The organism is Ideonella sp. (assembly GCF_044358605.1).
In the GTDB taxonomy this organism is placed as follows: domain Bacteria; phylum Pseudomonadota; class Gammaproteobacteria; order Burkholderiales; family Burkholderiaceae_C; genus Ideonella.
On the sequence record NZ_JBIKNQ010000012.1, the window covers coordinates 1 to 57,375 of the forward strand.

Sequence of the window (57,375 nt, forward strand, 5' to 3'; positions counted from 1 at the left end):
CCGCCCGTGCTGTGGCCTACTTGAAACAGCGGGGCCTGACGGGAGAAATCGCGGCCCGTTTCGGATTGGGGTATTCCCCAGAAGGCTGGCGCGCGCTGGCCAGTGCCTTTCCCAAGTATGACGACCCCTTGCTGGTGGAGTCAGGACTGGTGATTACACAGGGCGATGACGGGCCTGAGCAAAAACGCTATGACCGGTTTCGAGATCGGATCATGTTTCCGATTCGCAACGTCAAGGGCGAAACGATTGGCTTTGGCGGGCGTGTCCTGGACAAGGGCGAGCCCAAATACCTGAACTCTCCTGAGACGCCGGTGTTCGTCAAAGGCCGCGAGCTATATGGCCTGTTCGAGGCTCGGACCGGGCTGCGCGAAAAGGAGTATGCGCTCGTCACCGAAGGCTATATGGACGTGGTGGCGCTTGCGCAATTGGGCTTTCCAAACGCGGTCGCCACTTTGGGCACAGCCTGTACGGCGGAGCATGTCCACAAGCTTTTGCGATTTACTGAGCAAGTTGTCTTCAGTTTTGACGGGGATGCCGCAGGCCGCCGTGCGGCAGGCCGGGCTTTAGAAGCTGCCTTGCCCCACGCCACCGATACGCGCAGTTTCAAATTTCTATTTCTGCCCCCAGAGCATGACCCAGACAGCTATATCCGCGCCCATGGCGCCATAGGATTTGAAGGCTGTGTGCGCGATGCCGTGCCGCTTTCGCGTCAACTCGTCGAACATGCCAGCGCCGACTGCGACCTTCAAACTGCAGAAGGCCGTTCACGCATGCTGGCCCAAGCCCGGCCCCTTTGGCAGCAGTTGCCCGAAGGCACTTTGCGCTTGCAGATGTTGAGTGAACTCGCGCGCCTGGGCGGCCTGCCATCGGACGAGTTGAGTCGCCTTTGGGCCGCCAGCGGACAAGCTCACACGACGCAGCCTCACCGAGCGGATGGGGCGCCCGATGACGGCACGCCGCCGCGCACCTTTGAACGATACAAGCGGCGCGGGCAGCAAACCAGCTTCGGCCCACAAACCACCACCAGCCGGGGTAGGCTCGCGCCCAAGAAGCCCGAAGACCGCATTGTCCAGATGCTCTATGGAAACTCGCAATGGTGGTTGCAGCTTTCGGCTTTGGAGCACGACCTGCTGCATGGCCTGCCCACCCCACACGGCCCAGCGATCGCTTGGCTAGAGCGCGAAATGACCGAGCACGGGGGGCGCCCCTGGGCGGTATTGCGTGAAGCCTTGGCCGCTGACGAGGGCTTGGCCTCTGAAGTGCGCATGCTGGCGGACGGTGACGCCGACCCTGATGCTACTTTTGAAGACCTGCGCAGCGCCTTGGACATGCTGCTGGTGAAAGCCCTCGAAGCGCGCAAACAAGCCTTGCTGGCCCAGGCCGCGACAGACCCTCAGGCTTTACAGGCGTTCAGAGAGGTCGATACAGAGTGGCGAGCAGTGCGTGCGAGACAAGGTGGAATGCTGGTGCGAGGTGAGTAGAAACGGGCCTGCGAGGTATAATCCACACACCGACACATGGCAAGAGTGACAGCAACACCTCCGGACCCCGGCCACCCGCGACACGGGCTACCCCAGGCCAACTTCCCCGCAAGGGTTGCATTCCCAAATGTTCACGCTAGCTTGCCGCGCCCTCTTTGCAGCCGTGCTTTCGCACTGAGCTGTCTGTGACTTCTTCGCCCCTACCCTGGGCGGCACCACAAGTGCTGCCAGAACAGTTGGTGTTGCCCTGTGCACGCCTGAGCTGCCAGTTTGATTGATCGAGGACCTGAATGACCGCCAAGAAGACCGCTTCGCCCAAGGCCGCCAAGACTGCTGCGGCAGCCCCGGAAGCCGAGGACACCAAGAAGGCCAAGACAAAGGCCGCCGCTGCACCCAAGGCTGCTGCAAAGTCGGCAAAGGTGAGTGATGCCGAAGACGGCAAGGCCAAGCGCGGTCGCAAGCCCAAGGCTGAGGCCGCCGCCAAGCCCAAAGCCGAAGAGCTGGAAGACGATCTCTCAGACATCGAAGCCGAGATTGAAGGCGAAGTCGAAGCCGAGGTAGAGGCTGTCGAAGCAGCTGACGACGGTGAAGACAAGCCTAAGGCCAAGCCCCTGCGCATGAAGGTCAGCCGCGCCAAAGAGCGCGCACTGATGCGTGAGTTTGGTCTGGACGAAACCGCCCTGACCGAAGAGGAAGTGGCCAAGCGCCGCCAAGAGCTGAAGACCCTGATCAAGATGGGTAAGACGCGCGGCTACTTGACCCACCAGGAAATCAACGACCACCTGCCCGAAAAGCTGGTCAACGAAGAAATCCTCGAAGCCATCATCTCCATGCTCAATGACATGGGGATCGCGGTCTATGAGCAGGCACCGGATGCCGCCACACTGCTGATCGCCGGCGGTGCCACCTCCACGGCCACTGAAGAGGAAGCCGAAGAAGCCGCTGAAGCGGCGCTGTCCACCGTGGACTCCGAGTTCGGCCGCACCACCGACCCTGTGCGCATGTACATGCGCGAAATGGGCACGGTTGAGCTGCTGACCCGTGAAGGCGAGATTGAGATCGCCAAGCGCATTGAAGGCGGCTTGCAGGCCATGATGCAGGCCATCTCGGCCTCGCCGACCACCATCAATGAGATCCTCACCATGGCGGCCAAGATCGAGTCGGGTGAATCCCAGATCTCGGAAGTGGTCGACGGCTTTGTGGCCGCCGATGAGGCCGATGACTATGTGGCCGAAGAAGACTTTGACGAGTTCGACGAAGAAGACGACGACGACGGCAATGGCGGCTCTAAGGCCCTGACCAAGAAGCTCGAAGAGCTGAAGTCGCAAGCGCTGCAGAAGTTCACCTCGCTGCGCACGCACTTCGAGAAGATGCACAAGGCCTTTGAGAAGGACGGCTACAAGTCGCCGACCTACAACAAGGCACAGCAGGCCATCACTGATGACCTGATGACCATCCGCTTCACCGTCAAGACGATTGAGCGCCTCTGCGACATCTTGCGCTCGCAGGTCGACGACATTCGCCGTTACGAGCGCGAGATCCGCAAGATCGTGGTCGACAAGTGCGGCATGCCCCAGGACTACTTCATCAAGTCCTTCCCCGCCAACGCCATGAATGTGAAGTGGGCTGAGAAAGAGATCGCCGCAGCCAAGCCCTTCAGCGCCATTCTGAGTCGCAATCTGCCGGCTGTGCAGGAACTGCAGCAAAAGCTGATCGACCTGCAAGCGCGCGCTGTGGTGCCGCTGATCGACCTGAAGGACATCAACAAGCGCATGAACGAGGGCGAAAAGGCCTCGCGTGATGCCAAGAAGGAAATGATCGAGGCCAACCTGCGCCTGGTCATCTCCATCGCCAAGAAGTACACCAACCGTGGCTTGCAATTCCTGGACTTGATCCAGGAAGGCAATATCGGCTTGATGAAGGCGGTCGACAAGTTTGAATACCGTCGCGGCTATAAGTTCTCGACCTATGCCACCTGGTGGATTCGTCAGGCCATCACCCGCTCGATCGCCGACCAGGCCCGCACCATCCGTATTCCGGTGCACATGATCGAGACCATCAACAAGATGAACCGTCTGTCGCGCCAGCACCTGCAGGAGTTCGGCTTCGAGCCCGACGCACCCACGCTGGCCGAGAAGATGGAGATGCCCGAAGACAAGGTGCGCAAGATCATGAAGATCGCCAAAGAGCCGATCTCCATGGAAACGCCCATCGGCGACGACGATGACAGCCACCTGGGTGACTTCATCGAAGACTCCAACAACACCGCGCCTATCGAGGCGGCGATGCAAGCGGGTCTGCGCGATGTCGTCAAAGACATCCTCGACAGCCTCACGCCACGCGAAGCCAAGGTGCTGCGCATGCGCTTCGGTATCGAGATGTCCACCGACCACACGTTGGAAGAAGTGGGCAAGCAGTTCGACGTGACCCGCGAGCGGATTCGCCAAATTGAAGCCAAGGCTATCCGTAAGCTCAAGCACCCGAGCCGCTCGGACAAGCTCCGCACCTATCTGGATAACGTCTGACCACGCGTTCGCGCCGCCCGAGCATGCCCAAACGCCGCTGCTCGGTGGTCGAATTGCATCCACGCTGACGCCCAGGCATGGCCATCATCAAGCGCCGCACCGTGCTCTTCGCAGACTTGCGAGGCAGCACTGCGCTCTACGAAAGCATGGGCAACGCGTCAGCCACTTCGGTGGTCACGCAAGCCATCAATGGCTTGTCACGCCGTGTGCCGGTGACGGGCGGGCAGCTCATCAAGACCTTGGGTGATGGCCTGATGGCGGTCTTCCCGGGCTCGGTGTCTGCGGTGGCTGCAGCCGTGCAGATGCAGGCCGAGTTGGACAGACAAGCCCAGCAAGCCGTGGGCTTGCCACCGGAGCAAACGGCAGATTTGCAGTTGCAGATCGCCATTGCGGCGGGTGAAGTGGTTGAGGTCGGTGGCGACTGCTTTGGCGACGCGGTCAATGTCGCAGCTCGGCTGCTTGACCACGCAGGAGACAACGAATGCTTGGTCACCCGCGAGGTGCATGAAGAGCTGACCTGGGAAGTGCGCTCGCGCTTCCGGCACCTGGACAAAGTCCACTTGCGTGGCCGCGCCGAGCCTGTCGATGTCTATCTCTTGGCGCGACGCGGCGTCGACACAGCCGTCACCCAAATGGAAGCACCGGCCGAGATGAGCGAGCCGCAGGGCCTGCAACTCGTCTGGCGCGATAACGCCTTTGTGTTCTCACGCGGGCGCTGGCCCGTGGTGTTGGGACGCGGCAGCCAAGCCACACTCAAGATCGACGATGCGCGCGTCTCACGCTCGCATGCTCGGATCGACCTGATGGGCGGTGCGCTGCAGCTGACCGATCTCAGCATCAACGGCTCCTACGTGCGCTTTGCCGGCGATGAGGAAGTCCTCAGCCTGCGGCGCGGCACCTGCACCTTGCATGGCAATGGCGAGCTGGGGTTAGGCGGGTCGCCCAACGACCCAGATGTGCCCTTGGTTCAGTTTGCGGTGCTGTCCAGCTTGGACACCCAGCCCATGAAGCTTGTTTGAGGGCCCTGCCCTCCTCTCCTGACCGTGTGCCCTTATGCGCTTTAAACCTGAGCCGCCCTTCACCCATGGTCAAACCCCGCGCATCGGCGTGGTATGGGCCAATCTGGGCACGCCAGATGCCCCCACGCCTTCTGCTTTGCGTCGCTATCTGGGCGAGTTTCTAAGTGACCCGCGCGTGGTGGAGATCCCCGCGCTGGTCTGGAAGGTGATCCTTCACGGCATCATCTTGCGGGTACGCCCCGCAAAGTCTGCCGCCAAGTACGCCAGTGTGTGGACGCCAGACGGCTCACCCTTGGCGGTTTGGACGCAGCGCCAAGCCAAGCTGCTTCAGGGCTACTTGGGTGAGCGCGGCCATGCCGTGACCGTGATGCCTGCCATGCGCTATGGCCAGCCGTCTATCGCCAGCGCCCTGGATGCGCTGCGTGCGCAGGGTGCCGACAAGATCCTGGTGCTGCCGGCCTATCCGCAGTATTCGGGCGCTACCACCGCCAGCACGTTTGATGCGGTTTCCCACTGGGTGCAAAAGACTCGCCGCGTGCCGGCGCTGCGCTTGGTGGCCGAGTACCACGACCACCCCGCCTACATTGAAGCCTTGGCCGCTTCCGTGCGCGCGCACTGGAAGGTAGAAGGCCCCAGCCGCATGCTGGTGATGAGTTTTCACGGCATGCCTGAGCGCACCTTGCACTTGGGCGACCCCTACCACTGCCAATGCCATAAGACGGCCCGTCTCTTGGCTGAGGCGCTGGAGTTGAGCAAAGACCAGTACCGCGTGACCTTCCAGAGCCGTTTCGGCAAGGCCAAATGGCTGGAGCCATCGACGGAACCCACACTCAAGGCCCTCCCCGCTCAAGGCCATGAACGGGTCGATGTGATCTGCCCTGGGTTTGTGGCCGACTGCCTGGAAACGCTGGAGGAGATCCAGATGGAAGGCAAGGAAGCGTTCATGCATGCGGGTGGCAAGCAGTTCCACTACATCCCTTGCTTGAATGCCGACCATGCGGGCATCAGTGCGCTGGTTCAGATCGCCACTGAGCAGTTGGCGGGCTGGCCCACCACCGCCGTGCCGCAGGATGCCGACGGCAAGGCCAGTGCGGCACGCGCCCGTGAGATGGGTGCCAACCGCTAAGGCTTCTCGACCCCACAAGAGAAAACGCCGGGCTGAACCCGGCGTTTGCATTTGAGCGAGCCGATCAGACCCGGCGGCGCATCAGCTTGGGCACAACCAATACGGCCAAGACAATCAACAAGATGGTCAAGGACATGGGGCGCTCAATGAACACGCTCCACTTCCCTTCACCGATGGACAGCGCATTGCGCATCTGTGCCTCGGCCATCGGGCCCAAGATCATGCCCACGATCACGGGTGCGGTGGGGAAGCTGAAGCGGCGCATCAGCACCCCCAACACGCCCACGCCAAACATCAGGAACAGGTCAAAGGCACTTTGGCGCATGCCATACACGCCAACCGTGGCGAACACCATGATGCCCGCGTACAAGTAGCTGCGGGGGATTTTCAGGAGCTTGACCCAGAGGCCCACCAAAGGCAGATTCAACACCAGCAACATGACGTTGCCGATGTAGAGCGAGGCAATCAGCGCCCACACCAGAGTCGATGACGTCGTCATCAGCTGCGGCCCGGTTTGCAAACCGTAGTTCTGCAAGGCCGACAGCAAGATGGCGGCGGTCACCGAGGTCGGAATGCCGAGGGTGAGCAAGGGCACCAAGGTGGCCGTCACCGCTGAGTTATTCGCAGCTTCGGGCCCGGCCACGCCTTCAATCGCACCCACCGTGCCAAACTCTTCTTTGTGCTTGCTGAGCTTGCGCTCAGTGGCATAGCTCAGGAAGGTCGGGATCTCGGAGCCGCCCACCGGCAAGGTGCCAAACGGGAAACCGATGGCCGTGCCACGCAGCCAAGCGGGCCAAGAGCGGCGCCACTCCGACTTGGTCATGTGCACCCGGCCCGTGCGGTTCAAGGAAGCCTCGCTCTTGCCCTCATACAACACGTTGTACAAGGCTTCGCCCACCGCAAACAGGCCCACGGCGATCAGCACCACCTCAATGCCGTCCATGAACTCAGGCACGCCACCGGTGTAGCGCACCGTCGCGGTGATCTGGTCGATCCCGACCAGGCCGATGGCGAGACCGACGAACAAAGCTGTCAAGCCGCGCAAGGCGCTGCCCCCCAGCACGGCGCTGACCGTGGTGAAAGCCAGGAGCATCAAGCCAAAGTACTCGGGCGGGCCCAGCTTGACCGCAAAGTCAGCCAGGATGGGCGCACACAAAGTCACCAACACAGTGGCGATGGTGCCCGCCACAAACGAACCAATGGCCGAGGTGGCCAAAGCCGCGCCGGCCCGGCCGCTCTTGGCCATCTTGAAGCCTTCGAGCGCGGTCACCATGGTGCCGGTTTCGCCCGGCGTGTTCAGCAAGATCGAGGTGGTCGAACCACCGTACATCGCGCCGTAATAGATGCCGGCGAAGAAAATCATCGAGGCGGTGGGTTCCACCTGCGAGGTGATGGGCAGCAGCATGGCCACCGTCACCGCCGGGCCTAGGCCCGGCAACACGCCGATGGCCGTGCCAATGGCACAGCCGATAAAGGCCCACATCAGGTTGATGGGGGTGCCCGCCGTGGCGAATCCTTGAAGGAGCTGATCCCAGACTTCCATGTCGTTCTCCTTGAAGGTTTAGATCCAGCCGGTGCTGGTCAGGCCGGGCAAACTGATGGCCAAGACCTTGCTGAACAGCCAGAACACCGGTGCTGAGATGGCCAAGCCAATGCCCGCATCGCGCAATGTTTCCTTCAAGTCTCCACCAGGACGCCCTTCGGAAAGCCGCAAACCCCTGACCGCGCACACAAAGCACAGCGCGCAACTCAGCACAAAGCCGATGGTGGTGATGAGCGCAGCATTGGCCAGCAAACCAGCTGACATCCAGGCCATGGCCCGCCAATCGCCTTTCTCAGCGCCGGAAGGCGCCTCCAGCACCGCCGGCTGACTGCCCCGCTGGGCCTCGACGATCAGCAACACCCCACACAAGGCCAAGGCGCACGCGACCACCCAAGGCAAAAAGTTGGGTCCAACACCGGCATACCCGGCCTCAGACGAAATGCTGGTTGCCCCAAAGGCCAGCAACGCAGCCAGCACCAATACGCCCACACCGACCAAGGTCTGATGCAGGGCTCTGGGGCTTTTTGTTGGCGATTCACTCATCGCGAGTCTCCTCACTGAGGGCCTTCTGTGAGGCCGTGAAACGAACAAGCCGGTGGGTTGCACCGGCCTGTACAGAACTCGGGAGGGCCAAGCAATGGCCCTTCGGACGGCTATTCAGCCTGTCAGATCATGCCGGACTTGACCATGATGGCGCGCAGCGACGCAAACTCACGATCGACAAACTCGTCAAAGGCTGAGCCGGTCAGGACAGCTGGCGTCCAGGCGTTCTTCTCGAGCGACTCGGCCCAAGATTTCGACTTCATCGCAGCCAAGACCATGTCGGTCAGCGCCTTGCGCTGCTCAGGCGTAATGCCAGGGGCCGCGTAGACACCGCGCCAGTTACCGATCTCGACATTGATGCCCTGCTCCTTGAGCGTGGGGATGTTGATGCCCTTGAGGCGAGCGGCCGAGGTCACGGCGATGCCCTTCATCTTGCCGCTCTCGATGTATTGCGCAAACTCGCTGTAGCCGCTGCCGCCGACCGTGACGTTACCGCCCAGAATGGCCGCAGTAGCTTCACCGCCCCCACGGAAGGGCACGTAGTTGATCTTGGATGCGTCCACGCCAGCTTCACGGGCGATCATGGCCGCCGCAATGTGCTCGGTGGAGCCGCGCGAACCGCCACCCCACTTCACGCTGCCGGGGTCCTTCTTCATGGCCTCGACCACGTCCTTCATGGTCTTGAAGGGTGAATTGGCGGGCAGCACAAACACGTTGTACTCGCTGGTGATGCGAGCAATCGGGGTGGCTTGGGTCAAAGAAACCGGTGGTTTGCCGGTGATGATGCCGCCCAACATCACAGCGCCCATCACCATCAAGGCATTGGGGTCGCCCTTGCTGGCATTCACGAACTGCGCGAGCCCTAAGGCACCGGCTGCGCCGCCCTTGTTCTCAAAAGACACTGCGGAGGCCACACCAGCGTCTTGCAAGGCCTTGCCCAGGGCGCGGCCCGTGCTGTCCCAGCCACCACCGGGGTTGGCAGGAATCATCATCTTCAGGTTGGCAGCGGCATTGGCGCTCAGTGGCAGAGCACCGGCAGCGGCCATGGCGGCCAGAGACTTGAGGAAGGTATCGCGACGCATGCGTGAGGCTCCTTGAACAATAGGGAGAGGAATAGTGATGGTGACGACGCAGCCTGTCAAACGGCTGTCGCGCAGGCTGGGGTTATCCCGGTTCAGTGACAGACGAGCCTGAGAGGATAAGCTCCACCCTATGAAGGTACTGCTCATCGAAGACGACACCGCGCTGCAAGCCACCCTGCAGCGCACGCTGGAGCGGCGCGGCATGCGCGTCACCGTGTGCTCAGACGGCCTGCGCGCGCTAGACCGCTGGCAAGCCAGTCTGCCGGATGTGGTCCTGCTCGACCTGAGCCTCCCCGGCCAAGATGGCTTGATGGTGCTGAGCCAAGCGCGCGCCCAAGGCTTAACCACGCCCGTGCTGATCGTCACAGCTCGCGGCACCATTGGAGACCGAATCGTCGGGCTCAACACAGGGGCCGACGATTACCTTCCCAAACCTTTTGACCTGGACGAGCTGGAAGCACGCATGCGCGCCTTGGCGCGGCGCGCCGCCGGGAGTCTGGGCACTGGGCCGGCGGGCTCGGGCAGTGCAGTCACCATGGAGTTCATGGGCTTAAGTTGCGATGCGGACAGCGGCGCCGCCTATCACCATGGCCAGCCCTTGGAGATGCCGCCGCGCGAGTTGGCACTGCTGCGCGCCCTGCTGCAGCGGCCCGGCCATGCAGTGGCCAAAGAGCGTCTGTTCAGCGCAGTGTTTCCTGGCGAGCGCGATGTGCAGCCGGAAGCCATTGAGGTCGTCGCCTATCGCCTGCGCAAGCGCCTAGCAGGCACCCAGGTGCAGTTGGTGACACTGCGCGGCCTGGGCTATCTGCTGCGGGCCAACGCATGAGCTTGGCCAAAGTTTGGCTGCGCTTGTCGCTGCGGGACCGCCTGATGGTCGGCATTTTGCTGCCGGTCTTGGCCGTCATTGCGGTCAACACGGCCGCGCTGTATGAGCAAGCACTCCGCGCGGCCGACACGGCCTACGACCGCACCTTGCTGGCCACCGCCAAGTCCATCGGTGACCAACTGGAGACCCAGGTGGTTGGTGGCGAGATGACCCTGCGCTCTGAACTGCTGTACTCGGCCTTGGAACCTTTTGAGGCGGACAACCGCAGCCGCCTGTACTACCGGGTCGATGGCTTCCAGGGCGAGATGGTTTCTGGCTTTGAAGACCTCAAGCCCTGGCGGGGCAGCTTGCCGCAAAAAGGCCCCTACGCGGCTCTGGTCGACTTTTATGACGACGAGTACCAAGGCAGCCGGGTGCGCGTGGCGGTGCTGCTTCAACCCGTGGTGTGGCAAGGCGGCCAAGGCATGGCCACCGTGCAAGTGGCCGAGACGCTAGAGCTACGCCAGACCCTGGCCCGCAGCCTGCTGATGGGCACGCTGTGGCGCCAAGCGGCCTTGGTGCTGCTGATTGCGGGCGTGGTGGTGTGGGTGGTGCACCGCGCCACCCTGCCCGTTCGGACCTTGAGCCAATCCCTGCGCTCCCGCGCCGAAGGCGACCTGACCCCTCTCGATGGCGCACTCGCGCCACGCGAGATCGAACCGCTGGTGGCCGCCACCAACCACCTGATGTCCAGGCTGAGGGACTTGCTGGAGACCCAAAAACGCTTTGTGCGCGACACCTCGCACCAACTGCGCACTCCGCTGGCGGTGCTCAAGGCGCAGGTGCAGTCCGCCCGGCGCGGGGACCTCGACCCGATGCTGGCACTGGCTGAAATCAACCAAACCGTCGATCGGGCGACCACCTTGGCCAATCAGATGCTGGCGCTGGCCAAGGTCGAGCAGCTCCGGCAGCAAGGCGATGCACCGCTGCTGGACTGGGCCGACATCACGCGCGATGTGGCCTTGGATCTCTCCGCCTTGATTGCCGAGGGCGAGCTCGACTTTGAGCTGAACAACCGCCAAGCCGCACCCATCCAAAGCCACGAGTGGGCCTTGCGCGAGCTGACCCGCAACCTGCTGCACAACGCCATCAAGCACTGCCCGTCCGGCGGGCGGCTGAGCGTCACCCTGGTGGCCGACCAACGCCATGCCGCCCTGACCATTGCCGACAGCGGCCCCGGCTTACCACCCGAGCAACGCGCACGCCTGTTTCAGCCCTTTGCCGCTGGCAGCAGCCGCAGTGGCTCCGGCCTGGGGCTGGCCATCTGTCATGACATCGTGCTGTCGCTAGGGGGGCAGATCGAGCTGAACAATCGCGAGGTGCAGGGGCGCATTCAAGGCCTGGACGCCGTGGTACGCCTGCCCTTGGCCAAGACCTGAGCGACAATCTGCGCCGTGGACGCTCCAAAACTTGTGACCCATCCGGTTCGGCTCGATAAATGGCTCTGGGCCGCCCGATTTTTCAAGACCCGCAGCCTGGCCGTGGAGGCCATTGGCAAGCATCGCGTGGACGTCAACGGCCAAGCGGCCAAGGCTTCTCGTGACCTGCGCGAGGGGGACCTGATCACCCTGCGAGAGCCGGGTCAGCCTGCGCGTGAGATCCAGGTGCTGGGCCTGAGTGAGTTGCGAGGCCCCGCACCCATCGCCCGCCAGCTCTACCAAGAAAGCGCGGACAGCCTGGCCCGCCAAGCTCAAGCGGTGGAACAACGCCGCCAAGGTGTGGAGCCCGCCCAAGCCATTGAGCACGGCCGCCCCACCAAGCGCGACCGACGCGACTTGGCCCAATGGCAGCGCTGGAGCGCCTCGGCGGACTCCTGAGGCGGCCACCCAGCGGCGCACCGCCGCACTGATTTACAAAAGCTGCAATCCCCTCTTGAAATTGTGGGCTGTGGCCCCAATTGCCTGAGATTCCTGTCAAACCTTTGTCCTGACACCATGACTTCCAACGACCCCGCAGCCCAGCCCAGCCCCGCCGACACCACCGAGCACGCCGCCGCACCTGAAGCCGCAACGCCGGAGCAAACCAGCCCCGAGCAACGGGTGGTCGAGTTGGAAGCCCGCTTGGCCGAAATGTCCGACGCCTACCTACGGGCCAAGGCCGAAGGCGAAAACATCCGCCGCCGCTCGGAAGAAGAAGTGAGCAAAGCCCGCAAGTACGCGGTGGAGTCTTTCGCTGAAGCCATGCTGCCCGTGCGTGACAGCTTGGAAGCCGCCATCGCCATGCCCGACGCGCCGGTGGACAAAGTGCTGGAAGGCGTGCATGCCACGTTGCGCCAACTGGCCCAAGCGCTGGAGCGCAACAAGGTGCAAGAGATCAACCCGCCGGTGGCCACTCGGTTTGACCCGCACCACCACCAAGCCATCAGCATGGTGCCGGCTGATCAAGATGCCAACACCGTGGTCGCCGTGCTGCAAAAGGGCTACTTGATTGCCGACCGGGTTCTGCGCCCGGCCTTGGTCACGGTGGCCGCCCCCAAATAAGCCCTGAATCCTGCGCTTTTTGGGGCGAAAGCCCCTTGAAACCCTGCGGATTCACCCCAAATTCGAATCAACACGAACTTCTCTCTCGGAGCACACATCATGGGAAAAATCATCGGTATTGACCTCGGCACCACCAACTCGTGCGTGGCCATCATGGAAGGCAACACCACCAAGGTGATCGAGAACGCTGAAGGCGCGCGCACCACGCCGTCCATCATTGCCTATCAAGAAGACGGCGAAATCCTGGTCGGTGCCTCGGCCAAGCGTCAGGCCGTGACCAACCCCAAGAACACCGTCTACGCTGCCAAGCGACTGATCGGCCGCAAGTTCACCGAGAAGGAAGTGCAAAAGGACATCGACCTGATGCCCTACACCATTGCTGCAGCCGATAACGGCGACGCTTGGATCGAAGTGCGCGGCAAGAAGCTGGCCCCGCCCCAGATCAGCGCTGAAGTGCTGCGCAAGATGAAGAAGACCGCCGAGGACTACCTGGGCGAAGAAGTGACCGAGGCCGTGATCACCGTGCCCGCTTACTTCAATGACGCACAGCGCCAAGCCACCAAGGATGCTGGCCGTATCGCCGGTCTGGATGTCAAACGCATCATCAACGAGCCCACCGCAGCGGCCTTGGCCTTCGGCCTGGACAAGCATGGCAAGGGCGACCGCAAGATTGCCGTCTATGACCTGGGTGGCGGCACCTTTGACGTCTCCATCATCGAGATCGCCGATGTGGACGGCGAAATGCAGTTCGAAGTGCTGTCCACCAACGGCGACACCTTCTTGGGTGGTGAAGACTTCGACCAGCGCATCATTGACTACATCATTGCCGAGTTCAAGAAAGAACAAGGCGTGGACCTGACCAAGGACGTGCTGGCCCTGCAGCGCCTGAAGGAAGCCGCTGAAAAGGCCAAGATCGAGCTGTCCTCGTCGGCCGCCACCGATGTCAACCTGCCCTACATCACCGCTGATGCGACAGGCCCCAAGCACCTGAACATCAAGCTCAGCCGCGCCAAGCTCGAAGCCCTGGTCGAAGAGCTGATCGGCCGCACCATTGCGCCTTGCGCTACCGCCATCAAGGATGCGGGCGTCAAGGTCAGCGACATCGACGACGTGATCTTGGTCGGTGGCATGTCGCGCATGCCCAAGGTGCAAGAGAAGGTCAAGGAGTTCTTCGGCAAAGAGCCGCGCAAGGACGTCAACCCTGATGAAGCCGTGGCCGTGGGCGCTGCGATTCAAGGCCAAGTGCTGGGCGGCGACCGCAAGGACGTGCTGCTGTTGGACGTGACGCCTCTGTCTCTGGGCATTGAGACCCTGGGCGGCGTGATGACCAAGATGATCAAGAAGAACACGACCATCCCCACCAAGTTCAGCCAAGTGTTCTCGACGGCGGACGACAACCAACCCGCCGTGACCATCAAGGTCTATCAGGGTGAGCGTGAAATGGCCTCGGGCAATAAGAGCCTGGGCGAGTTCAACCTGGAAGGCATTGCCCCTGCCCCACGTGGCATGCCGCAAGTTGAAGTGAGCTTTGACATTGACGCCAACGGCATCTTGCACGTGGGCGCCAAAGACAAGGCGACAGGCAAGGAGAACAAGATCACCATCAAGGCCAACTCGGGTCTGTCTGAGGCCGAGATCGAAAAGATGGTCAAGGACGCCGAAGTCAATGCGGCCGAAGACAAGAAGAAGCTGGAATTGGTGCAGGCGCGCAACCAAGCTGACGGCACGATCCACTCGGTCAAGAAGAGCATGACCGAGCATGGCGACAAGCTGGACGCCGACGAGAAGGCCAAGATCGAAGCCGCAATCAAGGAGGCCGAAGAAGCCCTGAACAGCGATGACAAGGCCGTGATCGAAGCCAAGACCGAAGCCCTGATGACGGCCAGCCAGAAGCTGGGCGAAAAGGTCTATGCCGAACAGCAAGCGGCCCAAGCTGCAGCCGGTGCAGCCGCAGGTGCAGGCGCACAGCCTGGTGCGGAGGCCGCCGCCGCCAAGCCGGATGACGACAACGTTGTCGATGCCGACTTCAAGGAAGTCAAGAAGTGATGCAGGCATTCAAGGGAGCCCAAGGGCTCTCTTGAATGAACGCCGCGTTCGATGCGAGGGGCTTTCGGTCCACGCCTCAACGCGGCGCTTTCGCTTCCAGGGTCACATCGGGTGGCCGAAGCACCAACCGATCTAGAGAATTTTCATGGCGAAGCGCGATTACTACGAAGTGCTGGGTGTTCCCAAGAACGCCACCGAAGAAGAGATCAAAAAGTCCTATCGCAAGCTAGCGATGAAGCATCACCCGGACCGCAACCAGGGTGATGGCGCCAAGGCGGCCGAAGAGAAGTTCAAGGAGGCTAAAGAGGCCTACGAGATGCTCTCTGACGCTCAGAAACGCGCAGCCTATGACCAGCACGGCCACGCCGGGGTCGACCCGAACGCCGGCGGCTTCCGTGGCGGCGAGAACATGGGCGGCTTCGCGGATGCCTTTGGGGACATCTTCGGCGACATCTTTGGCGGCGGTGGCCGTCGCGGTGGTGGTGGCGGCCAGCAGGTCTATCGCGGCAATGACCTGAGCTACGCCATGGAGATCACGCTCGAAGAAGCGGCCAACGGCAAAGACACGCAGATCCGCATCCCCAGCTGGGAAAACTGCGACACCTGCGGCGGCAGCGGCGCCAAACCCGGCACCAAGGCCAAGACCTGCACCACCTGCAATGGCTCGGGCACGGTGCACATGCGCCAAGGCTTTTTCAGCGTGCAGCAAACCTGCCCTCACTGCCAAGGCACGGGCAAGATCATTCCTGAGCCTTGCACCACCTGCAATGGCGCAGGCCGCATCAAGAAGCAAAAGACGCTGGAAGTCAAAATCCCGGCCGGTATCAACGAGGGCATGCGCATCCGCTCGGCGGGTAACGGCGAACCCGGTACCAACGGCGGCCTGGCGGGTGACCTCTATATCGAGATCCGCATCAAGCAGCACGACATCTTCGAGCGCGATGGTGATGATCTCCACTGCACCGTGCCCATCTCGGTCGTCACCGCGTCGCTGGGCGGCACCATCGAAGTGCCCACCCTGGCTGGCAAGGTGGAGATCGAGCTGCCGGAAGGCACCCAGCATGGCAAAACCTTCCGCCTGCGCGGCAAGGGCATCAAGGGCATACGCTCATCCTACCCAGGTGACCTGTATTGCCATGTGACCATCGAGATTCCGATCAAGCTGACCGAGCATCAGCGCAAGCTGCTGAAGGAGCTGGATGAGTCGCTCAAAAAGGGTGGCGACAAGCACTCCCCTACGGCCAAGAGCTGGACGGACCGGGTCAAGGACCTGTTCAAGTAAATTGGTGCGTCAACACCCCTCAAACCCACCCTTTGCGGTGGGTTTGTCGCTTCTGGGCGGGCTTTGCCACCAATAAGACCTTGTGTGGCTCAAGTCTTTTCTGCGCATGCCGAAAGCATCGATCATGCTCCTCTCGGGTGCCGTATGGCCCGTCTGGAGTGCCCTGAGCCCTTAATCCTTAAGGGCGAGGCGCATGCCGGAGAACACATCGCAATGGCCACGATTCAAACGCCCTATTCCCACCTGCAAGCCTTGATCATTGACGACATGGCGGTGCAGCAGACCACCTTGCGCGGTCAGTTGACCATGCTGGGCGTAAGCAAGGTGGAACAGGCCTCCAATGCCGAAGATGCTTTGCGCCTGATTCGCGCCAAGCCGCCTGGCTTGGTGCTCTGCGACTTCAACCTCAACAACAAGACCGATGGCCAGCAGATGTTTGAGCACCTGCGAGACAAGGGCCTTCTGCCGGCTGATTGCCTGTTCTTCATGGTCACCGCTGAGAGCGGCTACGCCTCGGTGGCGTCGGCCACCGAACACCGACCTGACGCTTATTTGCTCAAGCCCATCACGGCCAGCGACATCGAAGACCGACTCAAAGCAGCGCTCGAGAGGCGCCAGGCTCTGCTGGCGATAAACCAGCGGCTGGCCAAAGAGGACTTGATCGGCGCTGTTGCCGAATGCGACAAAGTGCTGGCCAAAAAAGACCGCTGGACCATGTCGGTGCTGCAGATCAAAGGACAGACTCTGCTGCAGTTGGGTCGCCACGAGGATGCCAAAGGCGTGTATCGCGCCGCGCTGGATGAACGCCCGAACTTGGTCTGGGCTCAATTGGGCCTGGCCCGCGCCCACAAAGCGGGTGGCCAGTTTGACGAAGCGCGCCAATTGGCCTCGGACATCATTGGTTCTCCGGAAGGCGAAAAGAATGTCGCGGCCTACGACGTGATTGCGGAATCTCTGGAAGCCCAAGGCGATGCAGACGGCGCGCTCTGGGCCTTGAAAGATGCCGCCACGGTTGTCCCCTCCAGCCGTCGCCAACGCTTGGTGGGCGAAGCCGCCTACCGCAACGGTGACCTCGCCACCGCCAAGGAGTGCTTGCAAAAAGTGGCCAAGGCCACGCGCGGCTCCATGACAGCCTCCTCTCAAGACACTCTATTGCTGGCCCAAACGCTGGTGGATACGGGCGACGCAGCCGGCGCCGTCCCGATCTTGGACGACGTGAACACCAAGCCCAAGCACGACCCACAGTACGAGAGCGTTGCCTTGGCCATCAAGGTCCAAGCGCATGTCAAGTCAGGGCAGCCTGAGGCAGCGGCCAAGCTCTTGCTCAAGGCCCGCGAAACCCTGCGCAAAGCCAAAGCCGACTTTGGCACGGTGGCCCTGGCCAAAGCTGAACTGATGAGCGGCAATGAGGCCGAAGGCTTGAAGCTGATGGAGCGAGCCATCAGTGCCGACCATGAAAACACGCGGGTCAAGCAGATGATCGGCAACGCACTGCGCGACACCGGCCACGACGACAAGATCCAGCAAGTGATTGAAGCGGCTGCCGCTGGCCTGCAAAAGCGTGTGACGGATGCGAAGAAGCTGTTCCGTGACAGCAAGATCGACGAAGCCCTAGAAGCCATTGAAGCCGCTTTGCGCGAGTACCCGGAGAACACCGGCGTGCTGCTGCAGGCCGCACAGATGAACTGCTTGTCGCTGCGTTTGAAGCGTGAACTCAATAGCACCGTTGTCGAGCGCGTACGCCTTTACCTGACCCGCTTGGAAAAGCTCATGCCGGCCAACGACCGGGTCACCCAGATGCAGCGCTACTACCGCGAGACGCTCAGCACCCTGGCCACGCCAGCCACCGCCTGACATGGGCCCCGCGCTGGCCGCGCTGATCGTCCATGACCTGAAAAACGGTCTGGGCGCCCTCGAAGCCCAGTTGCTGGCGTTGCAACACACCCATGGCGAGGCTGTGGGCGGCGCGACCTACAAGCACTGTGTGGAGTTGAGGCAGCGCTTTGTTCAGTTCCTGGCGCTTTACGGCGTGGACGGCAACATGCGCGCGCACAGCGCCGACGAATCGCCACAAGATTTGATTCGCCTCATCTGCAAAGACCAGGGTCCTCTGCTGGCCCCTTTGAGCCTGCAGGCCGGCCAGGCCGATCAAGCTCCACCCTACTGGTACTTCGACCGGCGCCTGGTTCGCCTGGCGCTAGAGGCTGCGTTGCACAACGCGCAGCGCTATGCCCGCAGTGCCATCAGCCTATCCGCCCAAGTCCGCGACGGCATGCTGGTGTTCGTGATCGACGATGACGGGCCCGGCCCACAGCCGCCCGACAGGGACGACCCGCAGTCCACGGGTTTGGGCACCGCGCTGTGCCAAGCCGTGGCCACCGCCCACGACCTGAAGGGTCGACGCGGCTTCGCCACCTTGGCGCGCAGGCCCGAAGGCGGCGCGCGGTTTGAGCTGGGTTTGGCGTGAGTTCATTCAGAACAGGCTCTGTTGAACACCACCGCACTGGCCCAGTTGCGCCCTGGCGGGCGGCTTGAACTGACTGTCATCTAGAGCAAAGCGCTGGGTGTTGAGCCCCAACTTCGCCGTGGCTTTAGTGAAACGCTGACGTAAGAGGTCCGCCCATACGCCCTGCCCCGTCATCCGGGAGCCGAAGGAAGCGTCGTTGTCTTTGCCGCCCCGCATGTCACGCACCCGCGCCATGATGCGGGCGGCTCGCTGGGGGACATGCTGCTCTAGCCACTGCTGGAACAGCGGGTTAACCTCCCAAGGCAGCCTCAGCACGATGGAGAAGGCGCGCGTAGCACCGGCCTCCGCAGCGGCCTCTAGGATGTGTTCCAGCTCGGGCTCGTTGAGGAAGGGGATGACAGGTGACACGCTCACGCCGACTGGAATGCCCGCCGCAGCCAGCCGCCGAATCGTTTCCAAGCGACGCCGAGGAGAGGCCGCGCGAGGTTCCAGCACCCGAGCGAGTTCATCGTCCAAGGTGGTGATCGACACATACACCGCCGACATCTGGCGAGCCGCCATGTGGGCGATCAAGTCGATGTCGCGCTCCACCCCAGCAGACTTGGTGATGATGGAGAACGGGTGCTGCGCCTCGCTCAAAACCTCCAGGACTTGCCGGGTGATGCCCAACTTGCGTTCTGCCGGTTGGTAGGCGTCTGTGGCCGAGCCGATGTTCAGCGCTAAGGGCTCGTAGCCACGGCTTGCCAGGGCTTCTCGAAGCCGCTCGGCGGCGTTGACCTTGGCGATGATGCGCGTCTCGAAGTCCAGGCCAGGAGAGAGGTTCAAGTAGCTGTGCGTAGGCCGGGCGTAGCAATAAATGCAGCCATGCTCGCAGCCCCGATAGGGGTTGATGGAGAGGTCGAAGTTGATGTCCGGTGAGTCATTGCCAGACAGAATGCTCTTGACCCGCTCTTCGATGATGTGGGTTTGCGGTGCGAGTGTCTCGGCCCGCGCAGCTTGGTCTAGGCTGCCCCAGCCGTCGTCAAACGCTTGGCGCTGATCTTGACTGAAGCGGTGCTGCAAAGCCCAGGTCGTGCCCCTCCCCTTGCGGGCATGTGGCCCAGGCATGAACATCAAAGGCGAGGCGGCATCTCCGGCGGAGCCGGGTGGGCGGGTGTGGGCTTGAACAATAGACATACTGTAGTTTTATACAGTATTCAATGGGATGCAAGCCCCCTCGTCGGCTCAGCCCTGCAGGCCAGCTTCAATACTCGTCGAACTGCGTGCCCGGTGCCAGGTTGTCAAACTTGGTCAAGGGCTTCAAGAAGGCTAGGTGCAATGAGCCCACTGGCCCGTTACGCTGCTTGCCGATGATGATCTCGGCGGTGCCGGGCACCTTGGAATTCTCGCGGTTGTAGTAGTCGTCGCGGTAGATGAACATGATGACATCGGCATCCTGCTCAATAGCGCCGGACTCGCGCAAGTCACTCATCATGGGCCGCTTATCGGGCCGGGTTTCCACGCTTCGGTTCAACTGTGAGAGTGCAATGACCGGGCAGTTCAATTCCTTGGCCAGGGCTTTCAGGCCCCGCGAGATTTCAGAAATCTCAGTCGCACGGTTTTCACCGGCGCTGCTGCCGGAGCCGCTCATCAACTGCAGATAGTCAATGACGATCAGCCCCAGCTTGCCGCACTGGCGGGCTTGGCGCCGGGCACGGGCGCGCAATTCGGCCGGGTTCAGGGCGGGCGTCTCGTCAATGAAGACCGAGGCCTTGGAGAGCTTGTCCACCGCCTCCGTCAGGCGGCCCCAATCGTCGTCCTTCAAGCGCCCTGTGCGCAAGCCCGACTGATCGATGCGGCCCAGCGAGCCGACCATACGCAGCGCCAACTGCGAGGCACCCATTTCCATGGAGAAGACCACCACCGGCAGGCCCTCAGCCACAGCAACGTTCTCTGCGATGTTGAGCGCAAAAGCCGTCTTACCCATGGACGGACGTGCTGCCAAGATGATGAGGTCGCCGCCTTGCAGGCCGGCGGTCATTTTGTCGAGATCATAGAAGCCAGTACGCACGCCGGTCACGTCTTCGGCGCCGTTCTCTGCCAGTTCGGTTACGCGGTCGATCAACTGCATCACCAAGGTGTCCATGCTCTGGAAGCCTTGTTTGGTGCGCTGCCCTTCTTCGCCGATCTTGAAGATCTTGCCTTCGGCTTCGTCCAGAATTTGCGCGACTTGCCGACCCTGTGGGTTGAAGGCTTGGGTCGCGATCTCGTCACTGGCGGTGATCAGCTTGCGCAGGATCGCGCGCTCACGCACGATCTCGGCATAACGGCGTAAATTAGCAGCACTGGGCACGCTTTGCGCCAGTGCGTTCAAGTAGGCCAGACCGCCGCACTCCTCAGCCTTGCCGAGGTTCTGCAATTGCTCAAACACGGTGATGACGTCGGCCGGTTTGGACGCATTGATCATGCTGCCAATGGCACTGAAGATCAGCTTGTGCTCGAAGCGATAGAAGTCACCCTCGCTCAACACGTCCGACGCTCTATCCCACGCGCCGTTGTCCAGCAACAAGCCGCCCAAGACGCTTTGCTCGGCCTCAATGGAGTGCGGCGGCACCCGCAGGCGGGCAACCTCTTCGTCCTTGGGGCCAGTGCGCGGGTCGTGAGAATCGAAAATCGTGGTCATTGGGGAATCATACGTGGGCACTGCCGCAGCGCCTGTGGACAAGGCTGTGGAAATCCTTGGGGAAGGCTGTGCAAAGTTCAGCCCAACAAAGCAGTGGCGGAAATGAAAAAAGGGCCAGTCCAAGACCAGCCCTTTCGGAGGTGTTAGCCGCGGGTGAACTACCCGCGAAGCACGACTCAGTCGGCGTCGCCAACCACCTTCACGTTCACGTCCACCACCACGTCGGTGTGTGCAGCGACTTGAACGGTGTACTCGCCCACAGCCTTCAGCGGGCCGTTAGGCATACGCACTTGGGCCTTGACGATTTGGAAACCAGCCTTGACCAGCGCATCAGCGACGTCATGGTTGGTGACCGAGCCGAACAGGCGACCATCCACGCCAGCCTTTTGGCTGATGGTGACGGCGTAGCCGGCCAGCTTCTCGCCCACGGCTTGAGCGGCAGCCAGCTTTTCAGCGGCCAGACGCTCCAACTCGGCGCGACGTGCTTCGAATTCCTTGATCGCGACTTCCGTGGCACGACGAGCGCGCTTGGTCGGGATCAGGAAGTTACGGGCGTAGCCGTCCTTGACCTTGACAACATCACCGAGGTTGCCGAGGTTGGCGACTTTTTCCAGCAGAATGATTTGCATGGTGTAAAGCTCCTCAGACCTTGTGTTGATCGGAGTACGGCAGCATCGCCAGGTAGCGCGAACGCTTGATGGCGGTGGTCAGCTGACGTTGGAAGAAAGCGCGGGTGCCGGTCAGGCGAGCCGGCGTGATCTTGCCGTTTTCACCGATGAAATCGCGCAGCAGGTCCACGTCCTTGTAGTCGATGGATTCGACGCCAGTGACGGTGAAGCGGCAGAACTTCTTGCGACGGAACAACAGCGATTGCTGGTTGCGCTTAGGACGACGGTCCTTGGAAAATCTTGACTTTGGCGGGGGCATACGAGTGACCTCTGTAAATGTCTATCCGGGCGTTGAACAGGTCAGTAATCCATCAAGCCAGCTCGGTGAGGTGATACACCAAACCTTTGCCGTTGCGAGAGGTGGTGAGGAAGCCGGCACATTGAACCGGCTCTCCCAACACCAACGCATTCACACTGCGGGTGATCGCCCCAATCGCCACCGCTCTGACCTCCAGGGAGACCTTGCGGGGCTGACCGTCTTCCGTCACCGTGGACTCAGCTTTCAGCTTGAGGTCCAAGGCCGGGACTCCGGCAGGGGTGTAGCGCATCGCGCTACGTTCAATCACTTCTGCGGCAAGAACCCATCGGTTCATAAGGGCCGCACCAGCGTGGCTTGCAGAATCACTGAATTCGTCAGGCGGCTTCTGGAGCGGAAACGGCGGCCTTGCGAGCCTCGTCCTTCTCAACCGACTTCATCATCACCGAAGGGCCAGCCTCGGCCTTTTCGAGCTTGACGGTCAGGTGACGCAGCACGGCGTCATTGAAGCGGAAGCCGGTTTCCAACTCAGCCAGCACTTCCTTAGAGCACTCGATGTTCAGGCACAGGTAGTGCGCCTTGGCGAGCTTCTGGATCAGATAGGCCAGTTGACGACGGCCCCAGTCTTCAACGCGATGGACTTTGCCGCCGCCGTTGATCACCAGGGTCTTGTAACGCTCCAGCATGGCTGGAACCTGTTCGCTTTGATCCGGATGGATCAGCAGAACGATCTCATAGTGACGCATGAATACTCCTTGTGAATTCCTTAGGCGCAGAAGGTGCGCCCAAATGGGAAGCCGCCCGATCGCGTCGACTGACCGGTGCAGCAAGGGGGAAAGCCTTCTAGTATAGCAGAAGGCTTGAGCTTGTTTAGCGCCGCTCTGCCAGCCGCTTCCAAGTCTCGATCACCGAGTCTGGGTTCAGCGAGATGGACACAATGCCTTCGTCCGCCAGCCAATCCGCAAAGTCAGGGTGGTCGCTGGGGCCTTGGCCGCAGATGCCCACATATTTGCCGGTGGCGCGGCAGGCCGCAATGGCGCGTGAGATCAAGGCCTTGACGGCGGGGTCGCGCTCGTCAAAGTCATCGGCCAATTGTTCCAGGCCCGAGTCGCGATCCAGCCCCAAGGTGAGCTGGGTCAGGTCGTTGGAGCCGATGGACATGCCGTCGAAGTACTCCAGGAACTGATCGGCCAAGATGGCGTTGCTGGGCACTTCGCACATCATGATCAGGCGCAGGCCGTCTTGGCCACGCTTGAGGCCACGGCCCGCGAGCAGCTCTTCCACTCGCTGTGCTTGCCGCACGGTCCGCACAAACGGCACCATGATCTCGACGTTGGTCAGGCCCATGTCGTTGCGCACGCGCTTGAGCGCCTCGCACTCCATGCCAAAGGCGTCAGAGAACTCGCCGCTGATGTAGCGCGAGGCACCGCGGAAGCCCAGCATCGGGTTTTCTTCGTCTGGCTCGTAGCGGCTGCCACCGATCAGCTTTTTGTACTCGTTGGACTTGAAGTCCGACAAGCGCACGATCACCGGCTTGGGCCAGAAGGCTGCGGCAATGGTGGCCACGCCTTCGGCGAGTTTGTCCACATAAAACGCGCGCGGGCTGGCATGGCCACGGGCCACCGACTCCACCGCCTTCTTCAGGTCCGGGTCGACATTCGGGTAGTCCAAGATGGCCTTGGGGTGCACGCCGATGTTGTTGTTGATGATGAACTCCAAGCGGGCCAAGCCAATGCCCGAGTTGGGCATTTGCGAGAAATTGAAGGCCAGCTGGGGGTTGCCCACGTTCATCATGATCTTGACCGGGCAGTACGGCATCTCGCCCTGGTTGACCTCGGTCACTTCGGTTTCGAGCAGGCCGTCAAAGACGTAGCCAGTGTCGCCCTCAGAACAAGCCACGGTCACCAGGGCGCCATCGGTCAGGTGCTCGGTCGCATCGCCACAACCCACCACGGCCGGGATGCCCAGCTCACGGGCGATGATGGCCGCGTGGCAGGTGCGACCGCCCCGGTTGGTGACGATGGCGCTGGCGCGCTTCATCACCGGCTCCCAGTTGGGGTCGGTCATGTCGGTCACCAGCACATCACCGGGCTGCACACGTTCCATCTCGGCAATAGAGGTGACCAGGCGCACGGGGCCGGTGCCGATCTTCTGCCCAATGGCACGGCCTTCGGTCAGCAGCATGCCTTGGCCCTTGAGCTTGTAGCGCAGCTCGACCTGACCCGCCGCTTGGCTGCGCACGGTTTCTGGGCGAGCCTGCAGGATGTAGAGCTTGCCGTCCACACCGTCTTTGCCCCACTCGATGTCCATCGGGCGGCCGTAATGCTTCTCGATGATCAAGGCATAGCGGGCCAATTCGATGACATCGGCGTCGTTCAGCGAGTAACGGTTACGCAGTTCGGGCGGTGTGTCCACCGTGCGCACCAGCTTGCCGGACTCGGCCTTTTCTTCGGGCGACGCAAACTCCATGCGAATCAGCTTGGAGCCCAGCGAGCGACGGATCAGCGCTTGCTTGCCGGCTTCTAGCATGGGCTTGTGCACATAGAACTCGTCGGGGTTGACGGCACCCTGCACCACGGTTTCGCCCAGGCCATAGCTGGAGGTGATGAAGACCACGTCTTTGAAGCCGGACTCGGTGTCGATGGTGAACATCACTCCGGCCGCCCCCATGTCTGAGCGCACCATACGCTGCACGCCGGCCGACAAGGCCACATCGGCGTGAGCAAAGCCCTTGTGCACGCGGTAGCTGATCGCACGGTCGTTGTAGAGCGAGGCAAACACTTCTTTCATCTTGTGAAGCACATCGTCGATGCCTTGCACATTCAAAAAAGTCTCCTGCTGGCCGGCAAACGAGGCGTCTGGCAAATCTTCGGCCGTGGCCGATGAGCGCACAGCCCAAGTGACGCTGGGCGTGTCGCCGCTGACGCGAGCAAACTCAGCGCGCACCGCGGCTTCGAAATCCGCTGGGAACGGAGCATCCACCACCCATTGGCGGATCTCGGCGCCGGCCTCGGCCAAGGCGCGCACATCGTCGGTGTTGAGCGCGGACAGGCGGGCATTGATCTTTTCAGTCAACCCACCGTGCTTCAAAAACTCGCGGAAGGCATGCGCCGTGGTGGCGAAGCCACCGGGCACGCGCACGCCGGTGGCGGCCAGTTGGCTGATCATCTCGCCGAGGCTGGCGTTTTTACCGCCAACCACCTCGACATCTGTCATGCGCAGTTGTTCGAACGGTGCGACCAGGGCGGTCGCCGCTGCTGTGTGGGACATAGAAAGCTCCTTGATGACAAAAAATCTTTGTCGCCATCCTGGAGTCTGGCCGGGCACAGCCTAGCCGCCGCACTGGGTTGCTGTTGTTAGAGGCAGCGGAAAAGCGGGTGCACCGGGGTCGCCACCAGCACTTTCGTGCCGGACCGACACTAAAGGATGCGAATTGACCCGGATTCTACGGACGGATTGCCTATCATCACTGAAACTTCGCTGAAACTGGACCGCTATGCCCAATCGCACCGTGTTCTTCATCTCCGACGGCACCGGCATCACCGCCGAGACCTTTGGCAACTCCATCCTGGCCCAGTTTCCAGGTAAGCGTCGGCACATTCGCCGACCTTTCATTGACTCCGTTGAAAAGGCACTCACGGTGCAAGGGGAGATCAATGCCACGGCGGCGGCCGAGGGCGTCAAGCCCGTGGTGTTCATCACGCTGGCCCGGGACGACGTGCGAGACATCCTGACCAGTCCCGAGTGCCAATGCCTGATGATGGACATGTTTGGCGCCTTTGTGGAGCCCCTGGAGGTCGAGTTTGGCATCAAGTCCAACCATCGGGTCGGGCGCTTTTCAGATGCAGCCAAGAGCCAGGAATACAACGAGCGCATCGAGGCCATCAATTTTTCTTTGGCACATGATGACGGCCAATCCGCCAAAAACTTGGAGGCGGCCGATGTGATCTTGGTGGGTGTCAGCCGCTGCGGCAAGACGCCCACCTCGCTGTACTTGGCCATGCAGCATGGCATCAAGGCAGCCAACTACCCCTTGATTCCTGAAGACTTTGACCGGGGCCAGTTGCCTTCCTCGTTGGCACCTCACAAGAAGAAGTGCTTTGGGCTGACCATTGACCCAGATCGGCTGAGCCAGATCCGCAACGAGCGCCGCCCTGGCAGCAAGTACGCCGCCTTCGAGAATTGCCGCTATGAAGTGGCCGAGGCGGAAACCATGATGAAGCGCCACCAGATTGCTTGGCTCTCGTCTACCCATAAGTCGATCGAGGAAATCGCCACCACCATCTTGCGCGATATTCGCCCAGATCGTCTCACCTACTAAGCTGCGGTAGCCAGACGACTGACCTCTGCCGGGCTCAGCGTTTTGAGTTTGTGGTCGCTCCAGACTTGGCGCCAACGCCGCGCACCTGCGAGCCCATGGCGCAGCCCCAGCATGTGGCGCGCCATATGCGCCCAGGGCACGGCAGCGGTTTGCATCTGCTGGCTCATGTAGGCCACCATCTCAGCCTCCACGTCCTCGCGCGTCACGTCTCTGGCCTCGGCGTCACCCCAGAAGCGCTGATCCCAATCGTGCATCAGCCAGGGGTTGTGATAGGCCTCGCGGCCGATCATCACGCCGTCTACATGCTGCAAGTGGTTCTCGATCTCGGCGTTGGTTTTTATGCCACCGTTGATGACGATGGTGAGGTGCGGAAACTCGCGCTTGAGTTGATAAACCAGCTCATAGCGCAGCGGCGGGATGTCGCGGTTCTCTTTGGGGCTCAAGCCTTGCAACCAGGCATTGCGGGCATGGACGATGAACACCTCGCAGCCCGCCTCGGCCACCGTGCCCACAAAGTCGCGCACAAACTCATAGCGCTCGATGCGGTCGATGCCAATACGATGCTTCACCGTCACCGGCAAGCTGCAAGCGTCTCGCATGGCTTTCACGCCATCGGCCACCAGCGGCGCCTCGGCCATCAGGCAGGCGCCGAACGCACCCTTTTGCACGCGCTCTGAGGGGCAGCCGCAGTTGAGGTTGACCTCGTCATAGCCAAAGCGTTCTGCCACTCTGGCGCAAGCCCCCAGGTCCGCCGGGTCACTGCCGCCCAACTGCAGCGCGACCGGGTGCTCGTCCGCATTGAAGGCCAAGTGGCGCTCTTGGTCGCCATGCAGGATGGCGCCGCTGTTCACCATCTCGGTGTAGAGCCGGGTATGGCGGGTGATCTTGCGGTGAAAGGTCCGGCAATGCTTGTCGGTCCAGTCCAGCATGGGCGCAACACTCAGGCGCCAAGGCGAAGGGGCAATGGGTGATTCAGTCACCCGCGCATTATCGCGGGGTGCCTGGCTTGAAGAACCAACGCCGCGCGGGCGTGATCTCAAAGGGCTGCCATGCCCCGGGCGGCTGGGCCAAGCGATCCGCCACCGCATAGAGGGATAGCGGGTTGAGCACCATGCCGATGTGGCTGGCCGGGACTTCAATGTTCTCGGTCTGCGGCCCTTCGGGGTTGAGGCTGCAAGGCCAAGCCACCACACCGTCGGTTCGTGAGTAGATGCTTGTGGTGGGCACAGGCGGTGTGCCGCGGATCTGGGCCAGCATGTCTTCGTCGTGGGCATCCAAGCCACTCACCCACTCAAACAGTCGCCACGCGTTCGTGCCCTGCGGATGGCCCGTGAACGGCGAGCCCAAGGTCACCACGCAACGCACATGGTCCGGTGCTTCTTTGGCCAACTCACGGGCGTAGATGCCACCCAAGCTCCAGCCCACAAGGCTGACGGCCTGACCACTGCTGTAGTGCAAGGCCTTTAACTGGTCTAGACAGGCGGACAGCACCCCTTGTCGAGGGCCGAAGTTGAAACCCTGATGCCAAGGGTGCGCGTCATAGCCCTGGTCGCACAGAAACTGACGCAGCGCCACTGTGCTGAAGTCAGCCACCCCCAAGCCGGGCAGCACGATCACCGGGTGGCCATCACCTTTGGGCAGGCGGCGCAGCCAAGGCGTGGCCGCCAGCAGCGCCGCAAACTCCCAAGGAGCCCGGGCCTCCAAGGCCAACGCCCACCAGCCCGGCGGCGACGTGACGGCTCGCGCCTGTGTCGAATCAGCGGCAGAAGCAGCGGCGGTGATTGGAGACTGGCGACGGGGTCGCCGCTGAGCGGGCTTGGCAGAAGGCGACTTGGGTGAAGAGGGCATGCGTTCTTGAAGACAGTGCAAGCTGGAGGCTCACCCGTTCATCTTAATCGCCCGCCCTGCCCCGCCTCTGGAGGCAAAGCCCTAAACCAAATGCCGCAGCGGGTGTGCCCAAGCGGGCCACGGGCTGCGGAAGAAGGCTCGCACCATCTCGGGCGTCACCTCGGCCAGGCTCACCGGGTTCCAGCGCGGGGCGTGGTCTTTATCCACCGCCAAGGCGCGAATGCCCTCCACCGTCTCGCTGGCCGCACCGGGCCGCAAATGGAAGCAATGCCGCACCATGTCGCGCTCCATGCGCAGATCGTCAGCCAGGCTCATCTGCCGCGCGCGCCGCACTTGCTCCAAGGACACGGCCATCATCAAGGGCGAGCGATGGCTCAAGACCTCCACCGTCTTTTGCGCCCACTCCGAGCCATCGGCCTGGAGAGACGCGATGATGGCCGCCACATCGGGCTGGCTGAAGTGACGATCGATGGCGGCGCGATGACTGTCCAGCTGCGCCGCAGTGCGCGGCAAGGCCAGGGCGCGCACGGCCTCCAACGCGGCTTGTGCAAAGGCGGGCGTGCCAGGCGCCACCGCCACGGCAGCCAACACGGAGGCCACGCGGGGTAGCGCGTCGGCGGGCAACTCAACATCGGCCAAAGTGGCAGCCAAGGCTTCGGCGCCCTGCAACACATGGCCGGTCAGGGCCAGGTACTCACCCAAAGCGCCCGGGCAGCGCGCCAAAAACCAGCCGCCGCCCACATCGGGGAACAGGCCGATATGGGTCTCCGGCATGGCCAGCTTGCTGCCGGCCGTCACGACCCGAAGGGCAGCCCCTTGGCTGATGCCCATGCCGCCGCCCATGCAGATGCCGTCCATCAGAGCGACCAGCGGTTTGGAATAGCCATGGATCAGGTGATTGAGCGCATATTCCTCGGTGAAAAAATCTTCCAACCGAGGGTCTCCCGCCAAGGCTGCTTGGTGAAAGAAGCGGATGTCACCCCCTGCGCAAAAGGCCGGGGCCTTTCCGGGACGACCGGCCGCTTGCAAGACCACTGCCCCGGTGTGTGGGCAGGCCTGCCAATGGTTCAAGGCGGCAGTGATGTCGCGGATCATGTCCAGCGACAGGGCGTTCAAAGCTTGCGGGCGATGGAGGGTCAACACTCCCACCGGGCCGACTTGTTCGACCAACACCGCGCCTTGTGAGCACAGCGTTGGCGTCAAAGAAGAAAGCGTCATGATCTGAGTCTAAACACGTGAAGCGCGCAGTGTAGAGCCCTTGGACGGCCTTGCTTGGCCAAGCAGGACATCAACGCCCAGAGCGCAATGCCAATACCTCATTGCTGGCCAAGGCCAGCAGCACCAGAGCGCCGCCGAGCAAGACTGGCAGGCTTGGCGCCTCGCTCGCACCCAGCCAGGTCCAGGCCACGCCCATGATGACCTCCAGCAAACCCAGCAAGGCGGCCTCTGGCGCCTTCAGCACCTTGCCCGCCTTGACGGCCAAGACGCAGGGAATGGCCAGTTGCACCACACCCAAAAAGGCAAGCAGGCCGATGTCGTGGGCAGAGGCCTTGAGCGGCCAGGCCAGCGGCAGCGTCAACAGGGCAGAGGCCACCGCGCCAATCAAAATCGCGGTGCTCATGTCCGTGGGCGCATCACTGCCCTGCTCTGCGGGTCTTGGCTTGGCGTGGTGTTGCAGCAAGGTCCACATCGCCGCACCGGCGACCGGCACACTCAAAGCGACGGCCATGCCCCACAGGTCTTGCGGGCGGCCATTCAGCACCTCGTTGGCAAACATGCCGGTGATACCCAAGCCGGCAACACCAATGGCCCACCAGGTGCGAGCGGGCAAACGCTGCCCCAGCCAGGCGCGGGCCATCAAGGCGGTGAACAGCGGCGCCAACGCCATGGTGATGAGCACATGGGCCACGCTGGTCATGGTGAGTGCCACCATGAAGGCGGTGAACATCACTGTCCAGCAGGCCCCAGAGGCCCACAACACGGCCCCGCCGTTGCGCAGGCCGTGCCACAGCGCGGCAGGGCCCTGCAGCCATGACAGCAAGAACACCAGAGCCAGCGCATTGCTGGCGCTGCGCCAGAATGTCACCTCAAAGGCCGCGGCCGAGTCCAGATGACGCGTGACCACTCCGGCAATGCTCCAGAGAAAAGTCACCAACAGCATGGTGAGGGTGGCGCGCGAATGGCTCACAGCAAGGGTTTTGTTGAGTGGGCAGAAATGAAAAAGCGACCCTGGTGGGCCGCTCTGTATTGATCAGCAATGTGCTGATCAGCCTTCCGAGCGAGAAGCGCGCTTGCGGTCGTGCTCAGACAGGTGGCGCTTGCGCAGGCGCACAGACTTGGGTGTGATCTCGACCAGCTCGTCGTCCTCGATGAATTCCACGCCGTACTCCAAGGTCAGTTCGATGGGCGGCGTGATCTTGATCGCATCTTCCTTGCCCGAAACCCGGAAGTTGGTGAGCTGCTTGGTGCGAGTCGCGTTGACCACCAAGTCGTTGTCGCGGCTATGAATGCCCACGATCATGCCTTCATAAACCGGGTCACCGGCCTTGACGAACATGCGGCCGCGGTCGTCCAACTTACCCAGGGCGTAGGTGAAGATTTCACCGGCGTCCATGCTGATCAGCACGCCATTCTTGCGGCTGGCGATTTCGCCCTTATAGGGCTCGTAGCCATCAAAGATGTTGCTGATCAGGCCCGAGCCACGGGTCAGGTTCAGGAACTCGTTGGAGAAGCCGATCAGGCCCCGCGCAGGAATGCGGTACTCCAGGCGCACACGGCCGCGGCCGTCCGACTCCATATTGGCCAGCTCACCCTTACGCTCGCCCAGGGCTTGCATCACGCCGCCTTGGTGGGTTTCTTCCACGTCGGCGGTCACCATTTCAATGGGCTCGCACTTCTCTCCGTTGATCTCCTGGAACACCACGCGGGGCTTGGAGACGGCCAGCTCGTAGCCTTCTCGACGCATGTTTTCCAACAGGATGGTCAGGTGCAGTTCGCCACGCCCCATGACCTCGAAGATGCCTTCCTCGTCTGTCTCATTGACGCGCAGCGCCACGTTGTGTTGCAGCTCTTTTTGCAGACGATCCCAGATCTGGCGGCTGGTCACATACTTGCCTTCGCGGCCGGCCAGCGGGCTGGTGTTGACGCAGAAATTCATGGTCAAGGTGGGTTCGTCCACCTTGAGCATGGGCAGGGGCTGGGGATTGGCCGGGTCGGTCAGAGTCACGCCGATACCGATGTCCTCAATGCCGTTGATCAACACGATGTCGCCAGGGCCGGCTTCGGTGACCTGCACGCGGTCCAGACCATGGAACTTCAACACTTGGTTGATGCGGCCCTTGACGGCCTTGCCGTCCGGCCCTTCCATGACCACCACATCCATGGCCGGCTTGATGGTGCCGGTGCTGATGCGACCCACGCCAATACGGCCGACGAAGGTGGAGTAGTCCAGCGAAGAGATTTGCAACTGCAGAGGCGCATCAGCGTCACCGGCATTGGGCGGCACGTGCTTGAGCACGGTATTGAACAGGGCCGACATGTCCGGGCCCCACTTCTCACCGGGAGCGCCCTCTTCCAGTGATGTCCAGCCGTTGATGCCGGAGGCATAGACGACAGGGAAGTCCAACTGCTCGTCCGTGGCACCCAGCTTGTCGAACAGGTCGAAGGCCGCGTTGATGACGGCGTCTGGCTTGGCACCCGGCTTGTCCACCTTGTTGACCACGACGATAGGCTTCAGGCCCAAGGCCAAGGCCTTTTTGGTCACGAAGCGGGTTTGCGGCATCGGGCCTTCTTGGGCGTCGATCAGCAGCACCACGCCGTCGACCATGGACAGCGCGCGCTCGACTTCACCGCCGAAGTCCGCGTGGCCCGGGGTGTCCACGATGTTGATGTGGGTGCCTTCCCAGCTCACGGCGCAGTTCTTGGCCAAGATGGTGATGCCGCGTTCTTTTTCGATGGCATTGCTGTCCATCACGCAGTCGATGACCTTCTCGTGGTCAGCAAAGGTGCCGCTTTGGCGCAGCAGTTGGTCCACCAAGGTGGTCTTGCCATGGTCCACGTGGGCAATGATGGCGATGTTGCGAATCTGTCGGCTCATGAGCGGCTCTCGAAAAGAAAAAATCAAAGGGTCAGCAAGGCCTGGACCTCAGTCGGGCTGAGCAGGCGGTCGGCGATCAACTCGCCGGCAGTGATGTGAGCGCCGCCCAAAAAGGCGGCGGGTTCGGGGCCGTAAACGCGCACGGCCGGCGCATCCGGTTGCACCACACGGCGGCGCAGCCCAGAAAGGAATCTGCCCGCCTCTTCGGCGGCCAGACGAATGGCAGGCCAATCAGCCACCAAAGCATCTGGCGGCATCAGGCGAGCATCTCGTTGTTCTTCGGTCCATTCGGCCAAGGTCTCAAGCGTCACGGCGTGCGCAATGTCCAAAGGACCGCTGCCCACGCGACGTAAGCCCGCCAAATGTGCACCGCAGCCCAGGGCTTCGCCAATGTCTTCGGCCAAAGTGCGGATGTAGGTGCCTTTGCTGCAACGCACGGTCAGGGTCAGGAGATGGGCTTCATCCTGCCAGCCGGTGATGACGATGTCATGAATCGTGACCTGGCGAGGCGCGCGCTCGACCTCAATGCCCTGCCGCGCATACTCGTAGAGCGGTTTGCCGTCTTTCTTCAAAGCCGAGTGCATGGGCGGCACCTGCGACTGCAGGCCTTTGAAGCGCTCGCAAGCCTGCTCAATGCCCTCTTGTGTGACTTGCACAGGCCGCTCTTCGATGACCTCGCCTTCCATGTCACCGCCCACGCGGCGCTGGCCGAGGCGCAGCTGAGCCACGTAGCACTTGTCAGCGTCGAGGCTCACTTGAGAAAACTTGGTCGCTGCCCCAAAGCACAAGGGCAACAAGCCGCTGGCCATCGGGTCCAAGGTGCCGGTGTGCCCGGCCTTCTCGGCGCGGAACAGGCGCTTGGCCTTCTGCAAGGCGTCGTTACTCGACAAGCCCACCGGTTTATCGAGCAGCAGCACGCCGTGCACCGCGCGGCGGGGCACTCTGGGGCGTTGGGGCTGGATCGGCTTGAGGGGCTTCATGAACGAGAGGTCGCTGGCGCAACAGGGGGGCTGTGAGAACTGCGTGAGGCAACAGACGCAGTGCTCGCATGCCTTCAGTCCTTGGCGCGGCTGGCGTTGGCTTTGTGAATCAAGGCGCTGAGGTCAGCAGCGCGTTCAATGGTTTTGTCAAACTTGAAGTGCAAGGTCGGCACGGTGTGAATGGCCAGCCTCTTGAACAGGCCGTTGCGCACAAAGCCAGCGGCCTCATTCAAAGCGGTCTCAGACTCCACCGGATCACCGATCAGCAGAGAGAAAAACACCGTCGCGTGGGCATAGTCCGGCGTGACCTCCACCGCATTGATGGTGGCCATGCCAATGCGCGGGTCTTTGAGGTCGCGCACCAGTTCAGCCACATCGCGCTGGATCTGGTCGGCCACTCGGAAACTACGGTTGGGAATGTTGCGTTTATGTCGCATAAAGGGGTTCCCTTTTGGGGGCTTGCGCCAAGCAAAAAACCCCGCCAGGCACGGCGGGGTTTCCCGGATGTGCAGCTCCGACTTTAGAGGGTCCGTGCCACTTCCTTGACTTCGAAGAACTCCAGCTGATCACCTTCAGAGATGTCGTTGTAGTTCTTGAGCTTGATACCGCACTCGAAGCCTTCCTTGACTTCGCGCACATCGTCCTTCAGACGCTTCACCGAGTCGACTTCGCCGGTGTAGATCACCACGTTCTCACGCAGCAAGCGGAAGCGGGCGTTGCGAGTCACCATACCGTTGGTGATCATGCAACCTGCCACCGTGCCGATCTTGGAGGCGACAAACACCGTCCGGATCTCGGCCATACCGATGATTTCTTCCTTCTGCTCTGGCGCCAGCATGCCGCCCATCGCCGCCATCACCTCATCCACAGCGTCGTAGATGATGTTGTAGTAGCGCAGGTCAATGCCTGAATGCTCAGCCAACTTGCGGGCTTGCGCATCTGCTCGGGTGTTGAAGCCGATGATGATGGCCTTGGAGGCGATCGCCAAGTTGACGTCCGACTCGCTGATGCCACCGACCGCTGCGTGAACGATCTGCACTTTGACCTCTTCGGTCGACAGCTTGAGCAGCGAAGAAGCCAATGCTTCTTGCGAGCCTTGCACGTCGGCCTTGATGATCAGCGGCAAGGCCTGTGCAGCGCCCTGACCCATGTTCTCGAACATGTTTTCCAGCTTGGCGGCTTGGCGCTTGTTCAGCGTCACTTCGCGATACTTGCCTTGACGGAAGGTGGCGATTTCACGCGCACGACGTTCGTCAGACAGAACCATGAAGTCGTCGCCAGCCTGCGGCACTTCGGTCAAGCCTTGGATTTCCACCGGAATGGAGGGGCCGGCCTCTGCAATGTTTTTGCCGTCTTCGTCCAGCATGGCGCGCACGCGGCCAAAGCTAGAGCCCGCCAGGATCACATCACCACGCTTCAAGGTGCCGGACTGGATCAGCACGCTGGCCACAGGACCACGGCCCTTGTCCAGACGCGCTTCAATCACGATACCCTTGGCCATGGCTTCCGTTGGAGCCTTCAACTCCAGCACTTCGGCCTGCAGCAGTACTTGCTCCAGCAAATCGTCAATGCCTTGACCGGTCTTGGAGGAGACGCCCACGAATGGGGAGTCACCACCAAAGTCTTCGGGCACCACTTCTTCGGCCACCAACTCGCTCTTGACGCGCTCGACGTTGGAGTCGGGCTTGTCGATCTTGGTCATGGCCACGACGATGGGCACGCCCGCCGCCTTGGCATGGTGGATGGCTTCCTTGGTCTGAGGCATCACGCCGTCATCCGCAGCCACCACCAAAATGACGATGTCGGTCGCCTTGGCGCCACGGGCACGCATGGCCGTGAAGGCCGCGTGACCTGGGGTGTCCAGGAAGGTGATCATGCCGCGTGGAGTTTCCACGTGGTAGGCGCCAATATGCTGGGTAATGCCACCGGCTTCGCCAGCGGCCACACGGCTGCGGCGGATGTAGTCCAGCAGCGAGGTCTTGCCGTGGTCCACGTGGCCCATCACGGTCACCACAGGGGCGCGAGACAGTGCCTCGCCGGACGCAGCGGCTTGCTCCTCCTCGGAGAAGGCTTCCGGGTCATCCAACTTGGCAGCCAACGCCTTATGGCCCATTTCTTCCACGACGATCATCGCGGTTTCTTGGTCCAGCTGCTGGTTGATGGTGACCATCTGACCCAGCTTCATCAATTGCTTGATGACCTCGCTGGCCTTGACCGCCATCTTGTGAGCCAAATCGGCCACCGAGATGGTCTCAGGCACGTGCACTTCTTGCACCACCGGCTCGGTCGGCGCCTGGAAGTTGGAGTTTTGCTGGTCGCGAGAGTCACCCCGACGGCCACCACGTGGGGCCTTCCAGCCTGCGCGGCCGGCGTTGGCGTCGGTGCGACCACCCTTGGTGGGGGTTGGGCCGCCTCGCTTTTTGGCTTCATCTGCCCAGCTCGAAGACAGCTTCTCGGACTTGACCGATTTCTTGTCGCCCGGCTTGGCGGCTGCGCCGGCAGCACCAGCGGGCGCAGGCGCCCCGGCCACCGGCTTGGCCTTATGAATGGTGCCCTTGATGCCTTCCTTGGGCTCAACGGGCTTAGGCTCTTCAGGCTTCTTAGCGATCATGACTTTGCTCTTACGAGCCATCATGTCGCGAATGGCAGAAGCCTCAGCCTCCGCAGCCTTGCGGCGGCGTTCCAGGTCAGCAGCGCGCTTTTGCTCTTCAGCTTCGCTCTCGCCCGCCTTCACGACGCGCAACACAGGTTTCGGAGCCTCCTTGGGAGGCTCAACCACTGGCACGGGTGCAGGCACAGGAGCGGCCGGCGCAGGGGCCGCAGCAGCTGAATCTGGCGCAGATTTCTTGGCTGCCGCAGCAGCAGCCTTGGCCAGAGCCGCAGCAGCTTCAGCAGCCGCAGCGTCAGCAGCAGCCTTGGCGGCGGCGGCTTCAGCGGCAGCCTTCTCGGCAGCTTCGCGGTCGCGGCGCTCTTGCTCTTCGCGCTCTTCGCGAAGGCGGCGCTTCTCGGCCAACTCTTCCTCTTGTCGACGAATCTGCTCAGCTTGGAGACGAGCTTCCTCTTCGCGACGCGTCAGTTCGGCCTCGTCAACCTGAGGCTCATCCGACTCGTGCTCCATCTCGGCACCGGCCGGTGCGTCATCGCGCTTGACGAACACGCGCTTCTTGCGCACTTCAACTTGAATGGTGCGCGCTTTGCCGCTGGCGTCAGCCTGCTTGATCTCGCTGGTGGACTTGCGGGTCAGGGTGATCTTTTTGCGATCAGCGCCCGTGGTGCCATGCGAGGTACGGAGGTAGTCCAGAAGGCGTTCTTTGTCCGACTCAGTCAGCGAATCGTCCGGCGAACTCTTGGCGACGCCGGCCGACTGCAACTGATCCAGCAGTGTTGCAGCGGGGCGATTCAGCTCCGTTGCCAGTTGAGCGACGGTGGTCACTGCCATGCTTTAATTTCCTTGATCTTGATGCCGTGTGCGTGGTGTGCGAGGGGCCGTGTTCAGTTGAACCAGTGCTCACGCGCCTTCATGATGAGGGCCTTGGCTTGTGCCTCATCCACGCCGGTCATCTCGACCAGTTCATCGACTGCCAAATCAGCCAGATCGTCGCGGGTATGAATCCCGCCATCGGCCAGTTTGCCAATCACATCGTGATTCAGTCCTTCGAGGTCACGCAAATCTTGCGAGACTTCATCGACCTTTTCTTCACGGGCGATTTCCATGGTCAGCAGCGCATCCTTGGCGCGATTGCGCAACTCACTGACCGTGTCTTCATCAAAGCCTTCGATCTCCAGCATTTCTTGCAGGGGAACGTAGGCCACTTCTTCGAGGCTGGTGAAGCCTTCGTCGATCAGCAGATCGGCGACTTCAGCATCCACATCCAACTTATCGACGAAGAGCTTGCGGATCGAGCCGGACTCTTCGGCTTGCTTGGCCGCCGATTCTTCAGCCGTCATGATGTTGATGCGCCAGCCGGTCAGCTCGGACGCCAAGCGCACGTTCTGGCCGCCACGGCCAATTGCGATGGCGAGGTTTTCCTCGTCCACCACCACGTCCATGGCGTGCTTTTCTTCATCGACCACGATGGACTGGACATTGGCCGGGGCCAAGGCACCGATCACAAACTGGGCCGGGTCTTCAGACCACAGCACGATGTCCACACGTTCGCCCGCAAGCTCATTGGTCACCGCCGTCACGCGCGAGCCGCGCACACCGACGCAGGTGCCGATGGGATCGACGCGCTTGTCGTGCGAGATCACCGCGATCTTGGCGCGAGAGCCGCTGTCGCGAGCGCAGCTCTTGATCTCCAGCAAACCCTGCTCGATCTCGGGCACTTCTTGGGCGAACAACTCGACCATGAAGCCAGGCGCCGAGCGCGACAGCATGATTTGAGGGCCACGCGCGGCGGTGTCGATGCCAGCGATGACCGCGCGCACACGGTCACCGGAGCGGAGGTTCTCTTTCGAGATCATCTCGCCACGCTTGAGGCGGCCTTCGATGCGGCCAGACTCGACGATCACATCGCCCTTGTCCAAACGCTTGACGGTACCCACGAAGATCTTCTCGCCACGCGACAGGAAGTCATTGAGCAATTGCTCGCGCTCAGCGTCACGGATCTTTTGCAAGATGACCTGCTTGGCCGCCTGCGCACCGATACGACCGATGGGCACGGACTCCATGCCCTCTTCGATGTGGTCGTCCACCTCGATATCGGGAATCTGCTCTTTAGCTTCGAACAGCAGAATCTCTGCGTCGGGAATCTGCAAACCGGCTTCGTCCGGCACCACATGCCAGCGACGGAAGGTTTCATATTCGCCGGTATCTCGGTCGATGGCGACGCGGATGTCCACCTCACCACCATGCAGCTTCTTGGTCGCAGAAGCCAGCGCCGACTCAACGGCTGCGAACACCACATCACGATCGACGCTCTTTTCGCGCGAGATCGCATCCACCAACATGAGCATTTCGCGGTTCATTCTTCTTGACCTCCGTCATCTTGGTTGCCAGCCGCTGTCTCTTCAGCAGCGGGAGCGCCCTTGCCACGGCGCCCCTTGAAATCGAGCACAGGCACCAGCCGGGCTTCACGAACTTCATCGAATGCGAAGTTCAGCACCTGGTCAGCCTTGCCATCATTGAAATGCAGCGTCCAGCCCTCGCCAGACTCCGCGGCCTGCAATTGGCCTTGATACTTCTTGCGCCCTTGGAAGGGCAGCTTGAGCGTGATTTGCACCAACTCGCCCAAAAAACGCGCATAGTGCTCGGGCGTCTTCAGCGGCCGGTCTAGACCGGGCGACGACACCTCTAGCCGCGCGTAATCTGCGCCCTCCACTTCCAGCACGTACTGGAGTTGCCGGGTCACGACTTCGCAATCTTCAACGATCACGAACTCCTGCCCGCCGGTGGGGTAAACAGTGCCTGGAATGCGGTCGATAGTGACGCGCAGCAAACCGCCCGCGGCACGTTCGATGTCCACGAGCTCGTAGCTCAATCCGGTGACCGTCCTCTCGACGGTTTGATTCAAACTCATTAAAAACGGGTCGCGCAAAAAAATGGGCTGGATGAATCCGCCCAAGTAATGGAATTCTAGCGAAGCGCTGATTGTAGCCCGTGGCATGGCCTCCAGCAAGATGGCGTGCGAGAATCCTGCTTGAATCAACAGAATCTGGAGATGGCATGGGATTTCTCGCTGGCAAGCGCCTCTTGATCACAGGCGTGCTGAACAACCGCTCTATCGCCTATGGCATTGCTAAGGCTTGCCACCGTGAAGGTGCCGAGTTGGCCTTCAGCTACCAAGGTGAGCGCTTCAAAGACCGCATCACCGACACTGCCGCAGAGTTTGGCTCCAAACTCGTCTTTGAATGCGATGTGTCTGACGACGCACAGATTGAACGCATGTTTGCCCAGTTGGGCGAGCATTGGGATCAGTTTGACGGCTTTGTCCACGCCATCGCCTTTGCACCGCGTGAAGCCATTGCCGGCGACTTTCTGGACGGGCTGACGCGCGAAAACTTCCGGATCGCGCATGACATTTCGTCCTACAGCTTCCCGGCCATGGCCAAGGCTTCGGTCAATATGCTGCGGCCCGGCGCATCACTGCTGACATTGAGCTATTTGGGTGCCGTCAAGTACGTGCCAAATTACAACACCATGGGCCTGGCCAAGGCCTCTCTGGAAGCTGGGGTGCGCTTCTTGGCCCAAAGCCTCGGTGCCAAGGGTGTGCGGGTCAATGGCATCTCTGCGGGCCCGATCAAGACCTTGGCGGCTTCAGGCATCAAAGACTTCGGCAAGTTGTTGGGCGAATTTGCTGCAGCAGCGCCTATTCGTCGCTCCATCACCATTGACGACGTTGGCAACGCCGCCGCTTTCTTGCTGTCTGATCTTGCCAGCGGTGTCAGCGCCGAGATCATGTATGTGGATGGTGGCTTCAGCCAAGTGGCTATGGCCGCATTGGAGTCTTGAAACCTTGAACCTGCGGTGCCAAGCGCCGCATAAAGCAAAAGCCCCGAGCATGCTCGGGGCTTTTTTGTGCCCGCCGCATCGGCAGGCTCATCTCCTCACCTCCTGGTGTGCACGCAGAGCCAAAGCGCCTGCGCGCGCACTCAGAAAGATCAGCCGTGCTTCTTGTCGAAGAACTGCTCGTCTTCGGTCGAGCCCTTCAGGGCAGCCGTTGAGGCTTCGCGCTCGATGGTCGTGGTCACGGAGTCGAAGTAACCGGTGCCCACTTCGCGCTGGTGCTTCACAGCAGTGAAGCCACGCTCAGCGGCGGCGAATTCAGCCTCTTGCAGTTCCACAAAGGCGCTCATGTTGTTACGAGCATAGCCGTAGGCTAGGTTGAACATCGAGTAGTTCAGGCTGTGGAAACCGGCCAAGGTGATGAACTGGAACTTGTAACCCATGGCGCCCAACTCGCGTTGGAACTTGGCAATGGTGGCGTCGTCCAGGTTCTTCTTCCAGTTGAAAGACGGCGAGCAGTTGTAAGCCAGCAGCTTGCCGGGGAACTTGGCATGGATGGCATCAGCGAAAGCCTTGGCGAACGCCAGGTCAGGCTTGCCGGTTTCGCACCAGATCATGTCGGCGTAGGGCGCGTATGCCAGTCCACGGCTGATGGCTTGATCCAGACCGTTCTTGGTGCGGTAAAAGCCTTCCACAGTGCGCTCACCGGTGCAGAAAGGCTTGTCGTTGTCGTCGATGTCGCTGGTGACCAAGTCACCGGCTTCAGCGTCAGTACGAGCCAACAACACGGTCGGCGTGCCCATCACGTCAGCAGCCAAACGAGCAGCCACCAACTTGGCCACAGCTTCGCGGGTGGGCACCAAGACCTTGCCGCCCATATGACCGCACTTCTTGGCTGCAGCCAATTGGTCTTCGAAGTGGACGCCAGCAGCACCCGCTTCGATCATGGCCTTCATCAGCTCAAACGCATTGAGCACGCCACCGAAACCAGCTTCGGCATCGGCCACGATAGGCGCGAAGAAGTCAGTGTCGCTCTTGCCTTCAGACCACTGAATTTCATCAGCACGCTTGAAGGTGGCATTGATCTTCTTGACGACCTTTGGCACCGAATCCACAGAGTACAAAGACTGGTCTGGATACATCTCGCCATTGCTGTTGGCATCACCAGCAACTTGCCAGCCAGACAGGTAAATGGCCTTCAGGCCAGCCTTCACTTGCTGCATGGCCTGGTTACCCGTCAAGGCGCCCAAGGCATTGATGAAAGGCTCGGTGTTGACCAAGTTCCACAGCTTCTCGGCACCGCGCTGGGCGAGGGTGTGCTCAATCTTGAGCGAGCCACGCAGGCGAACCACGTCTGCGGCTGTGTAGCCACGGGAAATGCCCTTCCAGCGAGGATTTTCAGCCCAATCTTTTTCGAGGGCGGCGATTTGCTGTTCGCGGGTCTGTGCTGTCATGTGAAGCTCCTTGATGATCAATGAAAGAGGCGAAGAAACTGATGCATAGCGTACGCCTAGTGCGCTTACATGGGAAGACTTATGTCTTATATAAGACATATCTTTGATTCATTGAAAATCAAAGACTTAGCAGTTATTTTCCACGATATGAGAATTCTACTTTCACTATGAAAAATTTTGCTGCGGCGCAGCACGCAAACATCCTGCAATGCGAAAAATTATTTTGCAATGCGGTATTTGATCGTGGTGCCAAGGTGCCACACGATAGCGGCGCCATCGTCCGTACCCCTAGTGGTACCTTCCTATCACAAACAGGACACAAGACCTCGCCAACCGTTACAAAAGACTGCTAACCCGGCGCAATGGCACACCTATAGTGGAAGCTTCACACAACAGCGCCCTGCGAGTACCACAAGCACCTGACAGGGCAAAGGAGGTCTTCAGTGATCAATAGATTCCATGCGGGCTTAGTCAATCGCCCCTTGCGCGAACTGTCTCCCATTGAGTTTGAAGTGGTCGATTTCGACAGTGCCCGAGAAGCCTGGGCCACGCCCAGAAGCGCATCCACGGCGCCGAATGCCCCACTTCCTGTCGCCACAACTCAGACTTGGGAGGATCGTCGTCATGCCGCATCGCCAGAGGGCGTTGTGCCAACAGCCGACGCCTTGCTGTGGTTTGCCAAATTGCCGGAACCCATCCGACCCAAGCAGTTAATGCAGCAGTTCCCACGGGTCTTGAACCGCATTGCCGCACATTGGCCCCAACGCCCCGAATGCCTGAGCGTTTTGGAAGACCTGCTGATCGACCGTCGCGGCACTCGCAGCGGCTTCGCCCCACCCATCGCGGAAGAAATCGCCCGACTGAGGGACTATCGGGTGCTCGAGCGCTAGCCGAATCGACCAACATGAAAAAGGGGCCCCGAGTGGGGCCCCTTTTCTATGGGTTGGCGGAGACGGAGGGATTCGAACCCTCGATGCGCTTTTGGCGCATACTCCCTTAGCAGGGGAGCACCTTCGGCCACTCGGTCACGTCTCCAACCTAAGCTCGAATTCTAACCTGAATTAGGAGCCAATTTTTGCACCGGCAGCATTTGGATCATCAAGATCAAATGCTTTGTGCAGGGCTCGCACGGCCAACTCCATGTACTTCTCGTCGATCACGACGGAGGTCTTGATTTCGCTGGTGGAAATCATCTGGATATTGATCCCCTCCTCGCTCAACGAGCGGAACATCTTGGACGCGACGCCGACGTGGCTGCGCATGCCAATGCCCACGATGGAGACCTTGCAGATCTTGTTATCGCCCACCACTTGCGCGGCGTTGGTGGCCGGTTGCACTTGAGTCTTGAGCAAATCCAGCGTGCGCTGGTAGTCGTTGCGATGGACGGTGAACGAAAAATCAGTCTTGCCGTCGTTGGACACATTTTGAATGATCACGTCCACATCGATATTGGCATCGGCCACGGCCCCCAAGATTTGCGAGGCGATACCGGGCTTGTCAGGAACACCCATCACAGTGACCTTGGCTTCGTCACGGTTGAACGCAATGCCCGATACAACGGCTTGTTCCATGTTCTCGTCTTCCTCGAAAGTGATCAGTGTGCCTGACTTGGCTTCTTCGTCGATGTTGATGTCCCAGGGGGTGAAGCTCGACAGCACGCGCAGTGGCACGCGGTACTTGCCCGCAAACTCCACCGAGCGGATCTGCAGCACCTTCGAGCCGAGGCTGGCCATTTCCAGCATCTCTTCGAAACAAATGGTGTGCAGGCGCTTGGCCTCCGGCACGATGCGTGGGTCAGTGGTGTAGACGCCATCCACATCGGTATAAATCAGGCACTCAGCGGCCTTCATGGCAGCGGCGATGGCCACGGCGGAGGTGTCTGAGCCCCCACGGCCCAGGGTGGTGATGTTTTGTGCATCATCCATGCCTTGGAAGCCGGTAATGACCACCACTTTGCCAGCGCTCAGGTCGCCGCGGACTCGCCGGTCATCGATGCTTTCGATGCGAGCCTTGGTGTATGAAGCATCCGTACGCACCGGCACTTGCCAGCCCGAATAGCTGACGGCGTCCAGCCCTTCGGCCTGCAGTGCCAGAGCCAGCAGGCCCACCGACACCTGCTCGCCTGTGCTGGCAATCATGTCAAGCTCGCGCAACATTTGCGGCGTCTGCGCGGCTGGGGAAACCTCTTTGGCCAAACCCAGCAAGCGGTTGGTTTCACCACTCATGGCCGACGGAACGACGACCATCTGGTGCCCTGCACGGTGCCACTTGGCGACGCGCTTTGCGACATTGCGGATGCGCTCGGGAGAGCCCATCGACGTGCCGCCGTATTTGTGAACGATCAATGCCATGGATATGCGGAAATGACTGCTTTCGCGGGAAGTGACGCACCGCAGCAGCGCCGCAGTCGTCCACAACCCTCTATTCTAACTGTTGCAATGCAGCAAATTTTTAGACAGTCGACGGCACATCCGCCGATTCGGGGTGCCAATGCAACACCAACTGCGGCTCGCCCCTTGGGGCACAGCAACGCGCATCCATACCCAATCCAGGCACAAACACCAGCTGATCGCCCTGCCAGACCAGCGGGCCAATGCGCGCCCATTGCGGAACACCCAAAGCCTGAAACTGCTTCTTCAGTGAGCGCGCCGGTCGTCCAGGGCCCAGTTGAAACTGCTCTCGACCCGCACGGGCAGCAAGGGTGGCACCGCACAGCAACGCAGGCCGCACACCCTGCTCTACCGTCACCGACCAGCGCAATGTGCCCCTCCAAGCCGGCAGATACTGCTCACCCGCTATGGCTTCACTGGGCCACATCACCGGATCGCCTGGAGTCGTCGCCACTGGCTTGATGGGATCAAGCCTAGCCTCTACGGAGAATTGACCTCTGTAGAGCCGAAGCTCAAGCCCATCGACCAAGGGCCAGCGTGCTTGCTGCAAGCGTGTGCCCTCATGGGTGACTCGTTGAAGCAATGTGCCGCTCACGCCGCCGTTGACCAGTTTTGTCAGCCAGTGCCGTAGAACCCAGAACCGTTGGGCAGGGGAGCACTGTCGCCAGGCCTCTGCATTCAAGCCGCGCAGGCCAAGCATAGGTTTGAGCAATTGCTCCGCCGACTCTCGAATGAAGGCATCGGCGCTGGCGGCCTGCTGCGCCACGTCGCACAAAGCCTGCTCGGCTTGCGCGAAGTTGCGGCTCAGCGCTGGCAAAACCTCAAGACGCAGGCGGTTGCGATCAAACCGAGGATCCTGATTGCTGTCGTCGTCGATGTGGCTCAAGCGCCAGCGTTTGACATAGGTGTCAATGGCGGCGCGGGGCTGTGACAGCCAGGGCCTGAGCCACACCACGCCATCCCGTTCAGCGACACTGGGCATGGCCGCCAACCCCGCCGGCCCTGCACCTCGCAGCGCCTGCAGGAGCACGGTCTCAGCTTGATCCCCCCGATGGTGCGCCAAGAGCACATGGCGGGCACCGCGAGCTTTGGCCAAGCGTGCGAGCGCCGCGTAGCGCTCGCGTCGTGCCCAAGCCTCAACACTTTCGCCAGGGCTTGGCTGACCACTCAATCGCTCAAATGCAAAGCTCAGCGGCCAGCCTTGGCGGGCCCAGCGCTTGCACTGCCCTTGAAGGTGGGCGAGCCATTCATCTGCCCCGGGCTGCAGGCCATGGTGCACATGCAAGGCCACCACCTCCACGCCTGCCGCGCTGGCTTGCCGAGTCACAGCATGCAGCAGCGCGGTGGAGTCACGCCCCCCGCTGGTGGCCACGGCCACCACGCGTCGCTCAGCGGGCAAGGGGTACCGCTCAGGCACAGCAGCGATCAGCGGGCCGTGGTGTCGGTGAAACGGCCGTAGCTCTTCAGACGGTCATAGCGCCGCTGGAGCAAGTCTTCAGTGGACAGGTCGGCCACTTGACGCAAAGCATCCACCAAACCACGCTTCAGTTGGGTGGCCATGGCTGGAATGTCGCGGTGTGCGCCACCCACCGGCTCGTTGACGATCTTGTCCACCAAGCCTAAGGCCTTCAAGCGATGGGCGGTGATGCCCAGCGCTTCAGCCGCGTCAGAAGCCCGCTCTGCGGTCTTCCATAAAATCGAGGCGCAACCTTCAGGGGAGATGACCGAATAGACCGAGAACTGCAGCATCAGCACTTGGTCAGCCACGCTGATGGCCAGCGCACCGCCCGAGCCGCCTTCACCGATGATGGTGGTGATGATGGGCACCTCGAGCTGCGCCATCTCAAAGATATTGCGTCCGATCGCTTCCGACTGGCCGCGCTCTTCGGCGCCAATGCCTGGGTAAGCACCGGGCGTGTCTACGAAGGTGAACACCGGCAGACCGAATTTCTCTGCCAGCTTCATCAGGCGCAGGGCTTTGCGATAACCCTCAGGGCGCGGCATGCCGAAATTACGCGCTGCACGTTCTTTGGTGTCACGGCCCTTTTGCTGGCCAATCACCATGCAAGCTTGGCCGTTGAACCGCGCCAGGCCACCGACGATGGAGAGATCGTCCGCGAACGAGCGATCACCGTGCAGTTCTTGAAACTCGGTGAAGATCTCGTTCACGTAGTCCAGCGTGTAGGGACGCTGGGGGTGACGGGCAATCTGGGTCACCTGCCACGGCGTGAGGCTGGTGTAGATGTCTTTCGTGAGTTGCAGACTCTTCTTGTCCAGCCGGTCTATCTCCTCGGAGATGTCCACAGCGGACTCGTTCTGCACGTAGCGCAGTTCTTCGATCTTCGATTCGAGTTCGGCGATCGGTTGCTCAAATTCGAGGAAATGTCGTTTGCTCATGCGATCCATACCTTTCCGGTATTTTCACAGGTTTACAGTGTGCCAGCGAATTCGGGGAATCCACAGACCGTCACGGGCGGTCAGTAATTGACGGGAACTGGGTCTAGGCTGCGCCAGAGGTACCACGTCGCGACAGACCGATACGGTGCCCAGCCCTCTCCTAACTCGCGAGCTTCCGCCCGCGAAACAGGCTCTTCACTGAAGTAGTTGACGCTGATGCCCTTGAGCAGGCCCAAATCATCGAGCGGCAGCACATTGGGGCGCATCAGGTGAAAAATCAAGAACATCTCCGCTGTCCAGCGGCCGATGCCGCGAATCGCGACCAGTTCCTCAATGATGGCTTCATCGTCCATGGCGTCCCATTGGCCGACATGGACTTGCTCTTGGGCAAAGTGACGTGCCAAGTCAGACAAGTATTCTGACTTGCGCGCCGAGAGCCCCACCGCCCGCAGCGCGGGTGTATTCAGGCCCAGCACCCGCTCGGGCTGGATGCGGTGCTCCGCATCTGCCACGACCGCCGCAAACTTCTCCCAAACGGACTGCGCCGCCTTGACCGAAATCTGCTGGCCCACGATCGAGCGCGCCAAGGTGGTGAAGGCATCGCCGCGGCTTTGCAAGCGGGCCTCTCCGAATTGCGGGATCAGCTTTTTCATCACGCGATCGCGCTTCATCAGGTGCTTGCAGGCCTCGTCCCAATAGGCGGGCGTGACAAACTCTGGCGACAAGTCGCCTGCAGTGTTTGCCGTCACGTCAGGCCTTTACCCAAGTCGTGCCTTGAGGCGAGTCTTTGAGCAGAATGCCGGCGGCCACTAACTCATCGCGAATGCGGTCGGCCTCGGCGAAGTTGCGCGCCGCTTTGGCCGCTTGCCGCTGGGCGATCAAGGCCTCAATGGCAGCGGCGTCCATGCTGGCGCCCGCCTTCAAGAACTCGACAGGCTCTTGCTGCAAGATGCCCAGTGTGGCGCCCAACTGCTTGAGCAGGGTGGCACTGGCGGCTGACCCGGTCTTGTTCACATCACTGGCCAAGTCGAACAGCACGGCCAGCGCCGCTGGAGCATTGAAGTCATCGTCCATCGCTGCGCGGAACGCTGCGGCCGCGGGTTGAGCCCAATTCAGCTCAGTGGACGCCTGGGGTGCCGTTTCCAAAGCGGTGTAGAGCCGCCGCAGTGCACTGCGAGCGTCGTTCAGATGGGCATCGCTGAAGTTAAACGGGCTGCGATAGTGCGTGCGCAGCATGAAGAAGCGCAGTGTCTCGCCGTCGTAGTCTTTGAGCACGTCACGAATGGTGAAGAAGTTGCCCAAAGACTTGGACATCTTTTCGTTGTCGACGTTCAAAAAGCCGTTGTGCATCCAGACGTTAACAAACGGCTTGCCCAAGGCGCCTTCACTTTGCGCGATCTCGTTCTCATGGTGGGGGAACTGCAAGTCCATGCCGCCACCATGAATGTCGAAGTGCTCGCTCAAGAGGGCGCAACTCATGGCAGAGCACTCAATGTGCCAGCCAGGTCGGCCCAAACCATAAACACCGTCGTACTTGGCGTCAGCGGGCTCTTCAGGCTTGGCCGCTTTCCACAGCACGAAGTCCAGCGGGTCGTCCTTGCTGCCTTCCACCGCAACACGCTCGCCGGCACGCAGGTCATCCAAGGACTTGCCCGACAACTTGCCGTAGCCCGGGAACTTGCGAACCGCATAGTTCACATCACCACTGGCTGCTCGGTAGGCCAAACCCTTGCTCTCTAGGGTCTGGATGAGGCTGATCATTTGGGGCACGTAATCCGTCGCGCGGGGTTCGTGATCGGGCCGACTGACGCCGATGGCACCAATGTCCTGATGCAAAGCAGCAATCATCTCGTCCGTCAGGGCGCGAATGGTGATGCCTCGCTCAACCGCCCGGCGAATGATTTTGTCCTCGATGTCCGTGATGTTGCGCACATAGGTGACGCGATAGCCACTGGCCTTGAGCCAGCGATAAACCACGTCGAAAGCCATCATCATCCGCGCATGGCCCATGTGGCAGAGGTCATAAATCGTCATGCCGCAGACGTACATGCGGACATGGCCGGGCTCAATGGGCGTGAAGGGCTCGACCTGACGGGTCAGCGAATTGAAGATGCGCAAGCTCATCGGCAGCAGGGTCAAAAAGTGCAATGTCCACCCCTGCAAAGCTCCGCGAAGAGCGCACACAGGGCGGAAAACATGGTCTGGGGCTATCGAGTCTGGTGAAGTATCGGCCTGTTGTCCCTAGGCTCGACGCGGCTCGATAGAATCAGGGCAGTATAGCGAAGGAGACTTCCACCGTGACCCAGACCCCTGCCCTGCCCCGTTTTGCCAGCGTGACGATCGTCGGCGCCATGCTCTCGCTTGCCAGCATCGGCGCGGCGTGGGCCCAAAAAGTTCAGCTCAGCACCAGCGCGGGCGACATCGTGATTCAGTTGGACAAGGATAAAGCCCCCAAGACGGTCGATAACTTTGTGCAGTACGTCAAGGCGGGTCATTACAACGGCACCATCTTTCACCGCGTCATCGACAACTTCATGATCCAAGGCGGCGGTATGACGGCCGACATGAAGGAAAAGCCCACCCGCGCGCCGATTGCTCTTGAGAGCCGCAACGGCTTGACCAATGTGCGTGGCAGCGTCGCTATGGCTCGTACGGCCAACCCGAATTCAGCCACCGCGCAGTTCTTCTTGAACGTCCGCGACAACCCCTTCTTGGACCAGGCTAATGCCCGCGACGGCGAAGGCTACGCCGTGTTTGGTAAGGTCGTTGAGGGCATGGACGTGGTCGACAAGATCAAGACTGCGGCCACGACCACCAAAGGCCCGCACCAGAACGTGCCCGCTGAACCCATTCTCATCAAAAAGGCCTCGATCATCGAGCCGTGACATCATGACCAAAACCGTAGAACTGACCACCAACCAAGGCGTGATTCGTCTGGAATTGGACGAGCAAAAGGCGCCCCTGACGGTGGCTAACTTTTTGAGCTATGTGAACAAGGGCCATTACGACGGCACCATCTTTCACCGCGTGATCAAGAACTTCATGATCCAAGGTGGCGGCATGACGGCCGACATGAGCCAGAAGCCCACGGATGCCACGATCCAAAACGAAGCCAACAACGGCTTGAAGAACGACAAGTACACCATTGCCATGGCACGCACCAGCGCGCCTCACTCGGCGTCAGCGCAGTTCTTCATCAACACCAAGAAGAATGACTTTCTGAACTTCAGCTCTGAGTCGTCCAGCGGCTGGGGCTATGCGGTCTTTGGTGCGGTGGTGGCCGGCACTGAGGTGGTGGACGCCATTGAGAAGGTCCGCACGGGCAACAAGAACGGCCACGGCGACGTGCCCATGGAGCCTATCGTCATCGAGAAGGCCGTCGAGATTGTCTGAGACTGGAGGCACACTGCCTCAGGCCAGCGCCTGGGTGCAGGCTGAGGTTATCGACTTCATCTCAGATCTGCACTTGAGCCCCGACATGCCGCAGACGCAGGCGGCATTCCTGGCCTATCTCAGCAACACTCAAGCGCAAGCCTTGGTGTTGCTGGGTGATGTGTTTGAAGCCTGGATCGGTGACGATGCCCTGACCCAGCCCTTTGAAGCGGAGTGTGCGCAAGCGCTGCGCGGGTTCACTCAGCAACGTCCGCTGCTGCTCATGCGCGGCAACCGCGACTTCCTCTTGGGTGCGGCCTTTTTCGAAGCCATTGGCGCCCAAAATTTGCCCGACCCCTGCGTGCTGCGAAGCCCTCTGGGCCAAGCCCTGCTGACGCACGGCGACGCTTGGTGCGTGGCCGACACGGCCTACCAACAATTCCGCAGCCAGGTTCGACAGACGGCGTGGCAATCCGCGTTCCTGGCCAAACCGCTGCCAGAGCGTTTGGCTATCGCTCAGGGCTTGCGGGCCGCAAGCCAAGCTCACCAGCAAGACCCCAACCACAGCCACGCCGATGTCGACTTAAGCGTCGCGGCGCGGCATCTCTTGGCCACAAACTGTGATGTCTTGGTGCATGGCCACACCCACCAACCCAGCACCCAGCTCTGGGCCGCAGGCTTGCAACGCCACGTCCTGAGTGATTGGGACTTGGATGGGCAAGGTGCGCCGCGTTGTGAAGTGCTGCGCTGGAGCTTGGATGGCTGGCAAAGGCTGCCGCCGAGCGCCTGCTGATGGGGTGGTTGCAGCGTCTTCGCGCTTGGCGCCATGCCAAGGTGCAAGCCCGCCACACCCCGCCAGAGCCTCTGTGGGCCATGGTGATGGCCTACTACCCGTTTCTTGCATCCTTAAACGCGCCTGAACAGGCGAAGCTCAAGGCGCTGGTGACGCAGTTTTTGGCTGAAAAACAGTTCAGCGGAGCCCAAGGCTTGCAAGTGAGCGATGAGATGGCAGTGGCCATCGCCGCACAAGCTTGCCTGCCGCTGCTGAACCTCAGCCTCGATCTGTACGACGGCTTTGTGGGCATTGTGGTGCACCCCGATGAAGTCATGGCCGCCCGGGAATGGATGGACGACGACGGTGTCGTGCACGAGTGGGAAGAGCCGCTGTCGGGAGAGGCCATGGAAGGCGGGCCTGTCATGCTGTCTTGGCACGATGCTTTATGGCTCAGCGACACCCGCGATGCGGCCTACAACGTGGTGATCCATGAGTTCGTGCATGTCTTGGACATGCGCAAAGGCTGGGTGGATGGCTCGCCGCCGCTACCGTCTGCGCAAGCCAACACGGCATGGCAGGTTCGCCTGCAAGCGGCCTTTGAGGCCTTTAGAGATCGACTGGACCAAGGTCTGCCTTCGGTGGTGGACGACTACGGCGCCGAGTCCATCGATGAGTTTTTCGCGGTGGCCTGTGAAGCCTTTTTTGTTCAGGGCCATGCCCTCAAGCGCGAGCAAGCGGATCTTTATGACCTCCTGGCAGGCTACTTTCAACAGGACCCTGCACTGAGAAATTAACCGGAGCAAAAAAGGCAGAAGGCTCCCGAAGGAGCCTTCTTGATACAGGGGATCACTCCTGACTCACACGGCCGCAGCTTCGGCCTTGGGCTTGTCGCCGCTCTTGCCCGAGGGCTGAATGTCCAGGGTGGTGTTGCCTTCGGCATCCACATCCACACTCAAGCGACCGCCATCGACCAAGCGGCCAAAAAGCAGTTCATCGGCCAAGGCACGCCGAATGGTGTCTTGGATCAGGCGCTGCATCGGGCGTGCGCCCATCAAGGGGTCAAAACCACGCTTGCCCAGGTGCTTGCGCAAGGCATCAGAGAAAGTGACCTCCACCTTCTTCTCGGCGAGCTGCTGCTCTAACTGCAGCAAGAACTTGTCGACGACACGCAAGATCACCTCTTCATCCAGCGCACGGAAGTTGACGATGGTGTCCAGGCGGTTGCGGAATTCCGGTGTGAACAAGCGCTTGATGTCACCCATCTCATCACCCTGCTCGCGCCGGGTGGTGAAGCCGATGGTGGACTTCTGCATGGTCTCCGCGCCCGCATTGGTGGTCATGATGATGATCACATTGCGGAAGTCGGCCTTGCGCCCGTTGTTGTCGGTCAAAGTGCCGTGGTCCATGACCTGCAGCAGCACGTTGAAGACATCTGGGTGCGCCTTCTCGATCTCATCCAAAAGCAGCACGCAATGTGGCTTCTTGGTGATGGCCTCGGTCATCAGGCCCCCCTGGTCAAAGCCCACATAGCCTGGAGGCGCACCAATGAGGCGGCTGACCGCGTGGCGTTCCATGTACTCGGACATGTCGAAGCGAATCAACTCGATGCCCAAGATGTAGGCGAGCTGCTTGGCCACTTCGGTCTTACCAACCCCGGTGGGGCCGCTGAACAGGAAGGCGCCAATGGGCTTGTCTGCCTTGCCCAAACCCGACCGAGCCATCTTGATCGCTGCAGCCAAGGCATCGACCGCAGGGTCTTGACCGAACACCACGCTCTTTAAGTCCCGCTCCAAGCTCTTGAGTTTGCCGCGGTCATCCGCTGAGACACTGGCTGGCGGAATGCGGGCAATCTTGGCCACGATTTCCTCGACCTCAGCCTTGGTGATGGTCTTCTTTTGTTTGCTCTTGGGCAGGATGCGCTGTGCAGCACCGGCTTCGTCAATCACGTCAATGGCCTTATCAGGCAGATGACGATCATTGATGTACTTGGCCGACAACTCGGCCGCCGCCTGCAGCGCACCCAGGGCGTACTTGACGCTGTGGTGCTCTTCAAACCTCGACTTCAAGCCCTTGAGAATCTCAACCGTCTGCTCCACGGAGGGCTCGACCACATCCACCTTTTGGAAGCGGCGCGACAAGGCGGCGTCCTTCTCGAAGATGCCGCGATACTCCTGGAAGGTGGTCGCGCCCAAGCATTTCATCGCACCACTGGAGAGTGCTGGCTTCAGCAGGTTTGAGGCATCAAGGGTGCCGCCCGAAGCGGCGCCTGCGCCAATCAAGGTGTGAATCTCGTCAATGAAGAGAATCGACTTGGGGCTTTCCTTGAGCTGCTTGAGCACGCCCTTCAGGCGCTGCTCAAAGTCGCCCCGGTACTTGGTGCCAGCCAGCAAGGCGCCCATGTCGAGCGAGTACACGGTGGCGTCGGCCAGAACCTCCGGCACATCGCCCTCGGTAATGCGCCAGGCCAAACCCTCGGCGATGGCGGTCTTGCCCACACCGGCCTCCCCCACCAAAAGCGGGTTGTTCTTGCGGCGACGGCACAAAACTTGGATGACGCGCTCGACCTCATGCTCGCGGCCGATCAGCGGGTCGATCTTGCCGTCCTTGGCCAATTGGTTCAAGTTGGCGGTGAACTGCTCCAGCGGCGAGCCTTTACCCTCACCGCCATCATCTTTCTCGGCCTCTTGAGGATTACTACCCTCTGGGTTGCCCTTGGCGGGCTCAGGCGGATCGGACTTCTTGATGCCATGCGCGATGAAGTTCACCACGTCCAGACGCGTCACGCCCTGCTGGTGCAAGTAGTAGACAGCATGGGAATCCTTCTCCCCAAAGATAGCGACCAAGACATTGGCGCCCGTCACTTCCTTCTTGCCGCCACCGGTGCTTTGCACATGCATGATGGCGCGTTGGATGACGCGCTGAAAGCCCAGCGTCGGTTGGGTGTCCACTTCTTCTGCGCCGCCCACGGTGGGGGTGTTTTCGCGGATGAAGGCCACCAAACTCTTGCGCAACTCTTCAATATTCGCGGCGCAGGCCCTCAGCACCTCTGCGGCGGAGGGGTTGTCCAGCAGGGCAAGCAGCAAGTGCTCCACCGTGATGAACTCATGTCGCTGCTGGCGTGCCTCGACAAACGCCATGTGCAGGCTGACTTCAAGTTCTTGGGCAATCATGCGGCCTCCATAATGCATTGAAGCGGGTGTCCGGATCGTCGCGCAGCAGCGAGCACAAGCTCGACTTTCGTTGCCGCAACATCCTTGGTAAATACTCCACACACGCCTCGACCGTCGTGGTGAATCTTCAACATGATCTGGGTTGCAGCGTCGAGATCGAGCCTAAAGTATTCCTGCAACACCATCACCACGAACTCCATCGGGGTGAAATCATCATTCAGCATGACCACTTGGTACATGCGGGGTGGTTTTGTCTTAGCGGCCTTGCGCTCCGCCACGACCGAACCTTGCCCGTCATCCGGCCGGGGTGCGGCGGGCGGCGTCGGTGGTTGAGAGGGGGGATTTGACGGCATGAAATGAGTATAGCCATTCGGCTACAAGCAGATGGGCACCTGCACATCGTCCCCTTGCTGGGCTTGTGCCCTATTGCAGAAAAACACCAACGCCCACCCTCTTTTCACTGCATTACCAAGAAATGGAGTGGCATCGCCCTTTTGGACGATTGACAGGTGTTGCAGGACACCAAGACAATGCACTTCATAAGCCAAAAAGGCATCAGGAGGAAACTTTTATGGACGCTGTCGGTATCGTCAAATGGTTCAATGACGCCAAAGGATTTGGCTTCATCGAGCCCGATGGAGGGGGAAGCGATGTTTTCGCTCATTTCTCCGCCATCCAAATGGATGGATTTCGGACCCTTAAGCAAGGGTCGAGAGTCCTCTACGAGCTCGTAGATGGCCCCAAAGGCCGTTTGGCTCAGAACATCCGGCCAGAGCCGTCCGGAACAGTTGAGGAAGTTCAAGGCTCTGACCCAGCCATGGCGGCTTCGGCCTCTCCAGATTGAGCATCGCTGCCAAATGCAAAGGCCCGCAGGTGCGGGCCTTTTCGTAGCGCGCTCTCGCACGCAGGTTCACATGTTGTCGATCATCACCTGACCGAAGCCTGAACACGACACTTGGGTAGCGCCCTCCATCAGGCGCGCAAAGTCGTAGGTGACATGCTTTGAGGCGATGGCTCGCTCCATCGACGCGATGATGAGGTCGGCAGCCTCAACCCACCCCATATGGCGCAGCATCATTTCGGCAGACAGAATCTCTGAGCCCGGATTGACGTAGTCCTTACCAGCATACTTGGGCGCCGTGCCGTGAGTGGCCTCGAAACAGGCCACAGAGTCCGAAAGGTTGGCGCCCGGAGCAATGCCGATGCCACCCACCTGTGCAGCCAAGGCATCGGAGATGTAGTCGCCGTTCAGGTTCAAGGTGGCAATCACCGAGTATTCAGCAGGGCGCAGCAGAATTTGCTGCAAGAACGCATCCGCGATGGAGTCCTTGATGACGACATCTTTACCAGTTTTCGGATTCTTCACCCTGCACCACGGGCCGCCGTCGATCAATTCACCCCCGAACTCTTTCTGGGCCAGGCCATAGGCCCAGTCTCTGAAGCCACCTTCGGTGTACTTCATGATGTTGCCCTTGTGAACAATGGTCACGCTGGGCTTGTCGTTGTCTAGGGCGTACTGGATAGCCTTGCGCACGAGGCGCTCTGTGCCTTCTTGCGAGACAGGCTTGACACCTATGCCCGAAGACTCAGGGAAGCGAATCTTCTTCACTCCCATTTCGTCTCTCAAGAAAGCAATCAGTTGCTTCGCCTTATCGCTGCGCGCCTCATACTCAATGCCGGCATAGATGTCTTCCGAGTTCTCACGGAAGATCACCATATTGGTTTTCTCCGGCGTCTTCAGCGGAGAGGGAACCCCCTTGAAGTACTGAACAGGCCGAAGGCAAACGTAAAGGTCGAGTTCTTGGCGCAGTGCCACGTTAAGGGACCGAATGCCGCCACCGACCGGCGTCGTCAGCGGGCCTTTGATCGACACCACGTACTCCTTAAGCACCTCTAGAGTCTCGGCGGGCAACCAGACATCCGGGCCGTAGATGCGGGTCGACTTCTCCCCGGCATAAATCTCCATCCAATGAATCTGCCGCTGCCCTCCATAGGCCTTGCCCACGGCCGCATCCACCACCTTGATCATGACCGGCGTGATGTCCAACCCGGTGCCATCTCCCTCGATGTACGGAATGATGGGGTTGCTCGGAACATTGAGCGAGAAGTCCGCATTCACGGTGATCTTCTGTCCGTTTTCAGGCACCTTGATGTGCTGGTACATGGTCTGACTCCAAGTGTCGTTGATCAACGAAAGGGTGAAAATTTCTAGGGCGAACTCGCATTGAGGCGGGTGGCGAGCGACGCAACTCATGGGCCCTCTCGATCCTGCCGAGAGTGTGGGCTGTTTTGCAGACCGAACGTTGCTTGACCGCCAAATAGACAAGAGCCTATGAACGCTGTGCCAGCGCGCAAAGCTGAAGTCAACTCACACTCAACACTGCGGTCAGGGCTCCTGCTGTCCTGCTCTCAGGCTCCGATCGGTCACTCGTTCAAGAGACGCAATAGGCCCAAATCTTCAGCCAAAGACCATGGCCCAAGGCCCAAGCCGAAGAGCCCACCAACAGCGCCCCAGCAAATCGCGTCAGCCCGCGCTGCAGGCGTTGCCCAAACTCAGCCGACCCTACGGCCCCGGTCTGGCCGGCGGCCATTTTTCTCCAGAGATGCGGCCCAAGGCCCAAGGCTGGAGAGGAGCCAACGGCAAAGGCCGCCATGACTGCCGCGCCACCTACTGGTCCGTTCGCCAGTGCGGCGATCAACAGTGCGGACTGCAGCAACCCACAGGGCCATGCGAACCAAATCAGGCCCACGGCGCCTGAGCTGATCGGGCCTTGGACAGCCCGCCAGGGACCTTGAGCCGACGCACCGGGTGCCGCCCGCCCTGTTCGATCCAACCAAGTGGGTTGCTCGCCCCGCCACAAAAGCCAAAGCCCCAAGCCCAGGCCAGCCAGATGTGCCAGTGTCCATAGGGGACGCAATGCTGGACTCCACTGGCTGAGCTGAGCCAACAACGCCATACTGCCGGCGGCTAGCGCACCGGCTGCGGCATAACCCGCCATGCGCCCGAGATGAAAACTCCCCCAGGACGATGGACGCCCGGCCCCACAAGCCTGCACGGCTGCGGCACTGGCGGGGCCGCACATCACGATGCAGTGAAGTGAACCCGCCAAGCCCATGAAAAGGGCACTGAAGATAAGAGTTGCAGTCACCCCTAGATGATGCGCGAAAACTTCTCGCGAACCCGGTCCGCCTGCAAGTGCTTGTCAAAAATCATGGCAATGGCGCGCACAAAGAACCAGCCCTGAGCGGTGATCTGCACCGCACCAGGCTCCATCAACACCAATCCCATCTCAATAAACGGGGTCAGTTGCGCCAACTCAGACTTGAAGTACTCGGACACCTTGATCAGGTGCGCCAACTCCACCGATTCGTACTCCAGACGCCCTTGGCACATCAAGGCCATGATGACGGCCCGCCGCAGCAGATCATCGCGGGTCAAGGCCAGACCCCTCACGACGGGGAAGCGACCCTGCCGAACAGCGTCATAGTACTCAGGCAGTGTCTTCGCGTTTTGACTGTAGGTAGCGCCCATGCGACCGATGGAAGACACACCCAGCCCAATCAAATCGCAGTCCGCATGGGTGCTGTAGCCCTGAAAGTTGCGATGCAATCGCCCCTGGCGCTTAGCAGCAGCCAGGCTGTCCTCAGGCAATGCGAAGTGATCCATACCGATGTAGACATAGCCTTGCGCCAAGAAGCCCGAGATGGCGCCTTGCAACATGGCGACACGATGTTCGGGTGGCGGCAATTGCCCGGCGTCAATTCGCCGTTGTGGCTTGAAACGGGTTGGCAAGTGCGCATAGGCATAAAGCGCGATGCGGTCTGGCCTCAATTCCCCAATCTGCGCGATGGTTTGCGCAAAACCTTCCGGGGTCTGCAGCGGCAAGCCATAGATGAGGTCGACATTGATGGACTCAAAACCCAGCGCCCGGGCTTCGATCATCAAGCTTTGGATGCTCTCAAACGACTGCACGCGGTGCACGGCTTTCTGAACGTGGGGGTCCAGATCCTGAACGCCAAAGCTGATCCGATTAAATCCCATCGCCTTCAGTGCCGCTAAGCGTTCGGCATTGGCTGTGCGA

Annotated in this window: 51 protein-coding genes and 1 tRNA gene (1 of these 52 only partly in view); 20 read left to right on the forward strand and 32 right to left on the reverse strand. The window is 60.9% G+C overall.

Annotated elements, in window-relative coordinates; translation table 11 throughout:
- From ACIQ3Q_RS06195 to hemH, 4 genes are all read left to right on the forward strand, one after another.
- Positions 1-1,481 (forward strand): DNA primase (locus ACIQ3Q_RS06195; RefSeq protein WP_396268150.1); only part of this gene is annotated, 1,481 nt, incomplete at its 5' end.
- Positions 1,482-1,771: 290 nt separating this feature from the next.
- Entirely contained in the window at positions 1,772-4,006 is a 2,235-nt protein-coding gene (gene rpoD / locus ACIQ3Q_RS06200; RefSeq protein ID WP_396268151.1) for an RNA polymerase sigma factor RpoD, read from the forward strand.
- Between the two features lie 77 nt (positions 4,007-4,083).
- A complete protein-coding gene (locus ACIQ3Q_RS06205) occupies positions 4,084-5,025 on the forward strand; it encodes an adenylate/guanylate cyclase domain-containing protein (protein WP_396268152.1) in 942 nt (313 codons plus the stop codon).
- A 34-nt stretch (positions 5,026-5,059) separates the two neighbouring features.
- Complete coding sequence (gene hemH / locus ACIQ3Q_RS06210; RefSeq protein ID WP_396268153.1) at positions 5,060-6,151, forward strand: ferrochelatase; 1,092 nt, start codon at positions 5,060-5,062, stop codon at positions 6,149-6,151.
- Between the two features lie 64 nt (positions 6,152-6,215).
- Here hemH and ACIQ3Q_RS06215 read toward each other — a convergent pair whose 3' ends face one another.
- From ACIQ3Q_RS06215 to ACIQ3Q_RS06225, 3 genes are all read right to left on the reverse strand, one after another.
- Positions 6,216-7,694 (reverse strand): tripartite tricarboxylate transporter permease, encoded by a 1,479-nt coding sequence (locus ACIQ3Q_RS06215; protein WP_396268154.1) that lies wholly within the window; start codon positions 7,692-7,694, stop codon positions 6,216-6,218.
- Positions 7,695-7,712: 18 nt separating this feature from the next.
- Positions 7,713-8,237 carry a tripartite tricarboxylate transporter TctB family protein gene (locus tag ACIQ3Q_RS06220; protein ID WP_396268155.1) on the reverse strand — a complete coding sequence of 175 codons (525 nt, stop codon included), beginning with the start codon at positions 8,235-8,237 and terminating at the stop codon, positions 7,713-7,715.
- 122 nt (positions 8,238-8,359) lie between these two features.
- Positions 8,360-9,319: a tripartite tricarboxylate transporter substrate binding protein gene (locus ACIQ3Q_RS06225; protein WP_396268156.1), complete on the reverse strand. Its 960-nt coding sequence runs from the start codon at positions 9,317-9,319 to the stop codon at positions 8,360-8,362.
- A 130-nt stretch (positions 9,320-9,449) separates the two neighbouring features.
- Here ACIQ3Q_RS06225 and ACIQ3Q_RS06230 point away from each other — a divergent pair, with 130 nt between their 5' ends.
- From ACIQ3Q_RS06230 to ACIQ3Q_RS06265, 8 genes are all read left to right on the forward strand, one after another.
- The gene (locus ACIQ3Q_RS06230; protein ID WP_396268158.1) at positions 9,450-10,145 is read left to right on the forward strand and encodes a response regulator; all 696 of its coding nucleotides are present in this window, start codon (positions 9,450-9,452) and stop codon (positions 10,143-10,145) included.
- The gene (locus ACIQ3Q_RS06235; protein WP_396268159.1) at positions 10,142-11,563 is read left to right on the forward strand and encodes a sensor histidine kinase N-terminal domain-containing protein; all 1,422 of its coding nucleotides are present in this window, start codon (positions 10,142-10,144) and stop codon (positions 11,561-11,563) included. Before ACIQ3Q_RS06230 ends, ACIQ3Q_RS06235 begins: the two co-directional genes overlap by 4 nt.
- A 15-nt stretch (positions 11,564-11,578) precedes the next feature.
- On the forward strand, positions 11,579-12,001 hold the full coding sequence (locus ACIQ3Q_RS06240; protein ID WP_396268160.1) for an RNA-binding S4 domain-containing protein: 423 nt from the start codon (positions 11,579-11,581) through the stop codon (positions 11,999-12,001).
- Between the two features lie 117 nt (positions 12,002-12,118).
- The gene (gene grpE / locus ACIQ3Q_RS06245; protein ID WP_396268161.1) at positions 12,119-12,664 is read left to right on the forward strand and encodes a nucleotide exchange factor GrpE; all 546 of its coding nucleotides are present in this window, start codon (positions 12,119-12,121) and stop codon (positions 12,662-12,664) included.
- A gap of 99 nt (positions 12,665-12,763) precedes the next feature.
- Complete coding sequence (gene dnaK, locus ACIQ3Q_RS06250; RefSeq protein ID WP_396268162.1) at positions 12,764-14,710, forward strand: molecular chaperone DnaK; 1,947 nt, start codon at positions 12,764-12,766, stop codon at positions 14,708-14,710.
- 145 nt (positions 14,711-14,855) lie between these two features.
- Complete coding sequence (dnaJ, locus tag ACIQ3Q_RS06255; RefSeq protein ID WP_396268163.1) at positions 14,856-15,992, forward strand: molecular chaperone DnaJ; 1,137 nt, start codon at positions 14,856-14,858, stop codon at positions 15,990-15,992.
- A gap of 213 nt (positions 15,993-16,205) precedes the next feature.
- A complete protein-coding gene (locus ACIQ3Q_RS06260) occupies positions 16,206-17,846 on the forward strand; it encodes a tetratricopeptide repeat protein (protein WP_396268164.1) in 1,641 nt (546 codons plus the stop codon).
- Position 17,847: 1 nt separating this feature from the next.
- Positions 17,848-18,459: a sensor histidine kinase gene (locus ACIQ3Q_RS06265; RefSeq protein WP_396268165.1), complete on the forward strand. Its 612-nt coding sequence runs from the start codon at positions 17,848-17,850 to the stop codon at positions 18,457-18,459.
- Positions 18,460-18,465: 6 nt separating this feature from the next.
- On the opposite strand, the gene ACIQ3Q_RS06270 is transcribed toward ACIQ3Q_RS06265, so the two are convergent.
- The 7 genes from ACIQ3Q_RS06270 to ppsA form a co-directional block, all read right to left on the reverse strand.
- Positions 18,466-19,566, reverse strand: a complete 1,101-nt coding sequence (locus ACIQ3Q_RS06270) for a PA0069 family radical SAM protein (protein WP_396268224.1) — start codon at positions 19,564-19,566, stop codon at positions 18,466-18,468.
- Positions 19,567-19,702: 136 nt separating this feature from the next.
- A complete protein-coding gene (dnaB, locus tag ACIQ3Q_RS06275; RefSeq protein WP_396268166.1) occupies positions 19,703-21,121 on the reverse strand; it encodes a replicative DNA helicase in 1,419 nt (472 codons plus the stop codon).
- Between the two features lie 176 nt (positions 21,122-21,297).
- Positions 21,298-21,750: a 50S ribosomal protein L9 gene (rplI, locus tag ACIQ3Q_RS06280; RefSeq protein ID WP_396268167.1), complete on the reverse strand. Its 453-nt coding sequence runs from the start codon at positions 21,748-21,750 to the stop codon at positions 21,298-21,300.
- A gap of 13 nt (positions 21,751-21,763) precedes the next feature.
- On the reverse strand, positions 21,764-22,048 hold the full coding sequence (gene rpsR, locus ACIQ3Q_RS06285; RefSeq protein WP_210807015.1) for a 30S ribosomal protein S18: 285 nt from the start codon (positions 22,046-22,048) through the stop codon (positions 21,764-21,766).
- A gap of 52 nt (positions 22,049-22,100) precedes the next feature.
- The gene (gene priB / locus ACIQ3Q_RS06290) at positions 22,101-22,382 is read right to left on the reverse strand and encodes a primosomal replication protein N (RefSeq protein ID WP_396268168.1); all 282 of its coding nucleotides are present in this window, start codon (positions 22,380-22,382) and stop codon (positions 22,101-22,103) included.
- A gap of 40 nt (positions 22,383-22,422) precedes the next feature.
- A complete protein-coding gene (rpsF, locus tag ACIQ3Q_RS06295) occupies positions 22,423-22,791 on the reverse strand; it encodes a 30S ribosomal protein S6 (protein WP_396268169.1) in 369 nt (122 codons plus the stop codon).
- Positions 22,792-22,915: 124 nt separating this feature from the next.
- Complete coding sequence (gene ppsA, locus ACIQ3Q_RS06300; RefSeq protein ID WP_396268170.1) at positions 22,916-25,315, reverse strand: phosphoenolpyruvate synthase; 2,400 nt, start codon at positions 25,313-25,315, stop codon at positions 22,916-22,918.
- 226 nt (positions 25,316-25,541) lie between these two features.
- Here ppsA and ACIQ3Q_RS06305 point away from each other — a divergent pair, with 226 nt between their 5' ends.
- Positions 25,542-26,366: a pyruvate, water dikinase regulatory protein gene (locus ACIQ3Q_RS06305; RefSeq protein ID WP_396268171.1), complete on the forward strand. Its 825-nt coding sequence runs from the start codon at positions 25,542-25,544 to the stop codon at positions 26,364-26,366.
- Here the strand turns inward: ACIQ3Q_RS06305 and dusA are convergent.
- The 10 genes from dusA to rimP form a co-directional block, all read right to left on the reverse strand.
- A complete protein-coding gene (gene dusA / locus ACIQ3Q_RS06310; RefSeq protein ID WP_396268172.1) occupies positions 26,363-27,346 on the reverse strand; it encodes a tRNA dihydrouridine(20/20a) synthase DusA in 984 nt (327 codons plus the stop codon). The genes ACIQ3Q_RS06305 and dusA overlap by 4 nt on opposite strands.
- 7 nt (positions 27,347-27,353) lie before the next feature.
- Positions 27,354-28,214, reverse strand: coding sequence for an esterase/lipase family protein (locus ACIQ3Q_RS06315; protein ID WP_396268173.1), 861 nt, complete (start codon positions 28,212-28,214; stop codon positions 27,354-27,356).
- 81 nt (positions 28,215-28,295) lie between these two features.
- Positions 28,296-29,432 (reverse strand): enoyl-CoA hydratase/isomerase family protein, encoded by a 1,137-nt coding sequence (locus tag ACIQ3Q_RS06320; RefSeq protein WP_396268174.1) that lies wholly within the window; start codon positions 29,430-29,432, stop codon positions 28,296-28,298.
- A 70-nt stretch (positions 29,433-29,502) separates the two neighbouring features.
- Complete coding sequence (locus ACIQ3Q_RS06325; protein ID WP_396268175.1) at positions 29,503-30,375, reverse strand: DMT family transporter; 873 nt, start codon at positions 30,373-30,375, stop codon at positions 29,503-29,505.
- Between the two features lie 105 nt (positions 30,376-30,480).
- Positions 30,481-32,310, reverse strand: a complete 1,830-nt coding sequence (gene typA / locus ACIQ3Q_RS06330; RefSeq protein WP_396268176.1) for a translational GTPase TypA — start codon at positions 32,308-32,310, stop codon at positions 30,481-30,483.
- Between the two features lie 23 nt (positions 32,311-32,333).
- A complete protein-coding gene (gene truB, locus ACIQ3Q_RS06335) occupies positions 32,334-33,290 on the reverse strand; it encodes a tRNA pseudouridine(55) synthase TruB (protein WP_396268177.1) in 957 nt (318 codons plus the stop codon).
- A gap of 74 nt (positions 33,291-33,364) precedes the next feature.
- Positions 33,365-33,727, reverse strand: a complete 363-nt coding sequence (gene rbfA, locus ACIQ3Q_RS06340; RefSeq protein ID WP_396268178.1) for a 30S ribosome-binding factor RbfA — start codon at positions 33,725-33,727, stop codon at positions 33,365-33,367.
- A gap of 83 nt (positions 33,728-33,810) precedes the next feature.
- Entirely contained in the window at positions 33,811-36,729 is a 2,919-nt protein-coding gene (gene infB / locus ACIQ3Q_RS06345) for a translation initiation factor IF-2 (RefSeq protein WP_396268180.1), read from the reverse strand.
- Between the two features lie 53 nt (positions 36,730-36,782).
- Entirely contained in the window at positions 36,783-38,258 is a 1,476-nt protein-coding gene (gene nusA, locus ACIQ3Q_RS06350) for a transcription termination factor NusA (protein ID WP_396268181.1), read from the reverse strand.
- A complete protein-coding gene (gene rimP, locus ACIQ3Q_RS06355) occupies positions 38,255-38,809 on the reverse strand; it encodes a ribosome maturation factor RimP (protein WP_396268225.1) in 555 nt (184 codons plus the stop codon). Before rimP ends, nusA begins: the two co-directional genes overlap by 4 nt.
- 146 nt (positions 38,810-38,955) lie before the next feature.
- Here rimP and fabI point away from each other — a divergent pair, with 146 nt between their 5' ends.
- Complete coding sequence (fabI, locus tag ACIQ3Q_RS06360) at positions 38,956-39,741, forward strand: enoyl-ACP reductase FabI (RefSeq protein WP_210807044.1); 786 nt, start codon at positions 38,956-38,958, stop codon at positions 39,739-39,741.
- A 149-nt stretch (positions 39,742-39,890) separates the two neighbouring features.
- On the opposite strand, the gene aceA is transcribed toward fabI, so the two are convergent.
- A complete protein-coding gene (gene aceA, locus ACIQ3Q_RS06365; RefSeq protein ID WP_396268182.1) occupies positions 39,891-41,189 on the reverse strand; it encodes an isocitrate lyase in 1,299 nt (432 codons plus the stop codon).
- Positions 41,190-41,671: 482 nt separating this feature from the next.
- Between aceA and ACIQ3Q_RS06370 the strand changes: the two genes are divergently transcribed.
- Entirely contained in the window at positions 41,672-42,079 is a 408-nt protein-coding gene (locus tag ACIQ3Q_RS06370) for a hypothetical protein (RefSeq protein ID WP_396268183.1), read from the forward strand.
- Between the two features lie 54 nt (positions 42,080-42,133).
- Here the strand turns inward: ACIQ3Q_RS06370 and ACIQ3Q_RS06375 are convergent.
- The 6 genes from ACIQ3Q_RS06375 to cysS form a co-directional block, all read right to left on the reverse strand.
- Positions 42,134-42,224, reverse strand: a tRNA-Ser gene (locus tag ACIQ3Q_RS06375).
- Between the two features lie 26 nt (positions 42,225-42,250).
- Positions 42,251-43,540 carry an aspartate kinase gene (locus ACIQ3Q_RS06380; RefSeq protein ID WP_396268184.1) on the reverse strand — a complete coding sequence of 430 codons (1,290 nt, stop codon included), beginning with the start codon at positions 43,538-43,540 and terminating at the stop codon, positions 42,251-42,253.
- Between the two features lie 100 nt (positions 43,541-43,640).
- A complete protein-coding gene (gene tilS, locus ACIQ3Q_RS06385) occupies positions 43,641-44,996 on the reverse strand; it encodes a tRNA lysidine(34) synthetase TilS (RefSeq protein WP_396268185.1) in 1,356 nt (451 codons plus the stop codon).
- 8 nt (positions 44,997-45,004) lie between these two features.
- The gene (locus tag ACIQ3Q_RS06390; protein WP_210807053.1) at positions 45,005-45,976 is read right to left on the reverse strand and encodes an acetyl-CoA carboxylase carboxyltransferase subunit alpha; all 972 of its coding nucleotides are present in this window, start codon (positions 45,974-45,976) and stop codon (positions 45,005-45,007) included.
- Positions 45,977-46,056: 80 nt separating this feature from the next.
- A complete protein-coding gene (locus ACIQ3Q_RS06395) occupies positions 46,057-46,647 on the reverse strand; it encodes a DNA-3-methyladenine glycosylase family protein (RefSeq protein WP_396268226.1) in 591 nt (196 codons plus the stop codon).
- A 79-nt stretch (positions 46,648-46,726) separates the two neighbouring features.
- A complete protein-coding gene (gene cysS / locus ACIQ3Q_RS06400) occupies positions 46,727-48,100 on the reverse strand; it encodes a cysteine--tRNA ligase (RefSeq protein WP_396268186.1) in 1,374 nt (457 codons plus the stop codon).
- Positions 48,101-48,327: 227 nt separating this feature from the next.
- Between cysS and ACIQ3Q_RS06405 the strand changes: the two genes are divergently transcribed.
- From ACIQ3Q_RS06405 to ACIQ3Q_RS06420, 4 genes are read left to right on the forward strand one after another with little or no spacing between them, the layout of a single operon-like run.
- Entirely contained in the window at positions 48,328-48,861 is a 534-nt protein-coding gene (locus ACIQ3Q_RS06405; protein WP_396268227.1) for a peptidylprolyl isomerase, read from the forward strand.
- Positions 48,862-48,865: 4 nt separating this feature from the next.
- Positions 48,866-49,369, forward strand: coding sequence for a peptidylprolyl isomerase (locus ACIQ3Q_RS06410; protein WP_396268187.1), 504 nt, complete (start codon positions 48,866-48,868; stop codon positions 49,367-49,369).
- Positions 49,362-50,141: a UDP-2,3-diacylglucosamine diphosphatase gene (locus tag ACIQ3Q_RS06415; RefSeq protein WP_396268188.1), complete on the forward strand. Its 780-nt coding sequence runs from the start codon at positions 49,362-49,364 to the stop codon at positions 50,139-50,141. The genes ACIQ3Q_RS06410 and ACIQ3Q_RS06415 overlap by 8 nt, the downstream gene beginning before the upstream one ends.
- On the forward strand, positions 50,141-50,917 hold the full coding sequence (locus tag ACIQ3Q_RS06420) for a zinc-dependent peptidase (RefSeq protein ID WP_396268189.1): 777 nt from the start codon (positions 50,141-50,143) through the stop codon (positions 50,915-50,917). Before ACIQ3Q_RS06415 ends, ACIQ3Q_RS06420 begins: the two co-directional genes overlap by 1 nt.
- 63 nt (positions 50,918-50,980) lie before the next feature.
- On the opposite strand, the gene clpA is transcribed toward ACIQ3Q_RS06420, so the two are convergent.
- Both clpA and clpS read right to left on the reverse strand, forming a co-directional pair.
- A complete protein-coding gene (clpA, locus tag ACIQ3Q_RS06425) occupies positions 50,981-53,293 on the reverse strand; it encodes an ATP-dependent Clp protease ATP-binding subunit ClpA (RefSeq protein ID WP_396268190.1) in 2,313 nt (770 codons plus the stop codon).
- A complete protein-coding gene (gene clpS, locus ACIQ3Q_RS06430) occupies positions 53,290-53,646 on the reverse strand; it encodes an ATP-dependent Clp protease adapter ClpS (RefSeq protein WP_396268191.1) in 357 nt (118 codons plus the stop codon). Before clpS ends, clpA begins: the two co-directional genes overlap by 4 nt.
- Before the next feature lie 218 nt (positions 53,647-53,864).
- Here clpS and ACIQ3Q_RS06435 point away from each other — a divergent pair, with 218 nt between their 5' ends.
- Complete coding sequence (locus ACIQ3Q_RS06435; protein ID WP_396268192.1) at positions 53,865-54,137, forward strand: cold-shock protein; 273 nt, start codon at positions 53,865-53,867, stop codon at positions 54,135-54,137.
- A 66-nt stretch (positions 54,138-54,203) separates the two neighbouring features.
- On the opposite strand, the gene icd is transcribed toward ACIQ3Q_RS06435, so the two are convergent.
- From icd to hemN, 3 genes are all read right to left on the reverse strand, one after another.
- Positions 54,204-55,457: an NADP-dependent isocitrate dehydrogenase gene (icd, locus tag ACIQ3Q_RS06440; protein WP_396268193.1), complete on the reverse strand. Its 1,254-nt coding sequence runs from the start codon at positions 55,455-55,457 to the stop codon at positions 54,204-54,206.
- A 268-nt stretch (positions 55,458-55,725) separates the two neighbouring features.
- Positions 55,726-56,409 (reverse strand): sulfite exporter TauE/SafE family protein, encoded by a 684-nt coding sequence (locus tag ACIQ3Q_RS06445; protein WP_396268228.1) that lies wholly within the window; start codon positions 56,407-56,409, stop codon positions 55,726-55,728.
- 35 nt (positions 56,410-56,444) lie between these two features.
- Positions 56,445-57,375, reverse strand: partial view of an oxygen-independent coproporphyrinogen III oxidase gene (gene hemN, locus ACIQ3Q_RS06450; RefSeq protein ID WP_396268194.1) — the 3' portion only. Its footprint extends 491 nt past the window's final position; only the last 931 of its 1,422 coding nucleotides appear in the window; the start codon falls outside the window, past its right edge; it ends in the stop codon at positions 56,445-56,447.

Excerpts from the sequence above, each read along its gene's own strand:
- dnaK (WP_396268162.1), top strand. The coding sequence starts at position 12,764 with ATGGGAAAAATCATCGGTATTGACCTCGGCACCACCAACTCGTGCGTG.
- ACIQ3Q_RS06325 (WP_396268175.1), bottom strand. The coding sequence starts at position 30,375 with ATGCTGTTGGTGACTTTTCTCTGGAGCATTGCCGGAGTGGTCACGCGT.
- dnaB (WP_396268166.1), bottom strand. The coding sequence starts at position 21,121 with ATGACCACGATTTTCGATTCTCACGACCCGCGCACTGGCCCCAAGGAC.
- clpS (WP_396268191.1), bottom strand. The coding sequence starts at position 53,646 with ATGCCGTCAAATCCCCCCTCTCAACCACCGACGCCGCCCGCCGCACCC.
- ACIQ3Q_RS06410 (WP_396268187.1), top strand. The coding sequence starts at position 48,866 with ATGACCAAAACCGTAGAACTGACCACCAACCAAGGCGTGATTCGTCTG.
- ACIQ3Q_RS06265 (WP_396268165.1), top strand. The coding sequence starts at position 17,848 with ATGGGCCCCGCGCTGGCCGCGCTGATCGTCCATGACCTGAAAAACGGT.
- ACIQ3Q_RS06445 (WP_396268228.1), bottom strand. The coding sequence starts at position 56,409 with ATGGGCTTGGCGGGTTCACTTCACTGCATCGTGATGTGCGGCCCCGCC.
- grpE (WP_396268161.1), top strand. The coding sequence starts at position 12,119 with ATGACTTCCAACGACCCCGCAGCCCAGCCCAGCCCCGCCGACACCACC.
- infB (WP_396268180.1), bottom strand. The coding sequence starts at position 36,729 with ATGGCAGTGACCACCGTCGCTCAACTGGCAACGGAGCTGAATCGCCCC.
- ACIQ3Q_RS06405 (WP_396268227.1), top strand. The coding sequence starts at position 48,328 with ATGCTCTCGCTTGCCAGCATCGGCGCGGCGTGGGCCCAAAAAGTTCAG.
- ACIQ3Q_RS06205 (WP_396268152.1), top strand. The coding sequence starts at position 4,084 with ATGGCCATCATCAAGCGCCGCACCGTGCTCTTCGCAGACTTGCGAGGC.
- ACIQ3Q_RS06215 (WP_396268154.1), bottom strand. The coding sequence starts at position 7,694 with ATGGAAGTCTGGGATCAGCTCCTTCAAGGATTCGCCACGGCGGGCACC.
- aceA (WP_396268182.1), bottom strand. The coding sequence starts at position 41,189 with ATGACAGCACAGACCCGCGAACAGCAAATCGCCGCCCTCGAAAAAGAT.
- dnaJ (WP_396268163.1), top strand. The coding sequence starts at position 14,856 with ATGGCGAAGCGCGATTACTACGAAGTGCTGGGTGTTCCCAAGAACGCC.
- clpA (WP_396268190.1), bottom strand. The coding sequence starts at position 53,293 with ATGATTGCCCAAGAACTTGAAGTCAGCCTGCACATGGCGTTTGTCGAG.
- cysS (WP_396268186.1), bottom strand. The coding sequence starts at position 48,100 with ATGAGCTTGCGCATCTTCAATTCGCTGACCCGTCAGGTCGAGCCCTTC.
- ACIQ3Q_RS06260 (WP_396268164.1), top strand. The coding sequence starts at position 16,206 with ATGGCCACGATTCAAACGCCCTATTCCCACCTGCAAGCCTTGATCATT.
- ACIQ3Q_RS06230 (WP_396268158.1), top strand. The coding sequence starts at position 9,450 with ATGAAGGTACTGCTCATCGAAGACGACACCGCGCTGCAAGCCACCCTG.
- ACIQ3Q_RS06315 (WP_396268173.1), bottom strand. The coding sequence starts at position 28,214 with ATGCCCTCTTCACCCAAGTCGCCTTCTGCCAAGCCCGCTCAGCGGCGA.
- typA (WP_396268176.1), bottom strand. The coding sequence starts at position 32,310 with ATGAGCCGACAGATTCGCAACATCGCCATCATTGCCCACGTGGACCAT.
- rpsR (WP_210807015.1), bottom strand. The coding sequence starts at position 22,048 with ATGCCCCCGCCAAAGTCAAGATTTTCCAAGGACCGTCGTCCTAAGCGC.
- rplI (WP_396268167.1), bottom strand. The coding sequence starts at position 21,750 with ATGCAAATCATTCTGCTGGAAAAAGTCGCCAACCTCGGCAACCTCGGT.
- ACIQ3Q_RS06235 (WP_396268159.1), top strand. The coding sequence starts at position 10,142 with ATGAGCTTGGCCAAAGTTTGGCTGCGCTTGTCGCTGCGGGACCGCCTG.
- rpoD (WP_396268151.1), top strand. The coding sequence starts at position 1,772 with ATGACCGCCAAGAAGACCGCTTCGCCCAAGGCCGCCAAGACTGCTGCG.
- truB (WP_396268177.1), bottom strand. The coding sequence starts at position 33,290 with ATGAAGCCCCTCAAGCCGATCCAGCCCCAACGCCCCAGAGTGCCCCGC.
- ACIQ3Q_RS06320 (WP_396268174.1), bottom strand. The coding sequence starts at position 29,432 with ATGACGCTTTCTTCTTTGACGCCAACGCTGTGCTCACAAGGCGCGGTG.
- rimP (WP_396268225.1), bottom strand. The coding sequence starts at position 38,809 with ATGAGTTTGAATCAAACCGTCGAGAGGACGGTCACCGGATTGAGCTAC.
- ACIQ3Q_RS06225 (WP_396268156.1), bottom strand. The coding sequence starts at position 9,319 with ATGCGTCGCGATACCTTCCTCAAGTCTCTGGCCGCCATGGCCGCTGCC.
- ppsA (WP_396268170.1), bottom strand. The coding sequence starts at position 25,315 with ATGTCCCACACAGCAGCGGCGACCGCCCTGGTCGCACCGTTCGAACAA.
- hemH (WP_396268153.1), top strand. The coding sequence starts at position 5,060 with ATGCGCTTTAAACCTGAGCCGCCCTTCACCCATGGTCAAACCCCGCGC.
- nusA (WP_396268181.1), bottom strand. The coding sequence starts at position 38,258 with ATGAACCGCGAAATGCTCATGTTGGTGGATGCGATCTCGCGCGAAAAG.
- ACIQ3Q_RS06380 (WP_396268184.1), bottom strand. The coding sequence starts at position 43,540 with ATGGCATTGATCGTTCACAAATACGGCGGCACGTCGATGGGCTCTCCC.
- ACIQ3Q_RS06390 (WP_210807053.1), bottom strand. The coding sequence starts at position 45,976 with ATGAGCAAACGACATTTCCTCGAATTTGAGCAACCGATCGCCGAACTC.
- ACIQ3Q_RS06220 (WP_396268155.1), bottom strand. The coding sequence starts at position 8,237 with ATGAGTGAATCGCCAACAAAAAGCCCCAGAGCCCTGCATCAGACCTTG.
- priB (WP_396268168.1), bottom strand. The coding sequence starts at position 22,382 with ATGAACCGATGGGTTCTTGCCGCAGAAGTGATTGAACGTAGCGCGATG.
- ACIQ3Q_RS06435 (WP_396268192.1), top strand. The coding sequence starts at position 53,865 with ATGGACGCTGTCGGTATCGTCAAATGGTTCAATGACGCCAAAGGATTT.
- rbfA (WP_396268178.1), bottom strand. The coding sequence starts at position 33,727 with ATGCGACATAAACGCAACATTCCCAACCGTAGTTTCCGAGTGGCCGAC.
- rpsF (WP_396268169.1), bottom strand. The coding sequence starts at position 22,791 with ATGCGTCACTATGAGATCGTTCTGCTGATCCATCCGGATCAAAGCGAA.
- icd (WP_396268193.1), bottom strand. The coding sequence starts at position 55,457 with ATGTACCAGCACATCAAGGTGCCTGAAAACGGACAGAAGATCACCGTG.
- ACIQ3Q_RS06270 (WP_396268224.1), bottom strand. The coding sequence starts at position 19,566 with ATGCCTGGGCCACATGCCCGCAAGGGGAGGGGCACGACCTGGGCTTTG.
- ACIQ3Q_RS06420 (WP_396268189.1), top strand. The coding sequence starts at position 50,141 with ATGGGGTGGTTGCAGCGTCTTCGCGCTTGGCGCCATGCCAAGGTGCAA.
- ACIQ3Q_RS06395 (WP_396268226.1), bottom strand. The coding sequence starts at position 46,647 with ATGAAGCGCGATCGCGTGATGAAAAAGCTGATCCCGCAATTCGGAGAG.
- fabI (WP_210807044.1), top strand. The coding sequence starts at position 38,956 with ATGGGATTTCTCGCTGGCAAGCGCCTCTTGATCACAGGCGTGCTGAAC.
- ACIQ3Q_RS06305 (WP_396268171.1), top strand. The coding sequence starts at position 25,542 with ATGCCCAATCGCACCGTGTTCTTCATCTCCGACGGCACCGGCATCACC.